The 56,262-nt window shown below is 62.2% G+C and carries 53 protein-coding genes (2 of these 53 cut by a window edge); 32 read left to right on the top strand and 21 right to left on the bottom strand.

The features are described from left to right. Positions 1-820 carry the 5' portion of a PhzF family phenazine biosynthesis protein gene (locus KJP30_RS18855; protein WP_343222797.1) on the bottom strand. Its footprint begins 104 nt before the window's first position, so 820 of the gene's 924 nt are visible here — the first part of the coding sequence; its start codon is at positions 818-820; the stop codon falls past the left edge of the window. Then, a complete protein-coding gene (gene fnrL, locus KJP30_RS18860) occupies positions 804-1,553 on the bottom strand; it encodes a transcriptional regulator FnrL (protein WP_218450985.1) in 750 nt (249 codons plus the stop codon). Before fnrL ends, KJP30_RS18855 begins: the two co-directional genes overlap by 17 nt. A gap of 64 nt (positions 1,554-1,617) precedes the next feature. Here fnrL and hemN point away from each other — a divergent pair, with 64 nt between their 5' ends. Further along, a complete protein-coding gene (gene hemN / locus KJP30_RS18865; RefSeq protein WP_218450875.1) occupies positions 1,618-2,973 on the top strand; it encodes an oxygen-independent coproporphyrinogen III oxidase in 1,356 nt (451 codons plus the stop codon). 38 nt (positions 2,974-3,011) lie between these two features. Here the strand turns inward: hemN and KJP30_RS18870 are convergent, their stop codons facing one another. The 5 genes from KJP30_RS18870 to KJP30_RS18890 all read right to left on the bottom strand — a co-directional run bounded on the left by KJP30_RS18870 (position 3,012) and on the right by KJP30_RS18890 (position 9,537). After that, complete coding sequence (locus tag KJP30_RS18870) at positions 3,012-4,601, bottom strand: ABC transporter ATP-binding protein (RefSeq protein WP_218450876.1); 1,590 nt, start codon at positions 4,599-4,601, stop codon at positions 3,012-3,014. Next, positions 4,598-5,764, bottom strand: coding sequence for an ABC transporter permease (locus KJP30_RS18875; RefSeq protein WP_218450877.1), 1,167 nt, complete (start codon positions 5,762-5,764; stop codon positions 4,598-4,600). Before KJP30_RS18875 ends, KJP30_RS18870 begins: the two co-directional genes overlap by 4 nt. Before the next feature lie 3 nt (positions 5,765-5,767). Further along, positions 5,768-6,856: a microcin C ABC transporter permease YejB gene (locus tag KJP30_RS18880; RefSeq protein WP_218450878.1), complete on the bottom strand. Its 1,089-nt coding sequence runs from the start codon at positions 6,854-6,856 to the stop codon at positions 5,768-5,770. Position 6,857: 1 nt separating this feature from the next. Further along, positions 6,858-8,798, bottom strand: coding sequence for an extracellular solute-binding protein (locus KJP30_RS18885; RefSeq protein ID WP_218450879.1), 1,941 nt, complete (start codon positions 8,796-8,798; stop codon positions 6,858-6,860). Positions 8,799-9,021: 223 nt separating this feature from the next. Continuing rightward, positions 9,022-9,537: a c-type cytochrome gene (locus KJP30_RS18890; RefSeq protein ID WP_218450880.1), complete on the bottom strand. Its 516-nt coding sequence runs from the start codon at positions 9,535-9,537 to the stop codon at positions 9,022-9,024. A 123-nt stretch (positions 9,538-9,660) separates the two neighbouring features. Between KJP30_RS18890 and KJP30_RS18895 the strand changes: the two genes are divergently transcribed. Next, complete coding sequence (locus KJP30_RS18895; RefSeq protein ID WP_218450881.1) at positions 9,661-10,494, top strand: prephenate dehydratase; 834 nt, start codon at positions 9,661-9,663, stop codon at positions 10,492-10,494. Between the two features lie 2 nt (positions 10,495-10,496). Here KJP30_RS18895 and KJP30_RS18900 read toward each other — a convergent pair whose 3' ends face one another. Together KJP30_RS18900 and KJP30_RS18905 are read right to left on the bottom strand one after the other, a co-directional pair. Then, positions 10,497-10,952 (bottom strand): methylated-DNA--[protein]-cysteine S-methyltransferase, encoded by a 456-nt coding sequence (locus KJP30_RS18900; RefSeq protein ID WP_218450987.1) that lies wholly within the window; start codon positions 10,950-10,952, stop codon positions 10,497-10,499. Next, positions 10,952-12,118, bottom strand: coding sequence for a reductive dehalogenase (locus KJP30_RS18905; RefSeq protein ID WP_218450882.1), 1,167 nt, complete (start codon positions 12,116-12,118; stop codon positions 10,952-10,954). Before KJP30_RS18905 ends, KJP30_RS18900 begins: the two co-directional genes overlap by 1 nt. A 103-nt stretch (positions 12,119-12,221) precedes the next feature. On the opposite strand from KJP30_RS18905, the gene KJP30_RS18910 reads away from it, so the two are divergent. Together KJP30_RS18910 and KJP30_RS18915 are read left to right on the top strand one after the other, a co-directional pair. Continuing rightward, positions 12,222-13,172 carry an NAD(P)-dependent oxidoreductase gene (locus KJP30_RS18910; protein ID WP_218450883.1) on the top strand — a complete coding sequence of 317 codons (951 nt, stop codon included), beginning with the start codon at positions 12,222-12,224 and terminating at the stop codon, positions 13,170-13,172. A gap of 148 nt (positions 13,173-13,320) precedes the next feature. Then, the gene (locus KJP30_RS18915; RefSeq protein WP_218450884.1) at positions 13,321-13,797 is read left to right on the top strand and encodes a hypothetical protein; all 477 of its coding nucleotides are present in this window, start codon (positions 13,321-13,323) and stop codon (positions 13,795-13,797) included. 81 nt (positions 13,798-13,878) lie between these two features. On the opposite strand, the gene KJP30_RS18920 is transcribed toward KJP30_RS18915, so the two are convergent. From KJP30_RS18920 to KJP30_RS18930, 3 genes are read right to left on the bottom strand one after another with little or no spacing between them, the layout of a single operon-like run. Further along, positions 13,879-14,427 (bottom strand): TadE/TadG family type IV pilus assembly protein, encoded by a 549-nt coding sequence (locus tag KJP30_RS18920; RefSeq protein ID WP_218450885.1) that lies wholly within the window; start codon positions 14,425-14,427, stop codon positions 13,879-13,881. A 12-nt stretch (positions 14,428-14,439) separates the two neighbouring features. After that, complete coding sequence (locus KJP30_RS18925; RefSeq protein WP_218450886.1) at positions 14,440-14,973, bottom strand: TadE/TadG family type IV pilus assembly protein; 534 nt, start codon at positions 14,971-14,973, stop codon at positions 14,440-14,442. Further along, on the bottom strand, positions 14,970-16,610 hold the full coding sequence (locus tag KJP30_RS18930) for a TadE/TadG family type IV pilus assembly protein (protein ID WP_218450887.1): 1,641 nt from the start codon (positions 16,608-16,610) through the stop codon (positions 14,970-14,972). The genes KJP30_RS18925 and KJP30_RS18930 overlap by 4 nt, the downstream gene beginning before the upstream one ends. A gap of 352 nt (positions 16,611-16,962) precedes the next feature. Between KJP30_RS18930 and KJP30_RS18935 the strand changes: the two genes are divergently transcribed. Beyond that, the gene (locus KJP30_RS18935) at positions 16,963-18,417 is read left to right on the top strand and encodes a Glu/Leu/Phe/Val family dehydrogenase (protein WP_218450888.1); all 1,455 of its coding nucleotides are present in this window, start codon (positions 16,963-16,965) and stop codon (positions 18,415-18,417) included. Here KJP30_RS18935 and KJP30_RS18940 read toward each other — a convergent pair. Beyond that, a complete protein-coding gene (locus tag KJP30_RS18940) occupies positions 18,365-18,853 on the bottom strand; it encodes a DUF2000 family protein (RefSeq protein WP_218450889.1) in 489 nt (162 codons plus the stop codon). The genes KJP30_RS18935 and KJP30_RS18940 overlap by 53 nt on opposite strands. 213 nt (positions 18,854-19,066) lie before the next feature. Between KJP30_RS18940 and KJP30_RS18945 the strand changes: the two genes are divergently transcribed. The 12 genes from KJP30_RS18945 to rpoD all read left to right on the top strand — a co-directional run bounded on the left by KJP30_RS18945 (position 19,067) and on the right by rpoD (position 34,270). Beyond that, entirely contained in the window at positions 19,067-20,974 is a 1,908-nt protein-coding gene (locus KJP30_RS18945; protein WP_218450890.1) for a Tad domain-containing protein, read from the top strand. 189 nt (positions 20,975-21,163) lie between these two features. Then, positions 21,164-23,086, top strand: a complete 1,923-nt coding sequence (locus tag KJP30_RS18950) for a Tad domain-containing protein (protein ID WP_218450891.1) — start codon at positions 21,164-21,166, stop codon at positions 23,084-23,086. Next, entirely contained in the window at positions 23,083-23,619 is a 537-nt protein-coding gene (locus KJP30_RS18955; RefSeq protein ID WP_218450892.1) for a TadE/TadG family type IV pilus assembly protein, read from the top strand. The genes KJP30_RS18950 and KJP30_RS18955 overlap by 4 nt, the downstream gene beginning before the upstream one ends. 5 nt (positions 23,620-23,624) lie before the next feature. Next, the gene (locus KJP30_RS18960) at positions 23,625-24,188 is read left to right on the top strand and encodes a TadE/TadG family type IV pilus assembly protein (protein WP_218450893.1); all 564 of its coding nucleotides are present in this window, start codon (positions 23,625-23,627) and stop codon (positions 24,186-24,188) included. 108 nt (positions 24,189-24,296) lie between these two features. Then, a complete protein-coding gene (locus tag KJP30_RS18965; RefSeq protein ID WP_218450894.1) occupies positions 24,297-25,550 on the top strand; it encodes a sarcosine oxidase subunit beta family protein in 1,254 nt (417 codons plus the stop codon). Between the two features lie 21 nt (positions 25,551-25,571). After that, positions 25,572-26,084, top strand: a complete 513-nt coding sequence (locus KJP30_RS18970) for a hypothetical protein (protein ID WP_218450895.1) — start codon at positions 25,572-25,574, stop codon at positions 26,082-26,084. Between the two features lie 7 nt (positions 26,085-26,091). Continuing rightward, positions 26,092-26,358 (top strand): sarcosine oxidase subunit delta, encoded by a 267-nt coding sequence (locus KJP30_RS18975; RefSeq protein WP_218450896.1) that lies wholly within the window; start codon positions 26,092-26,094, stop codon positions 26,356-26,358. Then, positions 26,348-29,284: a sarcosine oxidase subunit alpha family protein gene (locus KJP30_RS18980; RefSeq protein ID WP_218450897.1), complete on the top strand. Its 2,937-nt coding sequence runs from the start codon at positions 26,348-26,350 to the stop codon at positions 29,282-29,284. The genes KJP30_RS18975 and KJP30_RS18980 overlap by 11 nt, the downstream gene beginning before the upstream one ends. Then, complete coding sequence (locus KJP30_RS18985) at positions 29,277-29,828, top strand: sarcosine oxidase subunit gamma (protein WP_343222796.1); 552 nt, start codon at positions 29,277-29,279, stop codon at positions 29,826-29,828. The genes KJP30_RS18980 and KJP30_RS18985 overlap by 8 nt, the downstream gene beginning before the upstream one ends. A gap of 32 nt (positions 29,829-29,860) precedes the next feature. Next, positions 29,861-30,136 (top strand): hypothetical protein, encoded by a 276-nt coding sequence (locus KJP30_RS18990; protein WP_218450899.1) that lies wholly within the window; start codon positions 29,861-29,863, stop codon positions 30,134-30,136. 44 nt (positions 30,137-30,180) lie between these two features. Next, a complete protein-coding gene (dnaG, locus tag KJP30_RS18995; protein WP_218450900.1) occupies positions 30,181-32,160 on the top strand; it encodes a DNA primase in 1,980 nt (659 codons plus the stop codon). 124 nt (positions 32,161-32,284) lie between these two features. Continuing rightward, positions 32,285-34,270, top strand: coding sequence for an RNA polymerase sigma factor RpoD (rpoD, locus tag KJP30_RS19000; protein ID WP_218450901.1), 1,986 nt, complete (start codon positions 32,285-32,287; stop codon positions 34,268-34,270). Between the two features lie 832 nt (positions 34,271-35,102). Here rpoD and yghX read toward each other — a convergent pair. Next, on the bottom strand, positions 35,103-36,008 hold the full coding sequence (gene yghX / locus KJP30_RS19005) for a YghX family hydrolase (protein WP_218450902.1): 906 nt from the start codon (positions 36,006-36,008) through the stop codon (positions 35,103-35,105). 91 nt (positions 36,009-36,099) lie between these two features. Between yghX and KJP30_RS19010 the strand changes: the two genes are divergently transcribed. The 5 genes from KJP30_RS19010 (at position 36,100) to ribD (ending at position 40,605) form a co-directional block, all read left to right on the top strand. Next, positions 36,100-36,519 (top strand): secondary thiamine-phosphate synthase enzyme YjbQ, encoded by a 420-nt coding sequence (locus KJP30_RS19010; protein WP_218450903.1) that lies wholly within the window; start codon positions 36,100-36,102, stop codon positions 36,517-36,519. Positions 36,520-36,608: 89 nt separating this feature from the next. Further along, positions 36,609-37,364, top strand: coding sequence for a DUF1353 domain-containing protein (locus tag KJP30_RS19015; RefSeq protein WP_218450904.1), 756 nt, complete (start codon positions 36,609-36,611; stop codon positions 37,362-37,364). A gap of 29 nt (positions 37,365-37,393) precedes the next feature. Beyond that, entirely contained in the window at positions 37,394-38,905 is a 1,512-nt protein-coding gene (locus KJP30_RS19020; protein WP_218450905.1) for a zinc-binding metallopeptidase family protein, read from the top strand. Positions 38,906-39,037: 132 nt separating this feature from the next. After that, entirely contained in the window at positions 39,038-39,505 is a 468-nt protein-coding gene (gene nrdR, locus KJP30_RS19025; protein ID WP_218450906.1) for a transcriptional regulator NrdR, read from the top strand. Further along, a complete protein-coding gene (gene ribD, locus KJP30_RS19030; protein WP_321206942.1) occupies positions 39,502-40,605 on the top strand; it encodes a bifunctional diaminohydroxyphosphoribosylaminopyrimidine deaminase/5-amino-6-(5-phosphoribosylamino)uracil reductase RibD in 1,104 nt (367 codons plus the stop codon). Before nrdR ends, ribD begins: the two co-directional genes overlap by 4 nt. A 121-nt stretch (positions 40,606-40,726) precedes the next feature. Here ribD and KJP30_RS19035 read toward each other — a convergent pair whose 3' ends face one another. The 3 genes from KJP30_RS19035 to KJP30_RS19045 form a co-directional block, all read right to left on the bottom strand. Further along, positions 40,727-42,757 carry a capsule polysaccharide biogenesis protein gene (locus KJP30_RS19035; RefSeq protein WP_246594609.1) on the bottom strand — a complete coding sequence of 677 codons (2,031 nt, stop codon included), beginning with the start codon at positions 42,755-42,757 and terminating at the stop codon, positions 40,727-40,729. 12 nt (positions 42,758-42,769) lie between these two features. Continuing rightward, positions 42,770-43,921 (bottom strand): polysaccharide biosynthesis/export family protein, encoded by a 1,152-nt coding sequence (locus KJP30_RS19040; RefSeq protein ID WP_218450908.1) that lies wholly within the window; start codon positions 43,919-43,921, stop codon positions 42,770-42,772. 95 nt (positions 43,922-44,016) lie between these two features. After that, positions 44,017-45,309, bottom strand: a complete 1,293-nt coding sequence (locus KJP30_RS19045; protein WP_218450909.1) for a capsule polysaccharide biogenesis protein — start codon at positions 45,307-45,309, stop codon at positions 44,017-44,019. 89 nt (positions 45,310-45,398) lie between these two features. Here KJP30_RS19045 and KJP30_RS19050 point away from each other — a divergent pair, with 89 nt between their 5' ends. Further along, a complete protein-coding gene (locus KJP30_RS19050; RefSeq protein WP_218450910.1) occupies positions 45,399-45,986 on the top strand; it encodes a riboflavin synthase in 588 nt (195 codons plus the stop codon). A 12-nt stretch (positions 45,987-45,998) separates the two neighbouring features. Here KJP30_RS19050 and KJP30_RS19055 read toward each other — a convergent pair whose 3' ends face one another. After that, positions 45,999-46,532 carry a GNAT family N-acetyltransferase gene (locus KJP30_RS19055; RefSeq protein ID WP_218450911.1) on the bottom strand — a complete coding sequence of 178 codons (534 nt, stop codon included), beginning with the start codon at positions 46,530-46,532 and terminating at the stop codon, positions 45,999-46,001. 240 nt (positions 46,533-46,772) lie between these two features. Between KJP30_RS19055 and KJP30_RS19060 the strand changes: the two genes are divergently transcribed. Then, complete coding sequence (locus KJP30_RS19060) at positions 46,773-47,189, top strand: c-type cytochrome (protein WP_218450912.1); 417 nt, start codon at positions 46,773-46,775, stop codon at positions 47,187-47,189. Between the two features lie 104 nt (positions 47,190-47,293). Here KJP30_RS19060 and KJP30_RS19065 read toward each other — a convergent pair whose 3' ends face one another. From KJP30_RS19065 to KJP30_RS19075, 3 genes are all read right to left on the bottom strand, one after another. Continuing rightward, positions 47,294-48,352, bottom strand: a complete 1,059-nt coding sequence (locus KJP30_RS19065) for a YeeE/YedE family protein (protein ID WP_218450913.1) — start codon at positions 48,350-48,352, stop codon at positions 47,294-47,296. An 87-nt stretch (positions 48,353-48,439) separates the two neighbouring features. Continuing rightward, entirely contained in the window at positions 48,440-48,775 is a 336-nt protein-coding gene (locus tag KJP30_RS19070; RefSeq protein WP_218450914.1) for an ArsR/SmtB family transcription factor, read from the bottom strand. Between the two features lie 15 nt (positions 48,776-48,790). After that, positions 48,791-49,174 (bottom strand): thioredoxin fold domain-containing protein, encoded by a 384-nt coding sequence (locus KJP30_RS19075; protein WP_218450915.1) that lies wholly within the window; start codon positions 49,172-49,174, stop codon positions 48,791-48,793. 74 nt (positions 49,175-49,248) lie between these two features. Here KJP30_RS19075 and KJP30_RS19080 point away from each other — a divergent pair, with 74 nt between their 5' ends. From KJP30_RS19080 to soxC, 8 genes are all read left to right on the top strand, one after another. Then, the gene (locus KJP30_RS19080) at positions 49,249-49,986 is read left to right on the top strand and encodes a cytochrome c biogenesis CcdA family protein (protein ID WP_218450916.1); all 738 of its coding nucleotides are present in this window, start codon (positions 49,249-49,251) and stop codon (positions 49,984-49,986) included. 64 nt (positions 49,987-50,050) lie between these two features. Next, entirely contained in the window at positions 50,051-50,635 is a 585-nt protein-coding gene (locus KJP30_RS19085; RefSeq protein WP_218450917.1) for a thioredoxin family protein, read from the top strand. A 422-nt stretch (positions 50,636-51,057) separates the two neighbouring features. Then, complete coding sequence (gene soxX, locus KJP30_RS19090) at positions 51,058-51,534, top strand: sulfur oxidation c-type cytochrome SoxX (protein ID WP_218450918.1); 477 nt, start codon at positions 51,058-51,060, stop codon at positions 51,532-51,534. 27 nt (positions 51,535-51,561) lie between these two features. Next, a complete protein-coding gene (gene soxY / locus KJP30_RS19095; RefSeq protein WP_218450919.1) occupies positions 51,562-51,996 on the top strand; it encodes a thiosulfate oxidation carrier protein SoxY in 435 nt (144 codons plus the stop codon). A 31-nt stretch (positions 51,997-52,027) separates the two neighbouring features. After that, positions 52,028-52,357 carry a thiosulfate oxidation carrier complex protein SoxZ gene (gene soxZ, locus KJP30_RS19100; protein ID WP_218450920.1) on the top strand — a complete coding sequence of 110 codons (330 nt, stop codon included), beginning with the start codon at positions 52,028-52,030 and terminating at the stop codon, positions 52,355-52,357. A gap of 63 nt (positions 52,358-52,420) precedes the next feature. After that, positions 52,421-53,272 (top strand): sulfur oxidation c-type cytochrome SoxA, encoded by an 852-nt coding sequence (soxA, locus tag KJP30_RS19105; RefSeq protein ID WP_218450921.1) that lies wholly within the window; start codon positions 52,421-52,423, stop codon positions 53,270-53,272. Positions 53,273-53,370: 98 nt separating this feature from the next. Then, positions 53,371-55,068, top strand: coding sequence for a thiosulfohydrolase SoxB (soxB, locus tag KJP30_RS19110; RefSeq protein ID WP_218450922.1), 1,698 nt, complete (start codon positions 53,371-53,373; stop codon positions 55,066-55,068). Positions 55,069-55,163: 95 nt separating this feature from the next. Further along, on the top strand, positions 55,164-56,262 hold the 5' portion of the coding sequence (soxC, locus tag KJP30_RS19115) for a sulfite dehydrogenase (protein ID WP_218450923.1). 176 nt of this gene lie beyond the right edge of the window; only the first 1,099 of its 1,275 coding nucleotides appear in the window; it begins with the start codon at positions 55,164-55,166; its stop codon lies off the right edge, out of view.

Below are 56,262 nucleotides of genomic sequence, written 5' to 3' on the forward strand. Positions count from 1 at the left end.
TCTGGCTGGGGCGGCCCATGTCGGCTCCCTGTTCCAGCATCAAGCGCGTCTCACCTTCGGTCAGGCCGCCCGATGCCAAAAGCTGTGCCGCCAGAATGGCCGAAGCCGATCCTGTGGCCGGATCTTCGGGAATCCCGTCGACGGGCGCGAACATGCGCGCCGTGAAATCCGCCCCCTGTCCGGGCGAATAGAGGTAATGCGAGGCAATGCCCGATGCGTTGCACAGCGCCTCCCATTCGGCGCCGTTGGGGCGCGCGGCGGACAGGGCCGCGCGGTCGCGTAGCGGGATATAGCCAAAGGTGGGGCCGCCTTGCCAGATCCCGGGGCGATGCGCGCCAAAGCCGATCTGTTCGGGCACCAGCCCAAGCGCCGCGGCAATCTGCACGGCATCTGGCATCTCGCCGCAATCGGCGGCAAAGGGCAGGACCGGCGCACGGAACTCTGCCCCGATGCGCCCGTCCTGGCGCCAAACTTCGACCGGAACCAGTCCGGCGATCTCTTCCAGTGTGATCGTCGTCCGGAATGCGCCCTGAGGCGCAGTTTTCAAGGCCAGGTGAATCGCACACCCGATGGTCGGGTGCCCGGCAAAGGGGATCTCTGCGGTCGGGAAGAAAATCCGCACACTTGCCGTATGGGCCGGATCCACAGGGCGGCGGATAAAAATGGTCTCGGACAGGTTGAACTCACGCGCGATGGTCTGCATCGCGGAATCGCTCAGACTGTCGGCGGCTTCGACGATGGCCAGTGGGTTCCCGGCATAAGCCGTATCGGTAAAGACGTCGCAGGTGACAAAGTGCAGGGGGTCAGACAAGCAGTCCACCATCAGCGTCGTCGCCTGCTTCATCCATCAGGCGGGACATGTCCGGCACGGTGACATGCCGCTTGCCTTCAAGTTCGATCACGCCGTCCTTTTTCAGGGCCGAGATCTGGCGGCTGACCGTTTCCAGTGTCAGACCAAGATAATCGGCCATGGCTTCGCGGGTCAGGGGCAGATCGAACACGATCGGGCCTTCGCCCGGGCCGCGCATGTTCAGCGTCGCATCCCGGCGGGCGATGATCGACAGAAGCGACGCGATCTTTTCGCGGGCAGTCTTGCGGCCCAGCACAAGCATCCATTCGCGCGCCGCGTCCAGTTCGTCCAGCGTCATTTCCAGCAGGCGCTGGGCAATATGCGGCGTGCGTTTCATAAGTTCTTCGAAGGGCGCGCGGCGAAAACAGCACATGACCACATCGGTCGTGGCCACCACGTCATAGGCGGCCATGTTGCGCCCCGGCCGGCCCACGAAATCGCTGGGCAGTAGCAGGCCGACCATCTGCGTGCGGCCGTCTTCCATCGCCTGGCTGAGCGTGGCGATCCCCGACACGACCGACCCAACGAAATCCATCCGGTCACCGGCCCAGATGATCGACTGGCCGGCTTCGAACTTGCGGTAATACTTGATCTGCTCGAGGCTCTCGAGTTCGTCGCTTTCGCAGCGGGCACAGACAGCACGGTGCCGGATCGGGCAGTCGCCGCATTCCGGGGCGACCGTCAAGCTACGTTCATTCAGCATTTCACCTGCCTCTTGTTGATCTGCGTCAAAGCCCTGCAAATCGCGGTGCCCTAACCGTACGTCCATGGCGAACCGAACTCAACTCGCGCGGCTTGGCCTCTTCGATGCCAAAGTGCCGCGATACACCTCATACCCGACTGCACCGCATTTCGACGGTGATGTCGGGCCGGCGCGATTCGAGGAATGGATCCGCTCTGTTCCTATAAATGGTAACATATCGCTTTACTTGCATGTACCTTTTTGCCGCAGGTTGTGCTGGTTTTGCGCATGCCGAACGCAGGGCACAGCGACTCTGGGGCCGGTTGAATCCTATGTGGGGGTTCTGGAACAGGAGTTGAAACTGCTTCGCGCGGCTTTGCCGCAGGGGGTGCGGCTGTCGCGGTTGCACTGGGGCGGCGGGACGCCGACGCTTTTGTCCCCTGAGTTGATGAAACGGCTGATCGCGGCCACCCGCGACGTGGCTGATTTTGCCGATGGATACGAGTTTTCGGTGGAAATCGACCCGAACGAGATCGACGAGGAACGGCTGGACACCTTGGCTGACGGCGGAATGAACCGGGCCTCGATCGGAGTGCAGGACTTCGATCCGCAGATCCAGGACGCCATTGGCCGCGAACAAGGGTATGACGTGACCCGTGCCGCGGTCGAGATGATCCGGGCGCGCGGGGTGCAAAGCCTGAATGCCGACATCCTGTTCGGCCTGCCGCATCAAAGCAAGGCACGGATCACCGAGACCGTGCAAAAGCTGCTTAGCTTCGCGCCGGATCGGGTGGCGCTTTATGGGTATGCGCATGTGCCGTGGATGGCCAAGCGGCAGCAGATGCTGCCGTCGGATGCGCTGCCTACGCCGCAAGAACGGTTGGACCTTTTCGATACCGCGCGCCGCCTGTTTGTCTGGGACGGCTACGACGAGATCGGGATCGACCATTTCGCGACCAAGGAAGACGGTCTGTCCGTGGCACAGCGGAACGGCAAGCTGCGGCGCAATTTCCAAGGCTACACCGACGATACCTCGGATTACCTGATCGGGCTGGGGGCGTCTTCGATCTCGAAGTTCCCGCAGGGGTTTGCGCAGAACGCGTCAAGCACGTCCAAATATATCGCTGCCGTCCGCGACGGACAGTTTTCGACCGCCCGCGGCCATTGCTTCAAGGGGGAGGACAAGTTGCGCAGCCGCCTGATCGAGGCCCTGATGTGCGACTTCCGCATCGACGCGCACGAGATTCAGCGGGATTTCAACGTCACGCGCGATGTGCTGTTCCGCATGTTCCGCGAAGCCAACAGCCGTTTCGAAAACATGCTGGAGGTAACAGAAGACGGGCTGTTCATCCCGCGTGAGGCACGGCCTCTGACGCGGATGATCGCACGTGGTTTTGACACCTACGATCTGTCAAAGGCAGGCCATTCCAGCGCGATCTGAGCTAGGGGCCGGGCGGTGAGCAAACCGCCCGGCCCTTGTCAGACCGGATCGAAAGCCGCCGCCAGCAAGGTTTGGGTATAATCCGTCTGCGGTGCCTCAAAGATCTCTTGCGCTGTGCCGTATTCCACCACGTCGCCCTGTTTCATCACGATAACCTTGTGGCTCATGGCGCGCACAACCTTGAGATCGTGGCTGATGAACAGGTAGGCGAGGTCGTACTTGCGCTGCAACTCGCGCAGGAGGTTCACGATCTGCACCTGAACGGTCATGTCCAGCGCCGAAGTCGGTTCGTCCAGCACCACCAACCGCGGTCGAAGGACCATGGCGCGCGCAATGGCGATGCGCTGGCGCTGGCCACCGGAAAACTCATGCGGGTAGCGGTGCATCATGCGCGGGTCCAGACCGACTTCGGCCATGACCTCCGCCACCAGCTCGCGGTGGGGGCGGCCATCCGGCGCCCCGTGCACCTCCAGCCCTTCGGCAATGATCTGTTCGCAGGTCATCCGGGGCGAGAGCGAGCCATAGGGATCCTGAAACACGATCTGCATTTCGGATCGCAGCTTGCGCAGCCGCTTGGTCGACCAGGCATTCACATCCTGCCCGCGATAGGTGATCCCGCCTTCGGACTTGATGAGCCGCATGATCGCCAGTGCCAGCGTCGTCTTTCCCGATCCGCTTTCGCCCACGATGCCTACGGTTTCCCCGGCCCGCACGGCGATGGTCGCGTCGTTGACAGCCTTTACATACCCCACTGTACGTTTCATCAGCCCGCGCTGGATCGGGAACCAGATCTTGAGATTGTCGGTCTTGGCGATCAACTCGGCCCCGTCATCCACCGGTTCGGGCGAACCTGTGCTTTCGGCTGACAGGAGCATCTGCGTATAGGGGTGTTTCGGTGCGTCAAAGATTTCGGAGGTCTTGCCCTGTTCGACGATCTCACCGTTCTTCATCACGCAGACCCGGTCGGCGATGCGGCGCACGATGCCAAGGTCGTGGGTGATGAACAATAGGCTCATGTCCTCGGCTTCCTTGAGCTTTGTCAGGAGTTCTAGGATTTGCGCCTGAATCGTCACGTCGAGCGCGGTGGTCGGTTCGTCCGCGATCAACAGGTCCGGCCCGTTGGCCAGCGCCATGGCGATCATGACACGCTGCCGTTGGCCGCCGGACAATTGGTGCGGATAGGATCCTAGCCGCGTTTCAGGGTCGCGGATGCCAACCTTGGTCAACAGGTCGATGATCCGTGTCCGCGCTGCGGACCCGGTCAATCCCTGGTGTAGCTCAAGGCTTTCACGGATCTGTTTTTCCAGCGTATGCAGCGGGTTGAGCGATGTCATCGGCTCTTGGAAGATAAAGCTGATGTCATTGCCCCGCACGTCGCGCAGGCGTTTTTCCGGCGCGCCGATCATTTCCGCCCCGTTGTAGAGAACTGAGCCTTCGACCTGCGCGGATTCACCCAAAAGGGATACGGTCGACAAGGCGGTGACGGATTTGCCCGAGCCGGATTCCCCGACCAGCGCCACGGTTTCCCCCTTCCTGACCTCGAAAGAGACGCCTTTGACCGCGGCAACGGCCTTGCCGTCCTGCCGAAAGCTGACCTTGAGGTCACGGACCTGAAGCAATGCGCTCATGAGAAGGTTTTCCTGGGGTCAAAGGCGTCGCGGACCCCTTCAAAGATGAAGACCAGCAGCGACAGCATGATCGCAAAGACCGAAAAGGCGGTGAAGGCCAGCCACGGCGCTTGCAGGTTCTGTTTCGCCTGCAAGGTCATTTCCCCCAGCGAGGGGGCCGAGGACGGCAGGCCAAAGCCGAGGAAATCGAGCCCCGCAAGGGTCGAGATCGTGCCGGTGACGATAAAAGGCATGAAGGTCAGCGTGGCCACCATGGCATTGGGCAGCATGTGGCGGAACATGATTTTCCAGTTGGACACGCCAAGCGCTTTGGCTGCCCGGACGTATTCAAGGTTGCGGGCGCGCAGGAATTCCGCCCGTACGACGCCCACCAGCGCTGTCCATCCAAAGAGGATCGTCAGGAAAACCAGCAGCCAGAAACTTCGCCCGAGGATCGCGAAGAGGATGATGATGATATATAGCGAAGGCGTCGCGCCCCAGATCTCGATCACGCGCTGAAAGATCAGGTCCAGCCAGCCGCCGAAATAACCCTGAAGCGCGCCGGCGACGATGCCGATGATCGAAGCACAGATCGTGACGATCAGTGTAAACAGGATCGACAGGCGGAAACCGTAGATCACGCGTGCCAGCAGATCGCGTTTGCCCTTGTCGGTTCCCAGCCAGTTTTCGCCATTGGGGGGCAGGGGCGCGGCGCCGCGCCGGTCGACCGGGGTGTCATAGCTGTAGGGGATCAGCGGCCAGAGGATCATGCCCTTCTGGAAATTGTCATCGTTCAGCGTACCGGCCTGCGCGTCTTCGATCAGGCCGTCGGGATCGTCGAAACAGGCGTCCAGCCCGCCCGTGATGATGAGACAGCGCACCTCGGGATCGCGGTAGGCGGCCTCTGTCTTGAAGTCGCCGCCAAATTGGGTTTCCGGATAGAAGTTGAAGATCGGGGTAAAGGTTTCGCCCCGGTAACGTACCATGATCGGCTTGTCGTTGGCGATGAACTCGGCAAACAGCGACAGGGTGAACAGCACCAGAAAGATCCACAGCGACCACAGGGCGCGACGGTTGCGTTTGAAGTTGTTCCAGCGGCGTTGGTTGAGGGGCGACAGCGTGAACAGGCCCTTTCTGGGCTCCGGCGGAACGGTGGCGGTGTCGGGGCGGGTGGTGTCACTCATGGCTCAGCCCTCCCGCTTTTCAAAGTCGATGCGCGGATCGACCACGACATACATCAGGTCCGAGATCAGCCCGACCACAAGCCCGATCATCGACGTGATGAAAAGCGTGCCAAAGATCACCGGGTAGTCGCGCGCGACAGCGGCCTCGAACCCAAGGCGGCCCAGCCCGTCGAGCGAAAAGATCGTCTCGATGATGATGGAACCGCCGAAAAAGACGCCGATAAACACACCGGGCAGGCCCGCGATCACGATCAGCATGGCGTTGCGGAAGACATGACCATATAGCACGCGATCCTCTGACAGGCCCTTGGCTCGGGCCGTCATGACGTATTGTTTCTTGATCTCGTCGAGGAAGCTGTTCTTGGTCAGCAGGGTCAACGTGGCAAAAGCCGAGATCGTCGAGGCGATGATCGGCAGCGCGATGTGCCAGAAGTAGTCGACAACTTTCATGAAGATGTTCAGGTCTTCCCAGTTGTCCGAGACAAGGCCGCGGATCGGGAAGATTTGCAGGTAAGAGCCGCCGGCAAAGAGCACCAGCAGCAGGATGGCAAACAGAAAGCCGGGGATCGCATAGGCAACGATGATGACGCCCGAGGTCCATGTGTCAAAGGACGACCCGTCCTTGACCGCCTTGCGGATGCCCAGCGGGATCGACACCAGATAGGCAATCAGCGTGGACCAAAGGCCCAACGAGATCGAAACCGGCATCTTTTCAAGCACAAGGTCGATCACGCCGATCGAGCGGAAATAGCTCTCGCCAAAATCCAGCCGCATGTAATTCCACATCATGTTGAGGAACCGTTCCAGCGGCGGTTTGTCGAAACCGAACTGCTTTTCGAGGTCGGCGATGAATTCGGGCGGCAGACCGCGGGCACCGGCATAGCTTTCGCTGCCCGGGGTCATTTCGGCGGGCTCCGGCGACTCCGAGCCCCCGGCAAACCCGCCAAAGACGTCGCCCTGGCCCTCGATCTGGGCGATGATCTGTTCGATCGGTCCGCCCGGCACGAATTGGACCAGCACGAAGTTGATGATCATGATCCCCAGCAGCGTGGGGATGATGAGCAGGAGTCGTCGGAGGATATAGGCGGCCATGTCAGTCCAGCTGACCTTCCGCCTTCAGGGCCGCGGCCTTGTCCGGGTTGATCCACCAGAAGCTGAGGTAGCCCAGCGAATAGGGCGGGATCGTTTCGGGATGTTCATACATGTCGTAATAGGCCACCCAGTGATCGGCGATGTAACCGGTGGGGATCACGAAGAATTCGTGCCGCAAGGCGCGGTCCAGTGCCATCAGCGCAACGTCGGTTTCAGCTTGGCTTTCGGCGACGAAACTGGCTTCGATGATCGCGTCCACCAGCGGGCTGGCAAGCCCGGCCGGGTTAAACAAGGAGAATTCCGCCTCGCGCGAGCCGTACATCTGCGACAGGCCGCCACCGGTCGACAGGAAGGCGCCGTAACGGGTGGAATAGAGGATGTCATAGTCGCGTTCGCGGCGGCGCAAAGTGTACTGCGAGGGATCAACCCGTTCGAAACTCGCATCCACGCCGACCTGTTGCAGGTTGCGGACAAAGCTTTCGTGCATCGCTTCGATCGACGGTTCGATGTTCGTCGGGATCAGCATGTTGACCTTGAGCGTCTGCCCAGCCGCATTTCGGCGCATGCCATCGTCGCCGACCTCCCATCCCGCGTCTGACAACAGCCGCGACGCGGCGCGCAGATTGCGGCGGTCCGGCAGGCGGGCGGCGTCGGATTCGTGCATTACGGCGACAGGCTCGTCAAAGATCTCGGCGGGCACTACGTCACCCAGCCCCTTGAGAAAGGCCAGTTCCGCGCCCTGCGGGACGTCCTTGGCCTCGACATGCGTGCCTTCGACGAAAGACGACCGCGGAGCATAGAGACCATAGAGAAGCGACTCGTTCGACCATTCAAAGTTGAACGCCAGCGCGATGGCCTCGCGCACGCGCTTGTCCTCGAACTGAGGCTTGGCAAGGTTGAAGACAAAGCCGGTGGGGTTCGGTGGGCTGCCATCGGGCAGTTCCTCGAGCTTGACGATCCCGTCCCGCGCCTTGGGGAAATCATAGGCCGTGGCCCACTGTTTCGGATCGCTTTCCACCTTGAAAGTGTAGGTGCCGGCCTTGAATGCCTCGAACGAGGCGGTCTGATCGGCGAAATATTCGATCCGCATGGCGTCGTAGTTGTAGCGGCCCACGTTGAAGGGCACGTCTTTGCCCCAGTAATCCGGGTCGCGCTTATAGACGATGCGGCGGTTGACTTCGTATTCATCCAGCCGATAGGGGCCCGATCCCATCGCGACCTCAAGCCGGGGCTCGTCAAGGCGGCGGTTTTCCGGGTCTGCCTCGAACCATGCTTTGGAAAAGACCGGAGTGGACCCCACGGTTTCGATCCGCGAGCGTTTCGACTCGGCCGGGTTGAAGGTGAATTTCACGGTGTAGGTGTCCAGCGCCTCGGCGCTGTCGACCATGCGGTCCACGGCCTGCGCGTAGGACGGCAGGCCCTGCGTGATGAACAAGGTGTGCGAATAAACCACGTCTTCGGCGGTGACGGGCGTGCCATCCCAGAAGGTGGCATCCTCGCGCATGTGAAAGATCACCCAGTCCCGGCTTTCGGGATATTCGATGCTGGTGCAGAGGATGCAGTAATACTGCCCTACCGAATCCTCGGTCGATTCGATCAGCTGGTCATACATGACCGAAGTCAGCGCCCCGGCCCGGCCTTTTGTCGAATAGGGGTTGAGGCTGTCGAAGGTTCCCGTGGCGCCGATCACCAGCTCGCCGCCCTTGGGCGCGTCCGGATTGACGAAATCGAAATGCGTGTAGTCCGCCGGGTAGTCGAGGTTCCCGAAGAAGGAATAACCGTGCGAGGTGATGACCGGGTCATCGCCGTCCTGCGCCAGCGCGGCGACCCCCAGCACGGCCAGCCCGATCGCCAGCGCACCTGTCGCGAACAATCGCAGGTCCGGGGCGGGGCGTGTTCGCGCCGCGCTGCGGGGTTGAGGACGTTTGGCCTGAATCGTCATGGTCATCTCCCTGTGAACCGGCAGTTCGGCCCGGCAATGTGGCGGACTTCTTTGTTAATTCTAAGCTAAGTTTTCCGCGCGGCCAGATTCAAGCCGAGATTACGGAAACGTCAACCGGTGCGGGGCCATGCGCCGCGAACCGGCGGTGCATTGCGTAGCAAGCCGGCACGAAAAAGGGCCGCCCCCAAGGACGGCCCTTTCGTATTCGGATTGGACGCGCGGATCAGTTGCCGGTGGTTTGCAGGTAGGCAATCAGGTTGACGCGGTCTTCGGCTTTTTTGAGTCCGGCAAAACCCATGGTGGTGCCGGGCGCAAAACCCTTGGGGTTTTCGAGGAAGGCAAAGAGGTTTTCCGGGGTCCAGACATCGGCGGCCTCGCTCAGCTTGCCCGAGTAGCCAAAGCCGGCAACCGAACCGACCGCACGTTCGACAACACCGTCGAGGTGCGGGCCGGTGCCGTCGGTGCCGTCCAGCTTGTGGCAGGCGCGGCATTTGCCCCAAACTTTTTCGCCCTTGCCCGCATCAGCAGCGGCCATCAGGGTTGCGAAATCGGGACCTTCTTCGGCCTCGGGGGCCGGGCCGTCGTCGACGAGGATGGCAAAGCCGGCGGCGTGCTCTTCGCCATGGCCGTGACCGGCGGGGTGATACAGGACCTCCGCGGCCCATTTGCCCATCAGGTAGATCAGCAGGGCGCCGCAGACGCCGCCGACGATCTTGGTAAAGGTCATGGTATCGAACATGGGAAGCCCTGTCTGCTTGTATCGCTGTCGGGCGGGTATCTATTGCTTTCCATCCTTTTGGGCAAGCGGTAGAAGGCGCGACCAATCGCCCGCATGTGGCGGGATACGCGACGGGGACCTCAGATGACACAGCGGATCGCATTCCAGGGAGAGCTTGGCGCCTACTCCCATCAAGCCTGTACAGAGGCGCGCCCGGGCGCAGATGTTCTGCCCTGCCGGACCTTCGAAGAGGTGATCGGCGCGGTGCGCGAGGGGCGGGCCGATCTGGCCATGTTGCCGGTGGAAAACACCACCTACGGTCGCGTGGCGGACATCCACCGCCTGCTGCCGGAATCGGGGCTGCGGATCGTGGACGAGGCTTTTGTTCGCGTGCATATCAGCCTGATGGCGCTGCCCGGCGTGCAGATCGAGGAACTGGAACGGGTGCGCGCGCATCTGGTCCTGCTGCCGCAGGCGCAGGCGTTTCTGTCGAAATACGGTATCAAGGGCGTCGCGGCGGCAGACAGCGCCGGTGCGGCGGCGGAACTGGCGCAGGCCGCCACCCGGAACGAAGGCGTGCTGGCCTCGGATCTTGCCGCCGAGATATACGGGCTGCACATCCTTGCACGCCATATCGAGGATCACGCTCACAACACCACGCGTTTCCTGTTGATGTCGCCCGAACCGGATACGACGCGGCGCGGCAGCCACGGCATGATGACCACCTTCATCTTTCAGGTCCGCAACATCCCTGCCGCGCTGTACAAGGCCATGGGCGGTTTCGCCACGAATGGCGTCAACATGACCAAGCTGGAAAGCTATATGGTCGGGGGATCCTTCACCGCGACGCAATTCTACGCCGACATCGAAGGCCACCCCGATGATCCCGGCGTCAAGCGGGCGCTGGAGGAACTGGATTATTTCACCGACACGCTGGAAATCCTTGGCGTTTACCCGCGCGACCCGCGCCGCGACTGAGCTCAGATCAGCAGGCCACCTGCCTTTTCATGGCGCAGTAAGGCGACCTTGGTTTCGACCCCGGTGCCGCCGGAAAAGCCGCCTAACCCGTTGGTGCCCAGAACGCGGTGGCAGGGGATGAACAGCGGGATGGGATTGCCTCCGCAGCCGCGCCCCACCGCTTGCGGCGGGGCGTTCAGGGTCTTGGCAATCTCGCCGTAGGTCGTTGTTTCGCCAAAGGGTATCGCGGCGATCTGTGCGCAGACCTGTTGCTGGAACGGGCTGGCTTCGACGCGGAAAGGCAGATCGAACTCTGTCAGGGTGCCGTCGAAATAGGCCGCAACCTGTGCCGCGGCGCGGTTGAGCAGGGGCGTGTCGTCGCGGGCGGCGCTGTCGGTCCAGGTGGCGCGGGTGATGGCGCCTTCGGTCTCGATGATCTCGAAGCGGCCGGTCGGTGTATCGATGCACAGCGCGGGCATCAGCGGCCCCACCATTCGGCGGGTTTTTTGCGGGGGCCATGCGCGCGAGCCAGCCAGAGCGCCAACCGCCGGAACCGCGACAGGGCCAACCGCCGCCAGAGGCGCGCGGGCCAGCGGTCATAGTCGCGGTTGAAGGGGCAGACGCGCAGGCAGATGGCACAGTCGGAGGCCAGCTTGGCCCAGAAGCCAAAGCATTTCTCGGCATCCGATGTCCATTTCCGCACCCCCTTGATGGCCGACCGGTTGGGGGCATTTGTCGAGGGCGGGCCATAGGGCAGGGCCTTGACCGGGCAGGCATCGGCGCAGCGCGTGCAGATGGTGCAGAACTCGGCCACGCCCAGCTTGCGCGGCGCGTCATGGGCCAGCGGCAGATCGGTGAAGATCTTGGAAAAGCGCAGGCGTGGCCCCAGGTCCGGTGTGATGACCATCTGGTTGCGCGCGTATTCACCCAGACCCGCCTTGACCGCGTAGGGGATGACCAGCGCCGTGTCATTCATAGAAGGCACGGCCTGGTAGCCGAGATTGCGGATAAATGCGGCCAGCTGCAGCACGACCGAGGCCTCGTGGCTGTAGGCCTTGCCGGTGGCGGCCCCGGCCAGCGCCGAAGGGTAGGTGGCGACCAGATCCTGATCCATCTCGTGGCCCAGTACGATCACCGAGGTCAGTCCCTCGGGCAGGTCATGGGCCGCCTCGCTCATGTCGCGGGTGTCGACCCGGGCGGCATAGAGCCAGCGTTGATCGAAATCGGTGATCCCGCACAGATGCGCGCCAAAGAACCGGGCCACGCGTTTGATCTCCTGCGCCATGGCGCCCGGATCGTCGATCGGGACGGTATCGGGGGAAACCGGCGTATCGGCGCTGAGCGGAGCCTGAAACCCTTCGCGTCGGCCCTGCGCGGCGTGGCGGTCGGTCATGATGTCGGAAATGAGCCATGCGGCATTGCGCAGGGCAAAATCGCGCTGGGTAAAGCCGTCCCCCCGCCGGGGTGCCGCCTCGATCCGGTAGGAGGCAAAGAAGGCATCGGTTTTCGGCGAGCGCAGGGTTTCGTCCCACATGGCGCGGGAGAAGATGTCGTCACGCTGGGAAAAAGGCACGAAATCCTCTGTCACCTCGATACCTGCGGCGGCATCTTGGGGGCGGGTCGCGCTGTTGGCGGGCCATGTCATGGCGCGAGGCTAGGCGGACCTTGCGTCAGGGGCAAGCCTGTGTCGCAAACGGCAAGGACGGGGCCTGCGGACTTTCGCATCCTGCCGAAAACAGGAGGGTGGTATGACCACGGGATTTATCGGATTGGGCGCGGTGGGCGCCAAGCTTGCGGGAAACCTGCACCGCAACGGGATCGCATTGCGGGTCTTTGACCTAGACCCGGACAAGATGGCGCCATTTGTCGAGGCGGGGGCGGAGGCCGGGCTATCGGCACTGGACGTGATGGAGCGCTGCGAGGTGGTCATTACCTCGCTGCCCAGCCCTGCGGCATCCGAGGCGGTGCTGGCCCAGATGCTACCCGCAATGAGGCCGGGCAAGACATGGGTCGAGATGTCGACCACAGACCCTGAGGTGATCGTGGCGCAGGCAGGTCAGGTGGCGGCGACCGGCGGCGTTGCGGTCGAAGCGCCGGTTTCGGGCGGCTGCCACCGGGCGGCCACGGGCAATATCTCGGTCTTTTGCGGCGCGCCAAGGGCAACATTCGAGGCGGTCTTGCCCCTGCTGACCATCCTTGGCCGTCAAGTCCTGCACACGGGCGAGGTCGGCACGGCGTCCAAGCTGAAGGTGATGACCAACTACCTGGCCACCGCCAACCTGCTGACCCTGTGCGAGGCGCTGACCACCATGCAGGCGGCGGGGCTGGATGCCGCAACAACCTATGAGGCGATCCGGATTTCCTCGGGCAACAGTTTCGTCCACGAGACCGAGAGCCAGTTGATCCTGTCGGGCAGCCGCGACGTGGATTTCACGCTGGATCTGGTGATGAAGGACGTGGGGCTGTTCCAGCAACTGGCCGAGGCGCATGACGTGCCGCTGGAACTGTCGCCGCAGATCATCGCCATGTTGCGTGACGGACAGGCGCGCTTCGGCAGCCGCGCGCAATCGGACCGGATGATCGAGAGGTTGGAAGAGCCGACAGGCCTGTCGGTACGGGCGCCGGGCTTTCCGCTGGAACTGGTAGATGAGGAACCACCGGCGCGGGGTGCCGAAGTGGTGGTGCGCCGCGGGGGGTGAAGGGGCGCACAAAGGAAGGGGGCGCTGCCCCCTCTTGGCCTGACGGCCAATTCACCCCCGGGATATTTGACGACAGAAGAAGCGGGCAGGGCTTTCCCCGGCAGCCGCCGCGCATTAGGAGTGCGGGGCGCAGTTTCGGGGGAAAGCGATGGCACAGGAAGAACTGGCACGGATCACGGCCTCGGCTCCGCGGCGGCTGATTGGCGTGGGCGCGATGATGGGCCTTGGCGGGCTGATGGTCTACATGGGGTTTGGCACGGATGAGATGGCCATGGGCTGGCGTGGCTTTCTGGTGCTGCTGGGGATTGCGGCGCTGTTTGTGGCACAGCTGATGTGGCAGGTCACCGGACATGCCTTGATCCTGACCGAGGAGGCGCTGACCGACAGTGACGGCACCGTGGTTGCGCGGCTGGACGAGATCGAGAAAGTGGATCGCGGCATGTTCGCGATGAAACCGTCCAACGGATTTCTGGTGATCCTGAAGCAGCCGGGGTCGCGTATCTGGCGGCCGGGTTTGTGGTGGCGCATGGGGCGGCGGGTGGCCATTGGCGGTGTCACCGCCGGATCGGCGACCAAGCCGGTGGCAGACATCATGATCCATCTGCTGTCGCAGCGGGAAGGCTGATCCCTTCTTCGGGCGAGATGCAAAGGAACAGGGGACGCGGCGCTGGCCTTGTCCCCTTTTTCCTGCCTGTTCAGGCCGCGTTCAGGCGGTGGTGTCAAAGACCAGTTGCGGCGCATAGCGCGGGCGGGTGAAGCTGTAGGTGCGGATGTCGAAGGCGGAGAGGCCAACGTTGAACACCGGGTCGAAGGCGTCCCAGGTTTCGACCATGACCAGCTCTTCGCCCTCTGTGCCGCTGGGAAGGCGGTCGGCATAGGCGGCAAGGTCGGCGGCGTTGAGTTCGGGGTAGTCGCCGCGGGCCTCGGACCATTTCAGTTGCCAGCCGCCCAGGTCCGAGTCGTATTTGACAACGGTGATGCGGATGTCGCTTTCCTGCATGCTTGTTTTGGTCAGGGTGCGCAGGAGGCGCCGCGCGTTGGTGATGTAGTTCGGGTTGAGCGGCTCTGTTTCACGCGAGATCATGTCGCTGATGACATAATTGGCCTTTTGATTGACCGCCTGTTGGCGGAAGGCATCGAAATAGGTCCAGCCGACACCGAAAAGGAACAGAAGCGCGGGAAAGACGATGACTGCTTCGACATTGACGAAGCCGCGGGTGTCACGGGCAAAACCCTTGAGGAAAGACAGGCGCATCGGGGGCACTCCTTAGCTGGGTTCGTAGACGAAGGCCGAGGTCGAGACGATCGCGGTGTATCCGTTTTCGTCCTTGGGCAGGCTGGCGTTCAGCGTCGAGGCGGGGGTCAGCGGGCGGAACTTGTAGCAGGCGCGCAGGATCATCAGCTGGCCGCCGACGCCATTGCGAAAGCTGCGCTGCGGCGTGGCTTCTTGGCCGATGTCGACGCAATCGGCCTTGGCGGCGGGTTCGACGTAGCTGCGCATGTTCAGCGGGATCATCTCTAGCTGAAGGTTCGCGTTGCAATCGGGCAGCACGGTGGTCTTGGCACAGATCGCGGTCTTGAGCGCGTCATGGGTATGCGGGCTGACGCCGATCTTGACCTCGCGGACTGTCTGGTCCAGCGCGCGCTCCAACTGGGTGTGGCGCACGGTGATGGTGCCGATTTCAACCGTCGAGACAATGATGGCCACGAACAACGGCACCCAGAGCGCGTAGGGGGCAATGGCATTGCCGTCTTCTTCGGACCAGAAACGGCGCAGGGCGGACAGGGGCGAGCGGGTCATTGGGTCAGCCTCAGTTGCGTGATGGTGTTGGCAATGGCGGCAAAGGTTTCTTCCAGATCCGCCCCTTGCACGTCGAAGAAATGGGCCGGGGAAGAGGCGCAGTTGCGCATGGCGTCCAGCCCGCGCTGTGGCGCTTCGAAGCCGATGGCGAAGACCACCACGCCCATGTCCTTGGCCGCGTCACAGATCGCGTCAAGCCGGCTGTCGGCCGGGTCGGCCCCCACGGTTGCCTGATAGGCGTAGTAGATGTCGGAATACTGGCTGTAGCTGACGAAACCGTCGTTGTATGGCTGGCTGTAGAACTTGCTGCCGACGGCGCGGGTGCCCCAGCGGGCAAAGACCTCGGCATTGGTCATGCGGCGGGCATTGCTGCCACCGTCCGGCGCGTTGCGATAACGGTAGCTGTAGGAATACGAACGGAACCGTTCGCGGTAGTAGACGTCTTCCGCCGTGCCTTCGCGATCGCGCACCAGCAGGGAAAAGCGGTCGTCGCCGGGGTATTCCGTGCCACGGTCATCGACCCAGATGTCGGACAGGCCGAATTTGTAGTGGGCCTTGAGGTCATATTGGGTGGTGTTTTCGCCGTCCGTCATGACCACGATGTATTTCGAAGTCTCCGGGTCCGTGTAGGCCGCCGGGCGACCCGCGAATTGTTGCGCCACCAGCCCGTCATAGGCCATTTCTGAAATGGCTGGCCTTGCGGCAGGGTCCAACAGGGCCGCGCCCCATTTCACGCCAAGGTCGATGGCCGTATTGCCGCCGGCATTCAGGCTGTCGATATGGGCCTTGAGCGTGGTCGCATCCGAACTGTGCGCCAGCACGGCGCTGGTATCGCCGGTCTTGCACCAGGGGTTCGGGATCGCGGTGGTGCTTGTATTGGTCGAATTCAGATCGAAATGCGCGAGGCGGCTCAGAACCTCCGAAGGAGAGATCGCCGTGGTGTCGAAATCGGCGGCATCGAAAGTCACGCAGTTGGAATAGTCATGCAGATCGTCCAGCGTGAAATAGCTGGCCGTGGTGGCCCCAAGGTTCACGGTGGCATTGTAAGGAATGATCGAGATCGTGGTCAGCGCCGTGCTGTCCGCCGGCATAAGGATATCGACGAACTCGCTTGCGGCGTTGCGCATGTTCACGATCTTGCTGTTCCAGCCCATCGAGCCGGAGACGTCCAGCACCATCGAAATCTCGACATTGGCGGTGGCGTGAACGGCAGTGGCAAGCCCGGTGGCGTCGAGCGTGTTTACCCCGATCAGAGACATGAAGTCCGAAGAAATCGCGGCCTCGCCCCGGGCGGTCACGCTTTTCGATGTGAGCGTCTGATCCACCTGAACCGAGGTCAGGGCATCCCCCAGACCCATGGCCGAGAGATAGTCGCGCACGACGATGTCCGGATCCTGCGCGTTTTCGATGTTGGCAGCGGCCAGAACGGCGCGGTCCAGCGTGTTTTGCACTTTGATGCGCTTGAGTTCGGCATGCATCATGTCGATGCCTACGCCGCCGAACACCATCATCACCAGGGACCCGACAATCGCGAGGTAGGACATGTTGCCCGAAGTATCGCTAGCGAACTGGGTCAGCCGGTTGCGCAGCGTGTCCCCGCAAGTCAGCAGGGCCGCGAGGCTCGTGGTAGATTTCAACATTCGAACACCTTTCAACCAGATCTCGGCGACAGCCCCAGAAGCCGCGATCCGTGCAGTTTGATGACAATTTTATGCCATTTCAAAATGGCCAAACTTGGGCAGTTCGAATTGGATTTGGTTAGAATTCTAGGCATTTGGCCGCACAGTCCATCGGGTCCTAAGAAGATTGTTTCAGGCTTTGTGACGATGGTGGGGCGGCGCGTCTCTGCCTTGCGGGGCGAGTCGGGGCAAACCGGGGGTTGGGATGCGCGGGCAGGCGGGCTAGGCTTGTCTGGCGGGCTCCCGGCAAGAGGAGCCATGCGCGCGGGGCGCGCGTGCCCCGTGCGGACACTGGAAAGGAAGGAAACCCATGTCCGTCGTAGCAACGCGGCCCGTCGTGCCGTCGAACGAACCCTCATTCAGACAGTCCGTGGACCTGATGTTCAACCGCGCCGTCGCGCTGATGGACCTGCCGCCGGGGCTGGAAGAAAAGATCCGGGTTTGCAACGCCACCTACACGGTGCGGTTCGGCGTGCGGCTGCGCGGCAAGATCCAGACCTTTACCGGGTACCGTTCGGTCCATTCCGAACATATGGAGCCGGTCAAGGGGGGCATCCGCTTTGCGCCCGAGGTCAATCAGGACGAGGTCGAGGCGCTGGCCGCGCTGATGACCTATAAATGCGCCTTGGTCGAGACGCCGTTTGGCGGCTCCAAAGGGGGGCTTTGCGTAGATCCCCGTCAATATGACGAACACGAGATGGAACAGATCACCCGGCGTTTTGCCTATGAACTGGCCAAACGCGACCTGATCCATCCCAGCCAGAACGTGCCCGCCCCCGACATGGGCACATCCGAGCGTGAAATGGCCTGGATCGCCGATCAGTACCGGCGGATGAATACCACGGACATCAATGCCAACGCCTGCGTCACCGGCAAGCCGACCAATGCCGGCGGGATTCAGGGCCGGACCGAGGCGACGGGCCGGGGCGTGCAATACGCCCTGCGCGAGTTCTTTCGCCATCCCGAGGACATGGCCAAGGCCGGGTTGGACGGTACGCTGGACGACAAGCGCGTCATCGTTCAGGGGCTGGGCAACGTGGGGTACCACGCGGCCAAGTTCCTGCAAGAAGAAGACGGGGCGCGGATCACCGGCATCATCGAACGTGACGGCGCATTGTTCAATCCTGACGGGCTGAACGTAGAGGCAGTGCGCGAATGGATCGTCCGCCACGGGGGCGTCACCGGATTCCCGGACGCCAACCACACCGCCGAAGGTGCAACCGTGCTGGAAGAAGACTGTGACATCCTCATTCCGGCGGCGCTTGAGGGGGTCATAAACCTGTCGAACGCCCATAACATCAAGGCTGCCTTGATTATCGAGGCCGCCAACGGGCCGATCACGGCGGGGGCGGATGACATCCTGCGCGAGAAAGGCACTGTTATCATCCCGGACATGTATGCCAACGCAGGCGGTGTGACCGTGTCCTATTTCGAGTGGGTCAAGAACCTCAGCCACATCCGTTTCGGCCGGATGCAACGCCGCCAAGAGGAGGCCCGGCACGAGCTGATCGTCAAGGAACTGGAGCGACTGGACCGCTACCTTGGCGATGCATGGAGCATGTCGCCGGACTTCAAGGCGCGGTATCTGAAAGGCGCGGACGAGTTGGAACTGGTGCGATCCGGTCTCGATGACACCATGCGCATCGCCTATCAGTCCATGCGACAGGTCTGGCACGAACGGGACGACGTTACCGATCTGCGCACGGCGGCCTTTATCGTGGCGATTGGGCGGGTCGCGGCCAGCTATCGCGCCAAGGGGTTGTAGCCACTGGCGCAACGGTAGCCCTCAAGATGCCAAGCGCCTCCGCAGGGACCTGCGGGGGCGTTCTTTGTGGTGCGGTGGGTATGGTATCAGCCTGAGTGGTCCTGCCCGCGCAACATCCGCCAGTTTCGGCAAAGACGGCCCTGTTCGCCTCGTCGTGACCGGTGCCAAACATTTCTTCGATATAGGCCACAGTGGCCACGTTCCGGTCATGCGCGCGGTTGCGGATATTGGTCAGGACGTTCGCGGCCCCGGTCAGGACGATCACCGGCTGGACAGACATTGGCAGGTGGTCCCTGCTGTCCCTGTCCTTATAGGGCGCGCCGATCAGTTCAGGGTTGGCGCCGGTGATCCCGCTCATCAAAAAAGCAGTGACGTTCAGCTTTTGCCATGTGGCAAGGTCGTCGCGTACGACGATGGCGATCTTGGTGTCGAACATGGTCAGTCCTTGATGCTGCTGCGCAGGGTCGCCGCCGGTCCGGGTTGGCGTTCGGGGTGCGCCGGGCACTCGCAATTCGGTGTGCGTTTGTGGAAAATCATCGCCTTTCGCCGCTCTTTCGCCACAATGGTGGCCCGAGGGTTGACCGAATCTTACCCGAAAAACGTCCCCGTTCCGCCGTAATCCTGACTGCGGCGCTACCGGAGACCCATGATGGCACGTTTTTCGCTTATTCACCGCCCGGCGCTGTTGCGCGCGTCCAGCGCCATTGGCCGTTTCAGCAAGGATGAGGCGGGGACGGTCACGATCTATTCGGTCTATATCGCCTTGCTTGCCATGACGATCATGGGGGCCTCTGTCGACCTGATGCGGCAAGAGGCCTCTCGCGCCCGGTTGCAAACCACGCTGGACCGGGCCGTTCTGGCTGCGGCCGATCTGGATCAGTTTCAGGACCCGACCTTCGTGGTCAATGATTACGTCGGCAAGGCCGGGTTGGATGCCTATGTCACCAGTGTCAACGTCACCCTTGGGCTGAACGAACGCACGGTCAGCGCCGATGCGGCGTCCAGCCTGTCCACATTGTTCCTGCGGATGTCAGGCAGGGACTACCTGCCGGCCAATGCGCTTGCCACCGCCGAGGAAAAGATCGCCAACGTCGAGATCAGCCTTGTTTTGGATATCTCGGGGTCGATGCGGTACAACGAACGGATCGACAACCTGAAGCCCGCGGCCAAGAGCTTTGTCGAAAAGGTCATGTCCGAGGGCAACGAAAGTGTCACCACGCTGAACCTGATCCCCTTTGCCGGGCAGGTGAATCCCGGTGACATCATGTTCGACTATTTCCTTGGCAAGCGCCCCAAGATCAAGGGCAACAACGGCTGGGGCAACGGGGATCAGGTCGCGCCGGGCGGGTCGCTGTGCAACAACCACGCCGAAAACTATGCCGAAGGTTTGGCTGATCCGGCCTGCGCCGACGGTGGCAATGTGAACGTGGCCAACGGGTTCTTTTCGCCTTGGCCGCAGGCGATTTCCAACATCGTGATCTATTTCGACACCGACGGCGACGACATTTATGACGTGGCCCACAAGATCGAAGATTTCCCGGAGAATGCGCCGCGCGATCTGGACGAGATCTTCAAGGGCGCGGTGGCCTATATGATGGCGCAGGACGGCGACCTGACGGATTACAGTCAGTTCCTGGGCATCTCGATCAAGGGGGGGACGGAAAAGAACCGCTATTTCCAGGTCAAGGGCAATCTCAACGGGGCCACCTCGGATCTGGGGCCGACCAAGAACAAGGGCAAGATTCCGGGCAATACCTATTCCTACGGCCAGATCGACTACGTGATGTGGGAAACCTCATACACCGGACCCGAGGCCGAAGAAGTCATCCCGGAAATCAACGTGAACATGCCGGGGTCCTGCGTCGAAATCGACAGTTTCGAATTTGGCAACTCGGCCCTGCCCCTTTCGGATGAATACGTGCCGATCTTTCACCACTGGGACATCGATACCGCCGTCATGGACTGGGGCTGGTGTCCGGGAGAGCAGACCGCCATCCAGTATTACTCATCCGATCCTGACCAACTGATGCAGTTCATCGACGACATTCGACTGCATGACGGCACCGGGGCACAGTTCGGCATGAAATATGCGCTGGCCCTGCTGGATCCGACGACGCGCGATGCGGTCAGCCACCTGATCGACGCGGGCGTGATCGAAAGCCGGTTCGAAGGCCGTCCGATTGCATGGGACGATCCGGAAACCGAGAAGTACATCGTGCTGATGACAGACGGACAGGTGACGGACCAGTTCCGCCCCAGCGACCCCGACGCGCCGATCAACGCCGAAGTAGAACTGCTGCAACAGGACGCAGGGGCCTATTATGTCCGCACGGGACGTTCCTCGAACCTCGACCACCTGTACCAGCAATGTGACCTTGCTCGGGAAATGGGGGTGACAGTCTTTACCATCGCCTTCGAGACCACCGCCCAGGCGGCCGAAGAGATGCGGCTGTGTGCCTCGTCCGACAGCCATTTCTTCCACGTACACGGCGATGAAATCATCGATGCCTTCGACAGCATCGCGCGCCAGATCAACAATCTGAGGCTGATCCAATGATGCGCGCAGCCAAGGGTTGTTCCCTGCTATTGTCTCTGAAATCCGGGCAAGCCTATCCGAAAGGCTATGAAAAACCGGCACAATTCTCTGAAAACCCAAGTATTGTACCGCTTTGCGCCGCAATTGGGACCAGATTGTTAACCATTCCTTCTCCTCGCCAGAGTGGCACCTTGCTTTGGGAGAGTGGACATGGAGAGCCAGAACGGAGCTCGCAAACGCGCCTTGCGCTTCATCGGTCAGCAAGACGGCAACGTGACGATCTTTTCGGTCTTCATGATGCTGCTGATCATCCTCATTTCGGGCGCTGCGGTGGATATCATGCGATTTGAATCCACCCGCGCGCAGATGCAGACCCAGATGGACCGCGCCGTGTTGGCAGCGGCCGATCTGGATCAGTATCTTTCGTCGGATGCGGTCGTACGCGACTATATGGACAAGGCCGGAATGGAACATGTCCTACTGGGCACGCAGATCGACTGGGGCTTTAACCACCGGACGGTCAAGGCTTGGGGCGAAACGACGATCCCGACCTACTTTTTGCGGATGAGCGGCTATGACGAACTGACGCCCCCGGCGATCAGCGTGGCCGAGGAAAAGATCGCCAACGTGGAAATCAGCCTTGTCCTCGATATTTCGGGGTCGATGCGTTTCAACGACCGTATCGACAAGCTCAAGCCAGCGGCCCAGAACTTTGTCTACAAGGTGATGACCGATGAGACCAACGGGATCACAACGCTCAACCTCGTGCCCTTCGCGGGGAGCGTGAACCCGGGCGACTCGTTCTTCGACTATTTGCGAGGCATCCGCCCGAAGCTGAACCAGAACAACGGCTGGGGCAACGGCGACCAGGATGCGCCCGGCTATTCGCTGTGCAACAACAATGCCGAAAACTATGACGAAGGCCTTGCAGATCCCTCCTGCGCCGATGGTGCCGACCCGGTAAAGGCCGACAACAACTTTTTCGAACCCTGGGGGCAGGCGATTTCCAACATCGTCTACTATTTCGACCTTGATGGTGACGGAATCTATGACGTCGCCCACAAGGTCGAGGATTTCCCCGAAACCGCCCCGCGTGATGCGGATGAATTCTACAAGGGAATGGTTGCCTGGTTGATGACCCAGGACGGCGATCTGGACAGCCCCAACTATTTCCTTGGCGCGTCGATAAAGGGGGGTAAGCAAAAGACCCGGTATTTCCAGGTCAAAGGCGACTCTACCGGGAATGCCTCGGACCTTGGGCCGACCAAGAACAACGGCAAGATTCCGGGCAACACCTATTCCTACAGCCAGATCGACTGGATGGCATGGGAGGCGTCCTACATCGCGCCGGAACCCAAATACGTCGACGATCCCTATTCGGACAACCCCGATGACAAGGTCGTTGGGCCGACAAATATCAACATGCCGTCCTCCTGTGTCGAGATCTACGATTCCGAGTTCGAAACCACGGCGATGCCGCAGTCCAAGGATTACATCCCGCACTTCCATTTCTGGCCTTTCGACGAGGCGACCATGGACTGGGGCTGGTGCCCCAGCGAAGAGGCGACGGTGCAGTACTATTCGGACAACAAGGATCAGTTGATCCAGTTCATCGGTGATCTGCGGCTGCATGATGGCACCGGGACGCAGTACGGGATGAAATACGGCCTGGCACTGCTGGATCCGGCCAGCCGGGACGAGGTCAGCTATCTGATCCAGGAAGGTCTGATCAATCCCCGCTTCGAAGGCCGTCCGATCGACTGGCACGACCCGGAAACCGAGAAATATATCGTGCTGATGACAGATGGTGTGACGACCGACCAGTTCCGCCCGACCAAGTCCAAGGCCGCGATCAACGGTGCGGTGGAATTGCAGGATCAAGGGGCCAGCGCCTACTACAACCTGTCGCCGCTTCAGACGAACGTTTCGAACCTGCAAAAGCAATGCGCCCTTGCCCGACAGCGCGGCGTGACGGTCTTTACCATCGCTTTCGAAACCGATCAGGCCGCGGCGGACGACATGCTCGCCTGTGCGTCGTCGGCCAGTCACTTCTTCCACGTCCAGGGTGAAGAGATCTACGACACCTTTGACACCATCGCCCGCCAGATCAACAACCTGAGGCTGATCCAATGACCCACCGTCTGATTGAAGTGCTCCACAGGTTCCGCCGTGACGAGGAGGGGTCCAGCACCGTTGAGTTTTCCGTCTACTTCACGGTTTTCTTCTTCATCCTCGCGGCAACGGTCGAGATGGGGTACATGAACCTGCGGCACGCGCTGCTGGAACGTGGCGTGGATCTGGCCACGCGGGAAATCCGCCTGAACACCGGCTCCATTCCCACTTACGAAGAAGTCCGGCAAAAGATCTGTGACGAAGCGGTGATCGTCAACAGTTGCACCGAGAACCTCCGGCTGGAGATGGTGCAGGTCGATCCCCGCAACTTTGCGGCCATCCCGCCCACCGCGGACTGTCTGAACGCCGAGGAAGAACCGCGCCCGCTGCGCAGCTTCAACCCGGGCACGGACAACCAACTGATGCTGTTGCGGGCCTGTCTCAAATACAAGCCGGCCATGCCGACCACCTCCTTCGGGCTGGCCTTGCCCAAGGATCCCGAAGGCTACGCCCAGCTTGTCGCCACGTCCGCCTTTGTTCAGGAACCGAGGTAACTGCAATGATCCGTTCCAAGATCCTTCTTCGCCACCTGCGCGGCTTTGCGCAGGATACCCGGGGCAACATGGCTCTTGAGGCCCTGATCTGGTTGCCTTTCGTGCTGTTCCTCCTTGCGGCGACCTTTTCGTTGCACGACGCCTTTCGCTACAAGGCTCTGAACACCAAGGCGGCTTACACGATCTCCGACGCCATCTCGCGCGAGACGGATCCGATCGACGCGTCCTATCTGGACGGCATGATCGAACTTCTGGATTTCCTTGTGCGTCCAGGGGCCGACTCTTCTTTGCGGGTGACATTGGTGCGCTACAACGGCACGACCGATAGCTACGAGGCAGAGTGGTCGCAGACCCGCGGCAGCCTGAGCGCCTTGCAGACGGCAGAGGTCAGCGACATGTACAACCAGCTGCCCACCATGCTGCACAATGAGCGCGTGATCGTGGTGGAAACCGAAACCTACTATGCGCCGCCCTTTGCGATCCCGGGACTGACCGGGGCGGGGTTGTTCTACAACTTCGGCTTTACCCGCCCGCGTTTCGCGCCCAAAATCGTCTGGAGCGACGGCTGACTGCAAAAGCAGCAGCAGGTGCAAAAAACGTCATGACCCGTCGCTTGGGGGAATTGTCCCCGGGCGGCGGGTCTGCTTTTCTGACCCCCGGTTCAGTTGGAGGGGGCGATGCGCTTCTCGGGTCTCAGAGTTCTGGCCGAAGGGCTGACAGGCAACCGCGGATGGCGGCCGCATTGGCGTGATCCGGCGCCCAAGGCCGAATATGACATCATTATCATCGGCGGTGGTGGGCACGGGCTGGCGACGGCCTTTTACCTTGCCAAGGAACATGGGCTGACCAATGTTGCGGTGCTGGAAAAGGGATACCTTGGCGGCGGCAACGTGGGGCGAAACACCACCATCGTCCGCGCGAACTATGGGCTGCCCGGCAACTCCGAGTTCTACTCCCACTCTCTGAAGCTGTGGGAGGGGATGGAACAGGAGCTGAATTTCAACACCATGATGAGCCAGCGCGGTGTGCTGAACCTGTGCCATTCCGACGGGCAGCGCGATGCCTTTGCCCGGCGCGGCAACGCCATGCGCAACCAGGGCGATGACGCGCAATTGCTGACACCCGAGCAGGTGCGCGAGAAGGTGCCCTACCTCGATTTCAACAATGGTCGTTTCCCGATTTACGGCGGGCTGTGGCATGGGCGCGGTGGCACGGCGCGGCACGATGCCGTGGCCTGGGGCTATGCGCGCGGCGCGGACCAGCGCGGCGTTGACCTGATCCAGAACTGCGAGGTCACGGGCATCGATGTCGAAGGCGGGCGCGTGACCGGCGTGCAAACCTCGCGCGGGGCGATCCGGGCGAGCAAGGTCGGCATTGTCGTGGCAGGGCGATCCGGGCAGGTGGCCGGAATGGCGGGCATGCGCCTGCCGATCGAAAGCCATGTGTTGCAGGCCTTTGTCACCGAGGGGCTGAAGCCCTGCATCGATCAGGTGGTGACCTTCGGGATGGGCCATTTCTACATCAGCCAGTCCGACAAGGGCGGCTTGGTCTTTGGCGGCGATCTGGATTTCTATGCTTCTTACGCGGCGCGCGGAAACCTTCCCATGCAAGAGCATGTGATGGAGGCGGCGATGACGCTGATGCCGATGATCGGCAAGGCGCGGGTGCTGCGCAGCTGGGGCGGGATCATGGACATGTCGCCGGACGGCTCTCCGATCATCGACAAATCCGGGATCGAGGGGCTCTATCTGAACTGCGGCTGGTGTTACGGCGGCTTCAAGGCGGTGCCGGGATCGGGGTTCAGCTTTGCGCATCTGATTGCGCGGGACCGCCCCCATGAACCGGCGGCGCAATTCCGACTGGACAGGTTCACCACTGGCCGCGGATTGATGGACGAAGAGGGAACGGGCGCGCAACACAATCTGCACTAGGCGCAAGCGGAGGGCCTTGAGATGAGTATTTTTGCCAAGAAGAAGCGGCGAGGCGCTGTGCTTGCGGGGGCTTTGGCGCTGGTTGCGGTGCCTGTTGTGGCCGAAGAGATCCGTCCCGGTTGCTACACGCGGTTCTATTCCGATGCCCATCTGCGGGATCATCCTGCGCAGGTGGTGCGGTCGGTGCGCATGTGGGTCGGGCCCTGGATGACAGAGGTGGCCCGCGAGGCGAAGATCGAGGTGGTGCCTGCGAACCAGGGCCATGCGCGGGGCGCGCCCTGGGTTGGCGCGCGGCTGCAACAATTCCTGATCTGCGGCACGGAAAGCGGTGCTGCATGGTGTCAGGTCGAATGCGACGGTGGCGGGATGGAAGTCACCCGGCAGGATGCGAACGGCATGGTGTTCCGCACGCGCTACATGGTGGTTGGCAATACATCGGAATGCGGTGGCGTCATGGATATGGCCGAAGTGCCGGGGGCCTTTACCAGCTATCGCCTGTACCGGGTCGACGACTCGAACTGTTCGGGAATGTGAGGGAAAGATGCGGCTGACCTGTCCGATCTGTGGCACGCGCGATCGGCGCGAGTTCTATTATCAGGGTGACGCGGTGATGCTGGACCGGCCCGCCGCGGATGCCGCGGCGCAGGTCTGGGCGGACTGGCTGCACCTGCGGGACAACCCGGCCGGGCGGACCCGGGAGCTGTGGTATCACGAGGCGGGCTGTACCTCGTGGCTGGTGGTCGAGCGCGATACCGTCACGCATGAGGTGTTTTCGGTCGAACTGGTGGAGGCCGCCGATGCGGATTGAGGGCAAGGGGCGCGTCGACCGCGCGCAGCCGCTGGATTTCACCTTTGATGGCAAGGCCTATACCGGTTTTGCGGGGGATACGCTGGCCTCGGCGCTATTGGCGGCGGACGTGCGGTTGATGGGGCGCAGTTTCAAGTATCACCGTCCGCGCGGACCTTTGACCGCCGGGTCCGAGGAGCCCAACGCGCTTGTGACGGTACGCACTGGCGCGCGGTCCGATCCGAATACCCGTGCGACGGTTCAGGAACTGTATCAGGGACTGGAAGCGAGCAGCCAGAACCGCTTTCCCTCGTTGGATTTCGACCTGCTGGGGGTGAACAACCTTGCGGCGCCTTTTTTTGGCGCGGGGTTCTATTACAAGACTTTCATGTGGCCCAAGAGCTTTTGGGAAAAGCTGTACGAGCCGATGATCCGCCGCGCCGCCGGATTGGGGGCGCTGTCCGGCGAGGCCAGTCCCGAGCGCTTTGAAAAGGCCTATGCCTTTTGCGATGTGCTGGTGATCGGCGGCGGGCCTGCCGGATTGATGGCGGCGTTGACGGCGGCCCGGACCGGGGCGCAGGTGATCCTTGCCACCGAAGATTGCTGTTTCGGCGGGCGTTTGCAGGGCGAGGATGAAACCGTCGACGGTGATCCGGGGTGTAGCTGGGCGACCGGGCTGGCGGCGGAGATGGCAACGATGGAAAACGTGCGCCTGATGCCGCGCACCACGATCACCGGCGCATATGACGGGGGCACCTTTGGCGCTCTGGAGCGGGTGACGCAGCATCTTGCCGATCCCGGCGATGCGCCGGTCGAATGTTTCTGGCGGATCGTGGCCAAGCGCGCCGTGCTTTGCGCCGGGGCGCTGGAGCGGCATATTGCCTTCCGCGACAACGACCGGCCCGGCGTCATGATGGCGGGGGCGCTGCGCAAGTACCTGAACCGCTGGGGCGTGGTGCCGGGACAGCGGGTCGCGGTCTTTGGCAACAATGACGACGCTCACCGGACGGCGCGGGACCTGCATCTGGCGGGCGTGGATGTGGTGGCTCTGGTGGACAGCCGGCATGACGCCGAAAACCGCGCTGGCGACGTGCCGTTCTATCCCGGTTGGCAGGTGGCGCGGGCGCATGGGGCCAAGGGGCTGGAGGCCATTGACCTGATCGGACCGCAGGGGGCGATCAAGCGGTTGCAGGCCGAGGCGCTGGGCGTTTCGGGCGGGTGGAATCCTTCGGTCCATTTGACCTGTCACCTGAACGGGCGTCCGGAATGGGATGACCGCATCGCAGCGTTTGTGCCTCGTGACGGGGCGGTTCCCGGAATGAGCGTGGCGGGGGCCGCGCGCGGGACATTCTCGACCGCTGGCTGTCTGCGCGAGGGGGCCGAGGCGGGCCGGGACGCGGCAGAGGCCCTTGGCTATCGTGGCGAGATGCCGGTGATCCCCGAGGCCAGCGACGAGCCCTATCGCATCCGCAGGCTTTGGGCGGTGCCGGGCAAGGGCCGTGCATGGCTGGATTTTCAGAACGACGTGACCGTCAAGGATGTCAAGCAGGCCGCGGTCGAGAATTACCGCAGCGTCGAGCATATGAAACGCTACACGACGCAGGGCATGGCCACCGATCAGGGCAAAAGTTCAAATGTTTCGGCGCTGGCAATCCTTGCCGATGCCACCGGGCGTGACATTCCGGAAACCGGCACCACCACCTTTCGGCCGCCCTATGTGCCCGTGTCGATTGCCGCCATGGGGGCAGGCGGAGAAGGCAAGGGGTTTGCGCCCGAACGTTTTACAACGTCCCATGCGGGCAGCGTCGCGCGGGGCGCTCCGATGATCGAGGCGGGGCTGTGGTATCGCCCGTCTTATTTCCCGCAGCCGGGTGAGACCACGTGGCGCGAGTCCTGTGATCGCGAAGTGAAGATGGTGCGGGAGAGCGTCGGCATCTGCGATGTCTCGACCCTTGGCAAGATCGAGCTTCAGGGCCGCGACGTAGGTGCCTTTCTTGATTTCGTCTATACAAACACATTCTCGACGCTGAAACCGGGGCGGGTGCGTTATGGTCTGATGCTGCGCGAGGACGGGCACGTCATGGACGATGGCACGACCGCGCGGCTGTCGGAGAACCGTTGGGTGATGACCACTACAACCGCCGGGGCCGGGCAGGTGATGAAACACCTTGACTGGGTTCGCCAGGCCTATTGCCCGGAGGTGGACGTGCGGTTCATTTCCGTGACCGAACAATGGGCGCAATTCGCCGTGGCCGGACCAAAGTCGCGAGAGGTGTTGAACGCGCTGCTGGATGAACCGATCGACGACGGCAGCTTTCCGTTTATGCAATGCGGGCCGGTCAGAATTGGCGGTGTTGCGGCGCGGCTGTTCCGGATCAGCTTTTCCGGGGAACATGCCTATGAGATCGCTGTCCCCGCGCGCTATGGTGCCAGCCTTTTCGAGGTGTTGCTGGGCCGGGCCGAGGCCATGGGCGGCGGTCCCTACGGGATGGAGGCGCTGAATGTCCTGCGGATCGAAAAAGGGCATATCACCCATGCCGAGATCCATGGCCGCACAACCGCGTTCGACATCGGTTTTGCCCGGATGGTCTCGGCCAAGAAAGACTGTATCGGCAAGGCTTTGGCGGCGCGGCCCGGGCTGGTTGACGCGGACCGTGAACAACTGGTCGGGCTGAAGCCTGTCACCGTGGGGCAGGAACTGACCGCTGGTGCGCATCTCTTCGACAAGGGGGCAGAGCCGGTTCGGGTCAACGATCAGGGCTATATCACCTCGGTCGGATTTTCGCCAACGCTGGGGACATGGCTGGGCCTTGGGTTCTTGCGAAACGGACGGGCGCGGATCGGCGAAGAGGTGCGGATCGTCGATCACCTGCGCGGGGTCGACCTGACCTGCCTTGTGACCGATCCGGTGGCCTTCGACACGGATGGAGGACGGTTGCGTGGTTGAACTGACGGCCTTGACGCCCTGTGAGGGGGTGTTGCCCGTTCGCAAGGGCAACGTGACGCTGAGCGAGGTGAACCCGGGGAGGATCACGGCCTTGATGCCGTACAAGGGCCGGCAGGCAGAGCTGTCAGAGGCTTTGCAGGCGGCCCATGGTGTCGGCTTTCCCTCGGCCGGTCGGCTGACCGGCGGGGGCGGGGCCACATGCCTGTGGACGGCGCGGGGGCAGGCCATGTTGCTGGGCCCGGAGCCAGATCCGTCGTTGCAGGATTTTGCCGCCGTGACCGAACAATCCGATGCATGGGCAGTTGTGCTGCTGGCGGGCGAGGATGCCGAAGCCGTTCTGGCGCGGCTGGTGCCCTTGGATCTGAGTGAGAGCGCCTTTCCCGAAGGTCATGCCGCGCGCACTTTGTGCCAGCACATGACCGTTTCGGTTTGCCGCGTACCCGAAGGGTTTCAGATCATGTGTTTCCGGTCGATGGCGCGGACTCTTGCGCATGAACTCTCCGAAGCCATGGCCTCGGTTGCCGCGCGGCAGGTGGCGGGCTAGAACCCACCTCAGTCTGCTATTGAGGAGCCACCATGCGAGTCTTGGGTTTCATTGCCGCGTTCGGAATTGCCGCCTCTGGCGCCATGGCGCAGGACGTGGATAAGTGCGAACAGACGGAAACCTGGTTCAACATGGCCGCGCAAGCCCGGCTGGACGGTGACAACAAGAACAAGGTCCGCCGCACCATGGCCAAGGAAATGGGCAAGGACGCGGCCGGGCAACTGGTCGATTTCATCTTTCTCGTGCCCGAAGCGCAACTGACCCCGGAACTGGGCAAGGCCGCCCGCGCCCAGTGCGAGGCGCTCTGAGCAGGGGTCTTGCCTCGGGGCCGCGCTGAGCGATATTGAGGGGCATGAGCCTCCCCCCCGGATTCCTTGATGAGTTGCGAAACCGCACCAGCCTGTCGCAGGTGGTGGGGCGCAAAGTTCTGTGGGACAACCGCAAGTCCAACCAAGGCAAGGGCGATCTTTGGGCGCCATGCCCCTTTCACCATGAAAAAACCGCGTCTTTTCATGTGGATGACCGCAAGGGCTATTACTATTGCTTTGGCTGTCACGCCAAGGGCGACGCAATTTCCTTTGTCCGTGAGACAGAGAACGTCAGCTTTATGGAAGCCATCGAGATTCTCGCACAGGAAGCGGGAATGGAGGTGCCCAAGCAGGATCCGCGTGCTCAGGAAAAGGCGGATCGACGGACACAACTGTCAGAGGTGATGGAACAGGCGGTGGGGTTCTTCCGTCTGCAACTCAAGACCGGGGCAGGGGCCGAGGCGCGGGCCTATCTGGCGCGCCGTGGTCTGGACGGGGCGGCGCTGGAACGTTGGGAGATCGGGTTTGCGCCGCCGGGGTGGGAGAACCTGCGCGAGGCGCTGACCGGGCGCGGCATCGAGATGGACCTGCTGCTGGGGGCCGGACTGGTGCGCGCCTCGGACAAGGGACGTGCGCCATATGATGTGTTTCGCAACCGGATCATGTTCCCGATCCGGGACGGTCGTGGCCGGGCCATCGCCTTTGGCGGTCGGGCGATGGACCCGAATGACAATGCCAAATATCTGAACTCGCCCGAAACGGAACTGTTCGACAAGTCCCGCAACCTGTTCAACCTCAAGCCCGCGCGCGAGGCGACCGGCCGGGGACAAAGGCTGATCGTGGGCGAAGGCTATATGGACGTGATCGCCCTGTCCGAGGCGGGTTTTGCCGCCGCTGTCGCGCCCCTTGGCACGGCGGTGACAGAACCGCAGTTGCAGATGATGTGGCGGATCTCGGATGAGCCGGTCTTTGCGCTGGATGGGGACAAGGCCGGTTTGAACGCTGCCTATCGCGTAATCGATCTGGCCCTGCCGCTGTTGGAGGCCGGCAAGGGCGTGCGATTTGCCATCATGCCTGAAGGCAAGGACCCGGATGACCTGCTGCGGGCCGAAGGGCCGGAGGCCGTCAAACAGGTGTTGGATAACGCGCTGCCCATGGTGCAACTGCTGTGGCGGCAGGAAACCGACGGGCTTGTGCTGGACAGTCCCGAACGGCGGGCGGCGCTGGACAAGGCTTTGCGCAGCCGCATCGCCAAAATCCAAGATCCCAGCCTGCGCCATCACTATGGCGAGGCGCTGAAAGAACTGCGTTATGAGGCGTTCCGTTCGTCGCGGCCTCAGCGCCCCAGGCCGGGCGGCGGATTCCAGGGAGCGGGTGGTTTTCAGCGGGGCAAGTTCCGGCCGGGTACTGCGCCTGCGGTGCCGACCCCGGGGGCCAAGTCGTCGCTGCTGGCCTCCGCCGGGGAGGATGCCGAGCAACGCCTGCGGCAAGAGGTGATCCTTGCGGCGGTGCTGTCAGCCCCGCAAATCGCAGAAGAATTCGAGGCGCAGCTGGAAGACATGGCCTGTAGCGACGATGAACTGTCCCTGCTGCGCGATGCAATCCTGCGCGGGATCGGCGATGCGGACAGGGTGCTGCGCGAAGTCGAGGCGAGCCTTGGTCCCGGAGCCCTTGAAAACCTTCGGTCCGGACGCCATGTGGCGGTGGTGCCCTGTATCCGAACCCCTGGAAACGCCGAGCTCGCGCGTATGACGGTGGCCGAGGAACTGGCCAAGCTGGCAGCCAAGGATGGCTGGCAGGCGGAACTGAAGGAAGCCGAAGAAGATCTGGAAGCGCGGGCTGACGAGGCGTTGACCTGGCGACTGGCAGAGGCCGCGCGGGTTCGGGCGCAGGCGGGCCGCCGCCGTGATGAGGATGACGCCGAATATGACGTTGGCCCGAACGGCGCGCCGATCGACCGGGAGGAACGCAACGCGTTCGATTCGCTTCTGTCGCAGATTCGCTTTGAGAAAGGCCGAAAATAATCGGCGAATTGGTGACGAACTGGTAAAGAAACAAGGTTAGACGGGTGTGCGAATCGCCGAATCACGCTATTGAGTCGTTTCAGCGAATCGCTCCCGTTTCCGAGCCCCCCATCAGGAGAGCCGCATGGCAGCCAAGGACAACGAAGACGTCAAGTCCGAAGACCAGGAAGAGGATGTAAGCCTCGACATGAGCCAGGCGGCGGTCAAGAAGATGATCGCCGAGGCCCGTGAACGTGGGTACATCACCTACGATCAACTCAACCAGGTGCTTCCCCCCGACCAGGTCTCGTCCGACCAGATCGAGGACGTGATGTCCATGTTGTCCGAAATGGGCATCCAGGTCACCGAGGAAGAAGAGCAGGAAGACGACGAAAACAAGGGATCGACCGATCTGGTCGAAACCAAGAAGGCTGGCGAAGTGACGCTGGCCTCCGGTGGTCAGGAAAAGCTGGACCGCACCGATGACCCCGTGCGCATGTACCTGCGCGAGATGGGCAGCGTCGAACTTCTGTCGCGCGAAGGCGAAATTGCCATCGCGAAACGCATCGAGGCCGGTCGCAACACGATGATCCTCGGGCTGTGTGAAAGCCCGCTGACCTTCCAGGCGATCACCATCTGGCGTGAGGAACTTCTGTCCGAGGACATCCTTCTGCGCGATGTGATCGACCTTGAGACGACCTTTTCGGGCCAGATGGGCGAGGATGGCGAGATCGACGAACCCGTGGTCGACACGGGCAATGTCGAGACCTCGGCCAAACCCAAGAGCGACGAGCCTGAATATGACGCCGATGGCAATCCGATTGCCAAGGAAGATGATGACGACGACGACGAGCAGGCCAACATGTCGCTGGCCGCGATGGAAACCGCGCTCAAGCCGCGTGTTCTGGAAACGCTCGACCGGATTGCGCAGGATTACGAAGCGCTTGCAGAAATGCAGGACAGCCGGATCTCGGCCACGCTGAACGAGGACGGTTCCTTCGACGAGCAGGACGAGGCGCTGTATCAAAAGCTGCGGTCCGAAATTGTCGAACTGGTGAACGGGCTTCACCTGCACAACAACCGGATCGAGGCCCTGATCGACCAGCTTTACGGCATCAACAAGCGTATCATGTCCATCGACAGCGCCATGGTAAAGCTGGCGGACCAGGCGCGGATCAACCGTAAGGAATTCATCGAAGAATACCGCAACCACGAACTGGATCCGAACTGGCTGGACCGTATGGGCGAAAAGTCCGGTCGCGGCTGGCAGATGTTCATCGAACGCTCGACGGACAAGGTCGAAGAGCTGCGCGCAGACATGGCGCAGGTCGGTCAGTACGTCGGTCTGGACATCTCGGAATTCCGCCGCATCGTGAACCAGGTGCAGAAGGGCGAAAAGGAAGCGCGTCAGGCGAAGAAGGAAATGGTCGAGGCCAACCTGCGCCTCGTGATTTCGATCGCCAAGAAATACACGAACCGTGGTTTGCAATTCCTTGACCTGATTCAGGAGGGCAACATCGGCCTGATGAAGGCCGTGGACAAGTTCGAGTATCGCCGCGGTTACAAGTTCTCGACCTATGCGACCTGGTGGATCCGTCAGGCGATCACCCGGTCCATTGCGGATCAGGCGCGCACGATCCGTATCCCGGTGCACATGATCGAAACGATCAACAAGCTGGTCCGGACCGGTCGCCAGATGCTGCATGAAATCGGTCGCGAACCGACGCCCGAGGAACTGGCCGAAAAGCTGCAAATGCCGCTGGAAAAGGTCCGCAAGGTGATGAAGATCGCCAAAGAGCCGATCTCTCTCGAAACGCCGATCGGCGACGAGGAAGACAGCCAGCTGGGCGATTTCATCGAGGACAAGAACGCGATCCTGCCGCTGGATTCCGCCATTCAGGAAAACCTGAAGGAAACCACGACCCGCGTGCTGTCGTCGCTGACGCCGCGTGAGGAGCGGGTCCTGCGGATGCGCTTTGGCATCGGCATGAACACCGACCACACACTGGAAGAAGTGGGTCAGCAGTTCAGCGTTACGCGCGAACGGATCCGCCAGATCGAGGCCAAGGCCCTGCGAAAGCTCAAGCATCCGTCGCGGTCGCGCAAGCTGCGCAGCTTCCTCGATCAGTAAGACGCCGCAGAAACGGCCAGGAAATCAAAAAAGGCACCGCGATATGCGGTGCCTTTTTCTTTGTCCAAGGTTCAGGGCGCGGAGTGGTCGCGCCCTCAGATTTCGGCGCGAAGCTCACGCCGCGCTGCCGGGGCCGTTTGCGGTTGACGATTGGCAAACCGTGGTTGGCGCCGGACGCGGGGGGCTTTGTCCGAATGGTCAAGTTGTTGCGCTGTGAGCGCGGGTTCCGCGGGGAAACGCACAATGGCTGCGATGTTGGCGGCTCTGGCTTCGGCCAAATCCGTGCTCTCTGGGCGTTTGGCGTGATCGGGTTTGTCCTGATTTGCCAGTTTTGCCGCGGGTAGCGGCGGAACAAGGCCCGCCGCCATGGTCACAAACAGACACAGGGAGCCAAAAACGACGCTGCCCCAGAACACAAACGGTGTCTGCCAGAAAGGTTTGGTATGGTAACAGGAACCGCAATGGTCATGTGCCACGCGCATCTTGTGACCGCAGGAACTGCAGTGGAAGAAACGTAGGGTCATGTACTGCCGGGATGCTTGTGCACCCGCCTCCGTATTGTTTTTTTTATGTCCCTCGGGGGGTGGAGGCAGAGTAGCGAAGCGAGGGCCCTGTGTTAATCCTCGTGGGGGGACCCTATCCTATCGAACAGGCCGTTGGTGTGTCCTGTGCAACACGGTTTTCGCCAGTTGCGAGTGAAATCTTATCTGTTTGAGTCCCGTGAGATAGCTGGCGAACTTCATGTGCCCTGTTGCGGGATCGCCTCTCCTGCTGGACGGTTTTGCAACAGCACGGAAACCGTGGCCGGGGCCTGCCCGGCCACGGCGGGCCCCTACTTCAGATGTTCGTTGAAAAAGGCGATCGTCCGTTCCCATGCCAGTTCGGCGGCAGCCTCGTCGTAGCGCGGGGTCGAGTCATTGTGAAACCCGTGGTTCACGCCGGGGTAGATATATGCGGTGTAGGTCTTGCCATGCTCCTTGAGCGCGGCCTCGTAGGCGGGCCAGCCTTCGTTGATGCGGCTGTCCAGTTCGGCATATTGCAGCAGCAAGGGTGCCTGAATGCGCGGCACGTCCTCGGCGCTGGCCTGACGGCCGTAGAAGGGAACCGAGGCACCCAGTTCCGGATAGGCCACGGCCAGCGCGTTGCAGACACCGCCGCCATAACAGAAACCGACGCAGCCGACTTTGCCCGTGGTGTCGTCGTGCCCGGCGAGGAACTCATAGGCGGCGAAAAAGTCGTTCATCAGTTTTTCGCCGTCGACGGTGCGTTGCAGATCGCGGCCGGCGGCGTCGTTGCCGGGGTAGCCTCCGACGCTGGACAAACCGTCCGGCGCCAGCGCGATAAAGCCCGCCTTGGCTACACGGCGCGCCACGTCTTCGATATAGGGGTTCAGCCCGCGGTTCTCATGCACCACGACGACCGCCGGAAGCGGTCCCGTGGCATTGGCCGGCTTGACCAGGTATCCGCGCACGGACCCATGCCCGTTGGGCGAAGGATATTCGATATATTCCGGGATGATGTCGGGGTCGGTAAAGTCGACCTGATGGGCCAGCGCGTAATCGGGCGACAGCATGTTCAAAAGCGCGGCGGCGGTCAGCCCCCCGACGGCGAATTTACCCGCCCGGTCGAGGAACTCGCGCTTGGTGATCCGCCCGTGGGCATAATAGTCGTAAAGGTCCAATAGTTCCTGGTCAAAATCGGCGGCCGTCATGCGGCGCGGCGGAGTCTGGTCGTTCATTGGAGGGCTCCCTGTGATCCGCGCCGGGCCGTTGCGGTTCCAACTGACGGATGCGATTACCCTAGTGCGAAATTTTCGGGAAAGATGCGTAATGCAATCACGTTTCTGTGTTCGGACCTCGGGCCCGGGTTTGTATGAAATCACCGGTGACGCGGCCCGTTGGGTGGCCGGGGCCGGGCGGCCAGAGGGGCTGTGCACACTGTTTTTGCGCCATACCTCGGCCAGCCTGCTGATCCAGGAAAATGCCGATCCGGATGTGCGCCGCGATCTGGATGCGTTTTTCCGTCGGCTTGTGCCGCATGCGGATGATCCCCGGATGGACTACCTGACACATCGTTGCGAAGGACCGGACGACATGCCCGCTCATATCAAGGCGGCGCTGTTGCCGGTCAGCCTTTCAATCCCGGTGGTGGACGGCCGGCTGGCCTTGGGAACCTGGCAGGGCATCTACCTGTTCGAGCATCGCGATACCCCGCATCACCGCGAAATCATTGCGCATTTGGGCGGGTGAGGTATTCCGCCATTGTTCCTGCATGCGCCGCTGGTAGACTGTAGCGCATAACTGCCACGTTTTTTCAGACCACATCCGGGATTGAACTCATGCAACGCAAGACAAAAGGTCGGGCGCTTTTTGCCGTTTGCCTCCTGCTTGTCGCGGGCGGAGCCGGTGCCGTGATCGGCGTGCCCGAGTATCTGGCCCGCCATGGTGCCGCCACGGCGGGTACCTGTCTGGAGGTCGAAAGCCGCGACCGCCTGTGCCGTTTTATCGGTGGGCCGCTTCAGATGTCCGGTGAACCCGTGTTCATCGAGAATTATCACCACGCTTTCCTGCCGACCAAGGCCAAGATCGACTTTATCGATGCCAGCGGCGACAAGTGGACCGCGCCGCCGCAGACGCTGACCGACGGGGCAACGATCCCGGTGATCTTTGCGCCGCTGATCGGGGACCGTCAAAGCCGCGAATACCTGATGGCCGCGGCCTTGCACGATGCCTATTGCGGTGTCGGGAACGAAACGCTGGAAACCTATCGCACCCGCACCTGGCGCGAGGTGCACCGCATGTTCTACGAGGCGCTGCTGGTCAATGGCACACCCGCCAAGAAGGCCAAGATCATGTACGCGGCGGTTTTCCTCGGCGGCCCTCGCTGGGACGAACCCGAAATGTCGCTGGCAGATGTGCCCGAGGCGAAGCTGTTGCAGGAAATGGAATGGTGCCTCGAATGGATCGAACTTGCGGATCCTTCGCCAGATGAAATCGAACAATGGATGGAGGACCGGACGCAAATTCTGCTGTCGGGCGGCCCCCAGACCATGCCAGACTACCTCAAAGAGGCGAGCGACCCGAGGAAATTTTGACATTGCATAACCAGACTGCTGACCGCTGGATGGATGACCACGCCGGGGATCTCTCGGCGTGGTGTTCGCAGATTTTCGACTTTGCCGAACCAGCCTGGCGCGAGTATCGCTCGGCCGAATGGTACGTGGCGCGGCTTCGGGCCGAGGGGTTCGAGGTCGAAGAAGGCTCGGGCGGCATGCCGACTGCCTTCTGTGCGCGGTGGTCGCAGGGCGATGGGCCGATGATCGGCATGTATGCCGAATATGACGCCGTGCCCGCCAACTGTCAGGCGCCCGTGCCCTATGAGGCCCCGCGTGAGGGGTTTGGCCCCTTGGCGGCGGGCCACACGGATCCACATTCGGCGCTGGGGATGGGGGCCTTGGCCGGGGTGCTGGCGACAAAGGCCGCGATGCAGGCGCATGGTATTCCCGGCGGTTTGCAGATCACAGGCGAGCCTGCGGAAAAGGTCCGCGGGTCAAAGCCGTTGCATGCGGCGGCGGGATATTACGATGGTCTGGCGGCGATGCTGTCTTGGCATCCGTTCTATATGCTGCCCCTGTGCAATACCGTCCGCTGGGATACCCATTGCGGTGCGGCCTATTCCTTTGTTTATCGTTTCCGCTGTGATGCGCCGCAGACATGGATGCAGGGGGGCGATGGCGTGCCCCCGATCCCGCAAAGTCATTCCGACGTGCGGGCACCGGGTGCCAATGACGCGCTGGTCACGATGTACCAGATGGGGCGCAGCCTGCGGGACTCGATGCTGCCCCATCGCGGCGGCTGGTCCCTGTCCGAGGCGATCCTGTCCACGGGGCAGGCGACGGCAGACAACCTGCCGGCGCGTCAGGCGGACCTGCAATATCTGATGCGCGTGCCGGACCTTCAGATGGCCGAGCAGATCACCGCGCAGTTGGACCGGCTGGCCCGCCACGTGGCCGAGATCACCGGCTGCACGGTTGAAAAGATCTGGGTCAGCAAATCGCGCCCTGGGCTGCCCAACCACGCCTTGGCAGAGATCGCTTGGCAGGCGTTGCAGCAGGTGGGCGCGCCGTCTTACGGGGCCGATGCGCTGGATCTGGCACGGCAGGTGCAATCGGCCTGCGGGTCCGAGCCAACAGAGGATCCACTGATCCCCGAATGTACCCGCCTGATCGCACCGCAAGAGGCCGAGACCATCCTGCGCCGCGATTTGCCGCCCAGCCAGTTGAACAGCACCTCGGACGACTACACCGACATGTGCTGGCACGCACCGACTGCGCGGATCTATATTGGCCGTCCGGCGTTGCGCGGGGGGCCTTATCCGCCTTGGGCGATGAACGCGCTGGGGGGGATTCCGCAACTGATCGACCCGACGGTTCAGGCGGCGGGCCGCGTGCTGGCGCGGACGGCGCTGCGCTTGCTGACGGATGACGGGGCGCGCCGGGCCACATGGTCGGAATTCGAAACCCGCCGCGCCGCAGGCCCGATCCCGCCCCTGGCCGATTACGCGCCGCCTGTCGATCTGCCCTGGCCGGAATATGTCACCACGGCCCGCGGTCGAAACTGGCATATTCCTGGTTGAGAAACCATTATCTAGCGGCGCGAATTCCCCTCTACCCAAATTCTGGAGGCTGACCTATAGTGGCTGTGGATAAATGGGGGCAAACCCCATGACCAGCGGCAGGAATAACAGGAATTACGAGGGGATGGGCCCATGCGCTGCCCGTTTTGCGGAAATATCGACACCCAGGTAAAGGACTCCCGTCCGGCGGAAGACCATGTTTCGATCCGGCGGCGCAGGTTCTGTCCGGCCTGCGGGGGGCGTTTCACCACCTATGAGCGGGTCCAGCTGCGCGATCTTGTCGTGATCAAGACCAATGGCAGGCGCGAGGATTTCGATCGTGACAAGCTGGAGCGGTCGATCCGCATCGCGCTGCAAAAACGCCCGATCGAACCGGAACGCATCGACCAGATGATCTCGGGGATCGTGCGGCGTCTGGAAAGCATGGGGGAAACGGATATCCCCTCCAAGATGATCGGCGAGATCGTCATGGAAACGTTGGCGCGGATCGACACGGTTGCCTACGTGCGCTTTGCCAGCGTTTACAAGAATTTCCAGGCGGCGGATGATTTCGACAAGTTCGTCAGCGAGTTGCGGCCAGAAACTCAGGCTGAAAAGTGACATCCGAAGATCGGCGCCACATGGCCCACGCGATGGCGTTGGGCCGGCGCGGCATGGGGCAGACGTGGCCAAACCCGGCGGTTGGCTGCGTGATCGTCCGGGATGGACGCATCGTCGGACGTGGTTGGACACAGCCGGGCGGCAGGCCGCATGCGGAACGGGTGGCGCTGGACATGGCCGGAGAGGCCGCGCGCGGTGCAACCGCCTATGTAACGCTGGAACCCTGCGCCCATCATGGCCAGACGCCGCCCTGTTGTATGGCGCTGGTTGAGGCCGGCATCGCGCGGGTGGTGGCACCGATTGCCGACAGTGACCCAAGGGTGGACGGTCAGGGCTTTGAATACCTCCGCAAACACGGGGTGGTCGTGACGACAGGCGTCGGTGCGGATCAGGCCCTGATGGATCACGCGGGCTTTTTCTTGCGTCTGTCGCAGGGGCGTCCCTGGGTCACGCTGAAGCTGGCAATGACAGTGGACGGGCGCATCGCGACGGCCACCGGCGAAAGCCAGTGGATCACCGGTCCCACGGCACGGCGCGCGGTGCATGCATTACGGGCCAGCCATGATGCGGTCATGGTCGGGGCTGGCACAGCCCGGGCCGATGATCCGCAACTGACCGTGCGCGGCTTTGGTGCGCGGAGGCAACCTGTTCGCGTGATCGTATCACGACTGATCGACGTGCCCTTGATGAGCCAGTTGGCGCAAAGCGCCCGCGAGGTGCCGCTGTGGCTGTGCCACGGTCCCGAGGCGCGCTCGGAACTGCGCTCGGCATGGGAAGGGATCGGCGCGCGGCTCTTGCCCTGCCAGATCGCGGGCGGGCGGATAGATCCGCTGGCGATGCTGCAAACCCTGGGTGCCGAAGGACTGACGCGCGTCTTTTGCGAAGGCGGCGGGCAGTTGGCGGGCTCTTTGCTGCTGCATGACCTTGTCGATGAGCTGCATGTCTTTACCGCAGGGATGGCGCTGGGGGCCGAAGGCCATCCCGGTATCGGCGCGTTGGGTGTCGCCCATCTGGATGAAGCCCCCCGTTTCGAGCTTGTGGATGTCACGCGGGAGGGTGGCGATATCCGCCATATCTGGCGTCGCAAGGGAAATGGTTAATAGGCGCGTTAACAAAAGGTTAACGGCACCCTAGGGTTGTTTACGATGCGTAAGCTGTCTGTGGATAAGTCTGAAAATAACTTTTTTTCAGGGCAATAAGTAAAGTTTGTGTAACAAAACCTTAACGACGCCACAGATCTGCATGGCTGGCCAGCGCACCCTGTAGCTTGGACAGCAGGCGATTGGCGGCTCCGGGCCTTGGAATGCGGCCCGTTTTCAGGCGTTTGACGGTGGTTTCTACCGGGCAGGGTGAACCTGTGACCGGATCGAAATACCGGGGGTAATCGATCAGGGTGGCGTGGACCAGTGCCTCGAGCGTCGGGCGAGGCCCGTGAAGACGGCGCGCCGGAACCGGGCCCAGGTCCCGGGTCAGGCCCCAACCGGCGTAGAACGGTGCGCCGAGTGTGACCACGCGGCAGCCACGCAGCAACGCCTCGAACCCGGTGAGCGATGTCATCGTCCAGACTGCATCGACCTCGCGCAGTACGGCCCCGATGTCGCAACGGTCCAGCACCATATCCGCCCAGCGTTCGGGAGATGCGACCGCCCCCCGGCGCAGACCGGCTTCGACATCGGGGTGGGGTTTCCACAGGATGACAGCGTCCGGGTTTTCCGTCCGCGCGCGCTCCAGCAGGGCGGCGTTGTTCTGTAGGCCGGGACTGCCTTTCAGCACCGATGCATCGTCTTCGACCTGTCCTGGCACAAGGATGCGGTAGCCGGGCGGCAGAGCAGGCAGGTCTCCGGATAGATTGTATTTGGACAAGCCTTCGCTCACCAGTGCATCAATAAGCCTGTGGGTACGTCGGATTTGGTCGGGTCGCATAGTGGCGGCGCGGCGCCGCACCCAGCTTTCCAGCGCCGATGGGCGTGTGGGATCGTAGTAAATCCCTTCGGAATCCAGCACCAGGGACAGCGGCGGCACCAATTCTGCGCCCAGTCCCCGCGATCTTAGAAAGCCATCCTCGACACGAACGGTTTTTCCCGCTGCCTTTCCGGCCCAACACATGTGCGGTCGCCCGTCGCGCTTGGCGATATCCCCAGCTTTTTCCACATCATCTTCGAAGGTCAGCGGCCCCTCTTGCCCGAAGAATTTCTTCAGAGGCGCTCTTTTCCACAGGCGCATGCCGGAGGCGACCCAGCCAAGGCGATCCTCACGCCATGCGCGGGCGCGGGCCTCCAGCGTGCCGAGCACATCTTCGATTTCGCACAGTCGGTCGTCGTGGGGATCGTACCAATGCGGGAACAGGATCAGGGCTGCCGCGCAAAGCTGTGCCCGCGTCAGTTGCCTGCGGCGGCGGGGGATTGGATCTTCGTCCTGAGTCAGGCCCCAGCCCGCGTAAAAGGGCGCGCCAAAGACGCGGGGACGATGGCCGGCGAGGATCGCCTCGAACCCCATCTGCGACGAAACAGTATAGACCGCAGTCGCGCCTTCGAGCAGCGACCAAGGCGATGCCGGGCCATCATAGAGCGTCACCTCGCCGCCGGTATCCTCGGTCCGGTAGTGCCCGGGCCGAAAGCCCGCTCCGGTTTCGGGGTGGGTCTTGAGGATGATGCGCGCACCGGGGTTTTCTTCGCGCGCGACAAAGAGCATCTCTAGAAACCGCGCGCGGTCCGCCCGGCTTGCCGTTACCGAGGCATCGCCGCTGGTCTGGTCGACCACCAGAACATAGCCGGGGGCGGGCAAATCGACGTCCAGACGGGTAGCGGAATACTTGCTCAGATGCGCCTCGGCCATGCGGGCCATGACACCGCGTGCCCGGTCCAGCAAGGCGGTGTCATCCAGCGGATGTGTGTTCAGCAACGTTTCAAGGTCTGAGGGCGCGCGCCCGTCAAAATGTACGCCGCTGTGGTCGACCAACAGACCAAGAGGCGGTTCTCCGGCGCGTCCGGGGTGAAGCGAGCGTAGAAAGGCATCTTCGATCCGGACCAGCGTGGCGCCGCTGCGTGCGGCCATGGCCTCGCCCCTGTGGGCGTAAGGCGACTGTCCCCAGACGCCGACAAGGTCGCCCGCACCGGGCGTTCCGGTCGTTACACGATAGCCGGCCAAACCGAGGATCCGCCGCAAGCGGCTTTGCCACAGGAAGCCGCCGTTGTAGACGAAAAGACGCCGGGGAAAGGTGTCCCCGGCGCCGGTCATGTCGTCAAAGCGCATCGCCCAACCCGGTCAGCCACCCGATCCGGTGATCGTATCGGCGGCGGTGGTCAGCGTCGTGACTGCGCCAAGCGTGCCGGTGAAGGCGGCGATCACCTTGTTCCACTGGGCGAAGGGCGCCTCGGTCACATAGACCGTGTCCTGATCGCGGATCACGAAGTCCCGCGCCATGAACAGGCCGTTCGGCTTGGTCAGGTCCAGTACGTAGATCATACGCTGGGCGCCGATCAGATCGTCGCGGCCCAGCACCTGATTGGCAACCTCAGCCGGTTCGTTGCGCATCACAAATACGCCGGTCGGATCGGCGGAGGTGGGCGTCAGGCCACCGACCTGTGCAATCGCCTCAACGGCCGAGATGACCTGGCTTTCGAAGGGCACGCGTGCCTGTGCACCTGTGGCACCCAAAGCGGTGAAGGTCCGGGTGTCTTCTTCGACAAGGATCCGGTCGCCGCCGCGCAGGGCAATGTCGAATTTCGGGTTCTCGTAAAGGTCCTGGAACCAGATCTTGCCCTTCTGGTCACCGCGCAGAACGGTGATCTGGGCGATTTCCGGTGCGATCGACACACCACCGGCACGGGCCAGCATGGCAGACAGCGTGCGTGTGGGCCGTTCGATGGCATAGACGCCCTGACCGCCGACGGCCCCGACAAGGCTGACGGTCGATCCGTCGCCGGCGACGCGGCGTACCTCGACCTGCGGGTCGGGGGTCTGGTCTTCCAGCCGGTCGGTGATGATCTGGCGGATACGCTCTGGCGTGTTGCCTGCCGCGCGGATGCGGCCTGCGTAGGGCACAAAGATAAAGCCCGCGCCGTCCACCTGCACCTCTTCGAGGATGGTGGCATTGGCGGTCTCAGCGGCCAGCAGGCCATCGTCCACGTTTTCCCAGATCGTCAGGCCCAGCGTATCGCCGGGCCGGATCGTGTCCGAGCCAAGGACGCCTGCGTTCTTGAATGCCTCGGAGAAGCCCAGGGCCGGGACAACAGCGGTGGCCCGGGTCACGCGGTCATTGACGGAAACGACAAAGGCATCGCCCTGTCGCTGGACAGAGCCGGCAAAGATCTCACGCTTGTTGGGACCAACGCGGGGCAGGCCGCAGGACGCCACAAGCGATACCGCGACCAGGAGCGCGACTCCACGCGCCCACCGGAAAGGGGGTTGTTTCACTGCTCGGTCTCCTCGACCTGTATTATTCTGCCTCAGGTTTTTTCGGTAACGTACCGGAGTGCGGCAAAAAAAGCCAGTCCGGCGTTCCGGGGCGCTCAGTGCACCACGCGCAACTGTTGCCGAGGGGCCGCGGTCCCGCGAGAAAGTGCATCATAGGGGTCGTCGGGCGATAACATCATGTCGACCACCTGCCGCAGCAATTGCCGCCGCCCACGAGCCGAATAGAACCCGCCGGGAAGCTGCGAGGTTTCCAGCAGATAGCGGCGATAGTCCTTGTAGGCCTTGTTGTCGGGCCGCGACGGCTGGGCAAAGAACTCAGGCAGCGGCTGGGTCGAGACGAACTCGGGCTTGGCATAGACCGCGTCGCCAAAGACCTTGAGCGGGATTCCGCGCCAGAGCACTTGTTGCGCGGCAGTGGAGTTCACCGTTACCGCCGAACGGGCATCGTTGAGCAGTTGCGCCAGCTTGCCTCCGCGCACGTAATGCACCCGATCAGAAACGCCGTGTTCGCGCGCGGATTGCGCGACGGCGCGGCGCACGCGGGCGCGATCATCCTCCAGCGGGTGGGCTTTGAAGACGAGGTGATGATGCCCCGGCGCCCCTTCGGCAAAGCCTTCGATCACGAGATCGACGAAATCGGGCATGGTGTCGAAGGGCGAATGTTTCTGAAAGCTCGAGTCATGTTCAAGCTGCATCAGCGCCAGATGATAAGGAAAGCCGCCCATCCGGATGCGGGTGGTGGCAATCACACGGTCCGCCCATGTGGCGGGCATCAACAGCAAGCGGCGCAGGTACAGCAGGAATTCCTGAAAAACGCTCAGCGACCGATGCGGTTGAAAGTTGCGATAGTCACCGTTCCGAAACATCACGAACCAATGGTAGAGCGCGCCGTAAAAGATATGCTGCCGCATGTCGCCCCAATGGGCCGGGGGCAGGGGAGCCTCCATGTCGGACAGTTCCAGCGCGCGGCGCATGTCCTCGACGGTCATCCGCATCAGGCGCGAATGACCGTTCGATCCGCCGCGTTCGTAGGTCACCCAGTAGGGCCGCATATAGCCTTCTTCGAAAACATGTACGGTCAGGCCGCGGTTGCGGGCCTCTTCGACGGCTTGGGCATGGATGGCGCGCACATCCCCGTAAAGCACGATATCGGTGACCTGCCGGTCCCGGATCAGGTCGCAGAACCAGCCGCGCCAATCTTCTGGCGTGCCGCGATAAGGGATATAGCTGCGGGGATGGAACCAGAAGGCACGGTCGCCCGCGTTGAAACCGACGCGCCAGACCTCGGCCCCGGTCTTGCGCAGCATCTTGCCCAGCCGGTGAAAGAACGGCCCATGCGGTCCCTGAAGGAACAGAAAGACTCGTTTCTCGCCAGTTGCCTTGACCATGGTGCCGCTTTATGTCCGATTGCCGAAAAGAAAGTTACCGCGCGAGTTCGGCGAAATTAAGGCTCGTGCCGCCGCGAGAGGATCAGGGCATGTTCACAGGTATTGTCACCGATTTGGGCACCGTTCGCACGCTGGAACATCGCGGCGACCTGCGCGCGCGGATTGCGACCGGCTATGACACCGATGGGATCGACATGGGCGCGTCGATCGCCTGCAACGGGGTTTGCCTGACGGTTGTCGGGCTGGGAGAGGATTGGTTCGATGTCGATATCTCTGCCGAAACCGTTTCCAAGACGAATGTTGGCGACTGGGCCGAAGGCAGCCGCCTGAACCTTGAGCGCGCGTTGAAGGTGGGTGACGAACTGGGCGGGCATATCGTGTCGGGTCACGTGGATGGCGTGGCCGAGGTGGTGGCGGTGCGCGATGAGGGCGACAGCACCCGCGTTACCTTTCGGGCGCCAGAGGCTCTGGCCAAATTCATCGCGCCCAAAGGTTCGGTGGCGCTGAACGGAACCTCCCTGACTGTGAACGAAGTCGAAGGCCGCGATTTCGGTGTGAACTTTATCCCGCACACCAAGGAAGTGACCACTTGGGGCGGTGTCGCGGTCGGCGACAGGATCAATCTCGAAATCGACACGCTGGCCCGCTATGTCGCGCGGTTACAGGAATGGGGCTGATCCGCGGGCCGATCAGGCCCCGTGGATCTCTTTGACGAAAAAGTGCATGTGCGGCCGCAACATGGGCTGATCCAGCCATGTGGTCGTTTCGACAGGGCCCGGCACTTCGTCGAACCCCAGCTTGGGGTAGAGACCGCGCATCTCGACATTTGGTGTCAGCGTATCCACGACCAGCCGTCGCAACCCCATGCGACGGGCCGCATCGACGCGGGCCTCGACCAGCCGGCGTCCGGCCCCGGTGCCCCGTGCGGCACTGGTTACGTATAGGCGTTTCAACTCGCCTGTCTCTGCATCGAGGCATTTCAGCATGCCGCAGCCGACAAGCTCTCCGCCATCGGTGTGTGCCAGCGCAAGGCAGCCTTTGGGCGGCAGGTAGTCATCCGCGTTCTGCCAGAATTCGCGCAGGGCGCTTTCCGGGGCCGACCTGTCGATTTCCAGTCCCATGTTGCGCATACGTTTGACGATCAGGTCGTAGTACTCCGCCAACAAAGCGTTGAGTTCGGCCTTGGGCGGCAGGCGGTCGCACAGTGTGATCTCGATGTTCATGGAGGTTCCGCGCCTTTCAGACATGGATCGTCCCATCAAAAGACGCTGCCAAAATCCGCGCTGTCAACTCTGGCGCGGTCGCTTTGCGGCCCTTGGCCATACGCATTCCGCGTTCGGAATGCTTTGATGGAGATCATACCGGCCTCTTTCCCACGCGCGTAGTCTGGCAGGGCAGGTCACGGACTTGTCGCTCGGGAACGGGCTCATCCGATCCCGATGGCGGACTTCGGGAGGAGCAACATGAAACTCAAGATGATCTTGGCGACGGCAGTGCTTGTAATCGGTGCGCAGGGCGGACTCGCGGATGAGTCTGACCTGGTTCTGGGTAGATCCACCTACGGTGCGCTCTGTTCCGTCTGTCATGGGGCAGACGGCAAGGGCGGCGGCGAAATCGCCGCGCTGTTCAAGATCCCGCCGACGGATCTGACCAAGCTGTCAGAAACTGCCGGGGGCGATTTCCCTTTTGTCCGGGTGTACAACACGATCGCGCGCGGCATGGGCAAGGCTGGCCATGGCGAGGCAGAGATGCCTGTGTGGGGTGATTTCTTCATCGCTGACGAATTGGAAAATCGCGGCGTTCACAAGGGCGACGCGGTGGCCATTGCGGCCGGGCGCATCTTCACACTCGCGATCTATCTGGAATCGATCCAGGAATGATCCGCGCGTGACGCGGCAGCAAACGCTGTCGTGATGGGAGGGGAGGGGCCGCCGGGACGGGGCGCGCAAGCGTTCTGTCCCGGCGCGTTTCTATTGTCCCGATGTCACTCGGCGGGTTGAAAGCCGACGATCAACTGCCGCAGGCCAAAGGCCGCCCCGGCGAAAATGGCGGCAAACGTCACCGGTGCGGAAATCGCCAGCACGGAAAAGGCCGACAGGCCTTGACCGATGGAACAGCCAAGGGCAATGACCGCGCCGCCGCCCATCAGCGCGGCCCCCACGATCTGCCGGCGCAGTTCCCGCGGATCCTCACAGGCTTCCCAGCGGAAGTGGCCTTTGAACAGCGACCCGATAAAGGCACCGCCCCAGACGCCAGCGACCGATCCCACGGCAAAGCTCAGCGGGCGTGCCGACCCGGTCATCCACCAAAGGATCGTGTCCCCCAGCGGTGCGGCGAAGCTGTGTGAGACCACCGGCAGCGCCTCGAACCCGTCACGGGCCACCCATGAGGTCCCGGCCCATGCTCCGACCACGGCAAGGCCCACGGCGGCGGCCCAGGCTGCCTGTGCCGGCTTTTCCCAGACCGTGCGCGAGGCCGCGGACCCCGCAAGGATCAGTGCGCCGATCGCCATGCCCAGCAGGTTGACCGATAGGCCGCTGAGCGCCGCAAGCTGATGTGCGATGCCAGGCGGAACGTCGGTGGTCACGGCTTCTTGGGGAAAGAGCAGCGCGCGCAATGGTGCAAGCGGTCCGGAAAGCACCACGAAGGTTGCGACCCCCATGACCAGCACGATCACGAAACTGCGCAGATCCCCGCCGCCAAGGCGCGCAATCGCGCCATAGCCGCACATGCCCGACAGCGCCATGCCATAGCCAAAGACCAAGCCGCCAAGGATCGAGGCCAGCGGCATCCAGCGGATTGACAGGTAGTAGGTGGAATTGTCGGTCAGGAGCCCGCTGGCCATCAGGCCAAAGCTGCCCAGCACCGCCAGCCCGATTGCCATGCCCCACATGCGCAGACGCACGGTCGAACCGCCGTACAGCGCGTCTTCGATAGCGCCCAGCGTGCAAAAGCGCCCCAGTCGTGCGGCAAGGCCCAAGGGAATGCCCGTCAGCAGCCCGATCAGCGCGACGAGGTGGTATTCAGACAGGATTTCCATCATTCACGGGCCCTCCTCCTGACCCGCCAATCTTGGCCGCATCAGTATGCCGAGGGGGCCTGTATACTGCAAGCGTGGCGATGATCGGGATCAGTCGTCGCGGCAGAACAGGTCGTAGACGCATTCCAGCATCTTGCGCGGTCTGTCATCGGCCAGTCGATAATAGATCGCCTTGCCCTCGCGCCGCGGTACGACCAGCCCTTCCAGACGCAGGCGGGACAGTTGCTGGCTGACGGCGGCCTGCCGGGCGGACAGCAGCTCTTCGAGTTCGGTGACCGATTTTTCGCCGGTGACAAGGTGGCAAAGGATCATGAGCCGTCCTTCGTGGCTGATCGCCTTCAGGAACGACGAGGCTGCCGTGGCCTTGTCGACGATGGCATCCAGCTCTTCGTCACTCAGATCGTCATGCAGTACCGGAAGCGCCATGGGTCCCGCCCTACCTCATTCCATAGTCTCGGCAACGAAGGCCGTATGCTGTTCAAGTAGCTTCGCGTAAAGCGGCCAGAAGAAATCCTCGCCCACGTAGCCTTCCATCCGTGCGATTTCAGCACCATCTTCGACCAGAATGAAGGTCGGGGTAAAGTTCACGCGCCGGTCATAAGAAATCCCCGCCGGTGGCCCCATGTGCAGATCGGCCCGCACCAGCGGGGCGAACTTCCCTTCGGCAGTATGCGGATAGGCGTCGGAAATCTGGTCGTTCCAGGCTGCGCAATAGGCGCAGCCGGGCTGTTCGACCATGACAAGCTGATAGTCGCTGGCCGCGGCCCATGCCGCAGACAGAACCGAGGCGAACACCCCGACCAGAAGGAAAGTGAAAGAACGCATGGTGCACCGATTGACGCAGGTCTGACGGACAACTTAATCTGAATATGTGAATTGATCAAGGAAGGGCGCTTCCAGTGCTGGATATTTCGTTTGCGGGTGCGGCATTTGCCGGACTTTTGAGCTTTTTTACCCCGTGTATCCTGCCCATGGTGCCGTTCTACCTGTGTTACATGGCCGGAATTTCTATGTCGGAGCTGCGCGATGACGCGGGCATTTCGCCCGGTGCCCAGCGGCGTCTGATCCTGTCGTCGATCTTTTTTGCCGCCGGGGTGACGACGATCTTTGTCCTCCTTGGCATGGGGGCAACCGCCGTCGGACGGGCCTTTGCGGATTATCTGGATGCATTGAAATGGGTGGCCGTCATCATCCTGACGGTCTTTGGCCTGCATTTCCTTGGCGTTGTCCGCATTGGCCTGTTGTACCGCGAAGCCAAGCTGGAAAGCAGCGCCGAGCCGACAACCGTTTTTGGCGCCTATGTCATGGGGCTTGCCTTTGGTTTTGGCTGGACGCCCTGCGTCGGTCCTGCGCTGGCCTCGATCCTGATGATCGCTTCGGGCATGGGCGATATTGGTCGCGGGGGACTGCTGCTGCTGGTCTACGGGATAGGAATGACCGCGCCCTTTGTCGTCGCGGCGCTGTTTTCCGGCCCTTTCCTGCGCTGGACGGCGCGCCATCGGGCCAAGCTGCAATATGTCGAGAAACTGATGGGGGTCATGTTGATCCTCTTTGCGATTCTCATCGCGACCGATACGGTGAACATGATCGCCCAGTGGATGATCGAGACCTTTCCGTCCTGGACATCGCTGAGCTGACGCAAAGTTCCAATCGCCGCCGCCGGACAGCCCGGCGCGCCCCGCACCCCTGAAGGAGAAACCGATGAAAACCTTGATGTCTGCGGCGCTGGCCGTTGTCATGGCCCTTCCCGTGGCCGCGCAAGAAATGGGTGACGACGGGTTGTTCAAAAGCCCATGGATGCGGGACACGTTCAAGGATCTGCGCGAGGATCTGGACGAAGCAAACGCCGAAGGCAAACGGCTGGTTCTGTTCTTCGAGCAGCGTGGCTGCATCTATTGCCGCAAGATGCACGAAGAGGTGTTCACAGACGCCGAAGTTTCGGACTTCATCGACGCGAATTATTTCGTGGTGCAGCTGAACCTGCACGGCGACACCGAGGTGACGGATTTCGACGGTGAAGTGCTGAGCGAAAAGGACATGGCGCGCAAATGGCGGGTGCTGTTCACACCGAATATCGTCTTTCTCCCCGAAGAGGTCCCCGAAGGTCAAAGTGCCATCGAAGCGGCGGTCGCGGTGATGCCGGGGGCCTTTGCCAAGGGCACCTCGCTGGACATGTTCACCTGGGTGGCGGAGAAGCGTTACGAGATCCAGGATGAGACCGGCGAGGATTTTCAACGTTACCACGCGCGCCGCATCCAAGAGAGGAACAACGGCTCGTTCGACTGATTCGAGGAACTGTCGATTCGGCCATTGGTCGGGGTTGGTGACGGGACCATCCATGCCGTGGTGCCGTGGTTGGTCCCGGGGCGGGCGCGGCTTGCTTTGTACTGCGGATTTCAATCAACTCGCCGGGAGAACCGCTCTGAATTGCCGTGTAGCCGACCTGCGGGATGGTCTGAAAGCTGCGCCTGTCAGGAAAGTTGTGACTTTCTAACCGACTGACATCACGTTACAAAACGAAAGTGTGAACGGATAAGCTCCGACTGCGTTCGGGGCGGTTTGGACGCATTGGCTGCGGCGAAACGGAGCAATAATTCATATCCGTGAATTTGTTGTTGCGTGAGAGTAACCCCGTAGCCTACGGTATACCACAACAGCGATGAGCGAAGGTCTCCGTTCTACGGGGGCCGCAAGCCTAGGGAGGGAACATGAGGCTTAAAGCAATCACGGCGGCGGCGATTCTGGTGGCTGGTGCCGCTGTCGCGGACACCGTCGCCCCCGGCGACGTCCAGTATGGCGAATACGGCGAAGTGGCAGCGTCGTTGACCGGAGTCGACGGCGATGTCGACAATGGCCGCGTCGTGTTCTCGTCCAAGTCCAAAGGCAACTGCGTGGCCTGCCATGCGGTGGCCCAACTGCCTGACGTGCCCTTTCAGGGAGAGGTCGGCCCCGAGCTGACATGGACCGGTGAGGCGCGTTCGGCAGAGGAACTGCGCGGCATCCTTGCCAACGCCAAGATGACCTTCCCCGAAACGGTCATGCCCGCTTTCTACAAAACCTCCGGTTTCACGCGCCCCGGCGACGGGTACACCGGCAAGGCCGCACCGGCCGACCTGGCGCCGATCCTTTCGGCGCAGGAAATCGAAGACGTGGTCGCTTTCCTGCTGACGCTCAAGGACAGCTGACCAATCTCTAATCTTAGGAGAAACACGATGGACTTCACGAGACGTGATACCCTTGCGCTGGGTGCTGGCGCCGCCGCGATGGCCATGCTGCCGCTGCGGGCCATGGCCCAGGCTGACCCGAACGCCGAACTCGTCGGTTCGCCCGATGAGTTTCTGGCTGGCGCCGATGCCGGCACCGGCAGCCTGACGCTGACCGCGCCTGAAATCGCAGAGAACGGCAACACCGTTCCGATCGCCGTCGACGCGCCCGGCGCCGTCGAAGTGCGTGTCTACGCGCTTGGCAACCCGACACCGGGCGTTGCCACCTTCCGCTTTGGCCCGCTGGCCGGTTCGCAGGCCGCGTCGACCCGTATCCGCCTTGCCGGCACGCAGGACGTGCAGGCGATCGCCAAGATGGCGGACGGCAGCTATCAGACCGCGATGAAGACCGTGAAGGTCACCATCGGCGGCTGCGGCGGCTGATCCTGGCGGAAACCTAAAGGAGTTCTGAGAAATGGCATCTGGTGTCAAACCCCGCGTCAAGGCCCCCAAGAAGGCATCCGCCGGTGAGGTCGTGACCATCAAGACCCTGATTTCCCACAAGATGGAATCGGGTCAGCGCAAGGACAGTTCGGGCAACGTGATCCCGCGCTCGATCATCAACCGCTTTACCTGCGACTTCAACGGACAGAACGTGGTGGACATCGTTCTGGCCCCGGCGATCTCGACCAACCCTTACTTTGAATTCGACGCGACCATCCCGGAAGCGGGCGAGCTCAAGTTCACTTGGTACGATGACGACGGTGACGTCTACGAAGAGACCAAGCCGGTCGCCATCGGCTGACCGCACGAGCTATTCCTGTCCCGCGCGACGCGGTGCAGGATCGCCAATTGGGAGGGTAACCACATGAAATTCAAGGCAATGACGGCAATCGCCGCACTGCTGCTTGCGCCCGTGGCCTTTGCGGGCGGCGCCGATGACGACACGCTCGTCCTCAACGGCGATACCGACATGACCACCAAGGCTGCCGCTCCGGCGCATCTTGACGGTGCGCTGGACGAAGTCATTTCGGGCTGGCACTTCCGTTCGGATGAAACGCAGGCGCTTCAGATGGACGACTTCGAAAATCAGGGCATGATTTTTGTCGATCAGGCGCTGGACGTCTGGAACACCGCCGACGGCTCCGAAGGCAAGGCCTGCGCCGATTGCCACGACGACCCCGAGTCGTCGATGGTGGGCGTTGCGGCGACCTATCCGAAGTGGAACGAAGAGGCTGGCGAACTGCGCACCGTGCAGATGCAGGTCAATGATTGCCGCGTGAACCGCATGGGTGCCGACGCGTGGAAATACGACGCCGGTGGTGCCGTCGCGATGGAAGCGCTGATCAACTCCGTGTCGCGCGGAATGCCGGTCAATGTCGCAATCGACGGTCCCGCGGCCGAGTATTGGGAAAAGGGCAAAGAGATCTACTATACGCGGTATGGTCAACTCGAACTGGCCTGCGCCTCCTGCCACGAAGCCAACTATGGCAACTACATCCGTGCGGACCACCTCAGCCAGGGTCAGATCAACGGCTTCCCGGCCTACCGTCTGAAGAATGCCAAGCTGAATGGTGTGCATTCGCGCTTCAAGGGCTGCATCCGCGACACCCGTGCGGAAACCTTCTCGGCGGGTTCGGACGAATTCATCGCGCTTGAACTTTACGTCAAGTCGCGCGGCAACGGCCTTTCGGTCGAAGGCCCGTCCGTCCGTAACTAATCAACCGAACCCCGCGTCAGGCAACTGGTGCGGGGTTTCTTTTGGCAATCAAATTCACACATGCGCATGTGTGTCATGAGATAGAAAGTTCCCTCCCCATGATCTCAAGACGCGATTTCCTGCAGGTGTCCATGGCGGCCTCGGCGATGCTCGGGGCCTCTGGTTTTGGCAATTGGGCGCGACTGGCGGCCCAGCAGAAACTGACGCAGGACCAGCTGCTGCAATTCGACACTTTCGGCAATGTCAGCCTGATCCATGTTACCGACATCCATGCGCAGTTGAAGCCGATCTACTTCCGCGAACCCTCGGTCAACATCGGCGTCGGCGGCAACAAGGGCGCCGTGCCGCATGTCACCGGCGCTGATTTCCGCAAGCTCTATGGCATCGAGGATGGCTCGCCCTCCCATTACGCGCTGTCCTCCGGTGATTTCGCCGCGCTGGCGCAGGGCTATGGCAAGATCGGCGGCATGGACCGCGTCGCCACCGTGGTGAACGCGATCCGCGCCGACCGTCCCGATGCGCTGCTGCTGGATGGCGGCGACACGTGGCATGGCTCGTACACCTGCTTCCAATCGGAAGGGCAGGACATGGTCAACGTCATGAACGCGCTCAAGCCCGACGCGATGACCTTCCACTGGGAATTCACGCTGGGCACCGACCGCGTGACCGAACTGGTCGAAAGCCTGCCTTTCGCGGCGCTGGGCCAGAACATTTTTGACGCGGAATGGGACGAACCTTCGGAACTGTTCAAGCCCTACCAGTTCTTCGAACGCGGCGGCGTCAAGATCGCCGTGATCGGTCAGGCCTTCCCCTATATGCCCATCGCCAACCCACGGTGGATGTTCCCGGAATTCTCCTTTGGCATCCGGGACGAGAACATGCAGGCCATGGTGGACGAGGTGCGCGCCGAGGGTGCCGAACTGGTGGTCTGCCTCTCGCACAACGGCTTTGACGTGGACAAGAAGATGGCCAGCCGGGTCAAGGGCATCGACGTGATCCTGACCGGACACACCCATGACGCGCTGCCCGAGCCGGTGCTGGTGGGCGACACGATCCTGATCGCCTCAGGGTCCAACGGTAAATTTGTCAGCCGCGTGGATCTTGACGTACAGAACGGCCGCATGATGGGCTTCCGTCACAAGCTGATCCCGATCTTCTCGGACGTGATCACGCCGGATGCCGATATGGCCGCGCTGGTCGACGAGCAGCGCGCGCCTCACAAATCCGAACTGGAAGAGGTCATCGGCCAGACCGACTCGCTGCTTTATCGCCGGGGCAATTTCAACGGCACCTGGGACGACCTGATCTGCGACGCACTGCTGTCAGAGCGCGAGGCGGACATCGCAATGTCGCCGGGCGTCCGCTGGGGACCGTCGCTGATTCCGGGCGATGATATCACCCGCGAGGACATCTGGAACGTCACCTCCATGACCTATGGCGAGGCTTACCGGACCGAGATGACCGGCGAATTCATCAAGGTCATTCTCGAAGACGTGGGCGACAATATCTTCAATGCGGATCCCTACTATCAGCAGGGGGGTGACATGGTCCGCATCGGCGGGATGGGCTACCGCTGCGACGTGTCCAAACCGCAGGGTGAGCGGATTTCGAACATGACCCTGCTCAAGACCGGCGAACCCATCGACCCGGCCAAGTCCTACGTGGTCGCCGGTTGGGCCTCGGTCAACGAGGGCACCGAAGGGCCGCAGATCTGGGACGTGGTCGAAAGCCACATCCGCAAGCTGGGCACCGTTTCGGTCGAACCGCGCAACAATGTCGAGGTCGTGGGCGTCTGACCGCCCCGCCTTTCAGCTCCGGCGGGCCTTGGCCCGCCGATTTTTCCGCCAAATCATTCACATAGATGAATGAAATGATCCGTAAGGAGAACGCAATGAGCAAGGAAACCAACGGCCCCTCGCGCCGCAAGTTCCTGACCAGTGCCGCCGCGCTGGGGGCAGGGGCGGCGGCTGCCACCGGCGCCCGCGCCGCAGGCGATCCGCTGATCACCGAAGTGCAGGATTGGGCCAGCGGCTTTGGCCACGGCGTCGACGAGGTGCCCTATGGCCTGCCGATCCGTTTCGAGGATGACGTCATCCGCCGCAACGTGGAATGGCTGACCGCCGATACGATCTCTTCGATCAACTTTACGCCGATCCACGCGCTGGACGGTACGATCACCCCGCAGGGCTGTGCCTTTGAACGCCATCACTCGGGTGCCATCGAACTGTCGAAATCCGACTATCGACTGATGATCAACGGTCTGGTCGATCAGCCGCTGGTCTTTTCCTACGATGACCTCGAACGCTTTCCGCGCGAACAGCACGTCTATTTTTGCGAATGCGCGGCCAACACGGGCATGGAATGGGCGGGCGCGCAGCTGAACGGTGCGCAGTTCACCCATGGCATGATCCACAACATGGAATACACCGGCGTCCCGCTGCGCACCCTGCTGGCAGAGGCCGGTCTGGATGCGGCGGGCGACTTCAAGGACAAGTGGGTCTATGTCGAGGGCGCCGATGCCTCGTCCAACGGCCGTTCGATCCCGATGGAAAAAGCCATGGACGACGTGCTCGTTGCGTTCAAGGCCAATGGCGAGGCTTTGCGTAAGGAGCACGGGTATCCGGTGCGTCTCGTCGTGCCCGGTTGGGAAGGCAACATGTGGGTCAAGTGGTTGCGCCGCGTCGAGGTCATGGACGGCCCCGTGGAAAGCCGCGAAGAAACGTCGAAATACACCGACACGCTGGCCGATGGCACCTCGCGCAAGTGGACATGGGTCATGGACGCCAAATCGGTCGTCACCTCTCCCAGTCCGCAGGCGCCGATCAAGCACGGGCATGGCCCGGTGGTTATCACCGGCATGGCGTGGTCCGGCCATGGCAAGATCACCCGCGTCGATGTCTCCAAGGATGGCGGCATGACATGGGAAACCGCCCGCCTCGCGGCAGAAGGGCAGGACAAGGCGCTGACCCGCTTTTACCTCGACACCACAT

It is taken from the genome of Antarctobacter sediminis (assembly GCF_019218285.1).
GTDB classification, from domain to species: domain Bacteria; phylum Pseudomonadota; class Alphaproteobacteria; order Rhodobacterales; family Rhodobacteraceae; genus Antarctobacter; species Antarctobacter sediminis.

Excerpts from the sequence above, each read along its gene's own strand:
- soxA (WP_218450921.1), top strand. The coding sequence starts at position 52,421 with ATGAAATTCAAGGCAATGACGGCAATCGCCGCACTGCTGCTTGCGCCC.
- KJP30_RS18960 (WP_218450893.1), top strand. The coding sequence starts at position 23,625 with ATGATCCGTTCCAAGATCCTTCTTCGCCACCTGCGCGGCTTTGCGCAG.
- yghX (WP_218450902.1), bottom strand. The coding sequence starts at position 36,008 with ATGAACGACCAGACTCCGCCGCGCCGCATGACGGCCGCCGATTTTGAC.
- KJP30_RS18965 (WP_218450894.1), top strand. The coding sequence starts at position 24,297 with ATGCGCTTCTCGGGTCTCAGAGTTCTGGCCGAAGGGCTGACAGGCAAC.
- KJP30_RS19045 (WP_218450909.1), bottom strand. The coding sequence starts at position 45,309 with ATGGTCAAGGCAACTGGCGAGAAACGAGTCTTTCTGTTCCTTCAGGGA.
- KJP30_RS18945 (WP_218450890.1), top strand. The coding sequence starts at position 19,067 with ATGGCACGTTTTTCGCTTATTCACCGCCCGGCGCTGTTGCGCGCGTCC.
- soxB (WP_218450922.1), top strand. The coding sequence starts at position 53,371 with ATGATCTCAAGACGCGATTTCCTGCAGGTGTCCATGGCGGCCTCGGCG.
- KJP30_RS18880 (WP_218450878.1), bottom strand. The coding sequence starts at position 6,856 with ATGGCCGCCTATATCCTCCGACGACTCCTGCTCATCATCCCCACGCTG.
- soxZ (WP_218450920.1), top strand. The coding sequence starts at position 52,028 with ATGGCATCTGGTGTCAAACCCCGCGTCAAGGCCCCCAAGAAGGCATCC.
- KJP30_RS18990 (WP_218450899.1), top strand. The coding sequence starts at position 29,861 with ATGCGAGTCTTGGGTTTCATTGCCGCGTTCGGAATTGCCGCCTCTGGC.
- KJP30_RS18885 (WP_218450879.1), bottom strand. The coding sequence starts at position 8,798 with ATGACGATTCAGGCCAAACGTCCTCAACCCCGCAGCGCGGCGCGAACA.
- soxX (WP_218450918.1), top strand. The coding sequence starts at position 51,058 with ATGAGGCTTAAAGCAATCACGGCGGCGGCGATTCTGGTGGCTGGTGCC.
- KJP30_RS19070 (WP_218450914.1), bottom strand. The coding sequence starts at position 48,775 with ATGGCGCTTCCGGTACTGCATGACGATCTGAGTGACGAAGAGCTGGAT.
- KJP30_RS19020 (WP_218450905.1), top strand. The coding sequence starts at position 37,394 with ATGGATGACCACGCCGGGGATCTCTCGGCGTGGTGTTCGCAGATTTTC.
- KJP30_RS18875 (WP_218450877.1), bottom strand. The coding sequence starts at position 5,764 with ATGAGTGACACCACCCGCCCCGACACCGCCACCGTTCCGCCGGAGCCC.
- KJP30_RS18935 (WP_218450888.1), top strand. The coding sequence starts at position 16,963 with ATGTCCGTCGTAGCAACGCGGCCCGTCGTGCCGTCGAACGAACCCTCA.
- dnaG (WP_218450900.1), top strand. The coding sequence starts at position 30,181 with ATGAGCCTCCCCCCCGGATTCCTTGATGAGTTGCGAAACCGCACCAGC.
- KJP30_RS18980 (WP_218450897.1), top strand. The coding sequence starts at position 26,348 with ATGCGGATTGAGGGCAAGGGGCGCGTCGACCGCGCGCAGCCGCTGGAT.
- fnrL (WP_218450985.1), bottom strand. The coding sequence starts at position 1,553 with ATGCTGAATGAACGTAGCTTGACGGTCGCCCCGGAATGCGGCGACTGC.
- KJP30_RS18900 (WP_218450987.1), bottom strand. The coding sequence starts at position 10,952 with ATGCCCGCGCTGTGCATCGATACACCGACCGGCCGCTTCGAGATCATC.
- KJP30_RS19035 (WP_246594609.1), bottom strand. The coding sequence starts at position 42,757 with ATGCGCTTTGACGACATGACCGGCGCCGGGGACACCTTTCCCCGGCGT.
- KJP30_RS19015 (WP_218450904.1), top strand. The coding sequence starts at position 36,609 with ATGCAACGCAAGACAAAAGGTCGGGCGCTTTTTGCCGTTTGCCTCCTG.
- KJP30_RS19085 (WP_218450917.1), top strand. The coding sequence starts at position 50,051 with ATGAAAACCTTGATGTCTGCGGCGCTGGCCGTTGTCATGGCCCTTCCC.
- KJP30_RS18890 (WP_218450880.1), bottom strand. The coding sequence starts at position 9,537 with ATGTTCGATACCATGACCTTTACCAAGATCGTCGGCGGCGTCTGCGGC.
- nrdR (WP_218450906.1), top strand. The coding sequence starts at position 39,038 with ATGCGCTGCCCGTTTTGCGGAAATATCGACACCCAGGTAAAGGACTCC.
- KJP30_RS18910 (WP_218450883.1), top strand. The coding sequence starts at position 12,222 with ATGACCACGGGATTTATCGGATTGGGCGCGGTGGGCGCCAAGCTTGCG.
- KJP30_RS19060 (WP_218450912.1), top strand. The coding sequence starts at position 46,773 with ATGAAACTCAAGATGATCTTGGCGACGGCAGTGCTTGTAATCGGTGCG.
- KJP30_RS18970 (WP_218450895.1), top strand. The coding sequence starts at position 25,572 with ATGAGTATTTTTGCCAAGAAGAAGCGGCGAGGCGCTGTGCTTGCGGGG.
- KJP30_RS18915 (WP_218450884.1), top strand. The coding sequence starts at position 13,321 with ATGGCACAGGAAGAACTGGCACGGATCACGGCCTCGGCTCCGCGGCGG.
- KJP30_RS19050 (WP_218450910.1), top strand. The coding sequence starts at position 45,399 with ATGTTCACAGGTATTGTCACCGATTTGGGCACCGTTCGCACGCTGGAA.
- KJP30_RS18925 (WP_218450886.1), bottom strand. The coding sequence starts at position 14,973 with ATGACCCGCTCGCCCCTGTCCGCCCTGCGCCGTTTCTGGTCCGAAGAA.
- KJP30_RS18940 (WP_218450889.1), bottom strand. The coding sequence starts at position 18,853 with ATGTTCGACACCAAGATCGCCATCGTCGTACGCGACGACCTTGCCACA.
- KJP30_RS18895 (WP_218450881.1), top strand. The coding sequence starts at position 9,661 with ATGACACAGCGGATCGCATTCCAGGGAGAGCTTGGCGCCTACTCCCAT.
- KJP30_RS18870 (WP_218450876.1), bottom strand. The coding sequence starts at position 4,601 with ATGAGCGCATTGCTTCAGGTCCGTGACCTCAAGGTCAGCTTTCGGCAG.
- KJP30_RS18975 (WP_218450896.1), top strand. The coding sequence starts at position 26,092 with ATGCGGCTGACCTGTCCGATCTGTGGCACGCGCGATCGGCGCGAGTTC.
- KJP30_RS18955 (WP_218450892.1), top strand. The coding sequence starts at position 23,083 with ATGACCCACCGTCTGATTGAAGTGCTCCACAGGTTCCGCCGTGACGAG.
- KJP30_RS18905 (WP_218450882.1), bottom strand. The coding sequence starts at position 12,118 with ATGACATGGCCCGCCAACAGCGCGACCCGCCCCCAAGATGCCGCCGCA.
- KJP30_RS18920 (WP_218450885.1), bottom strand. The coding sequence starts at position 14,427 with ATGCGCCTGTCTTTCCTCAAGGGTTTTGCCCGTGACACCCGCGGCTTC.
- rpoD (WP_218450901.1), top strand. The coding sequence starts at position 32,285 with ATGGCAGCCAAGGACAACGAAGACGTCAAGTCCGAAGACCAGGAAGAG.
- KJP30_RS19055 (WP_218450911.1), bottom strand. The coding sequence starts at position 46,532 with ATGAACATCGAGATCACACTGTGCGACCGCCTGCCGCCCAAGGCCGAA.
- KJP30_RS19065 (WP_218450913.1), bottom strand. The coding sequence starts at position 48,352 with ATGATGGAAATCCTGTCTGAATACCACCTCGTCGCGCTGATCGGGCTG.
- hemN (WP_218450875.1), top strand. The coding sequence starts at position 1,618 with ATGGCGAACCGAACTCAACTCGCGCGGCTTGGCCTCTTCGATGCCAAA.
- KJP30_RS19010 (WP_218450903.1), top strand. The coding sequence starts at position 36,100 with ATGCAATCACGTTTCTGTGTTCGGACCTCGGGCCCGGGTTTGTATGAA.
- KJP30_RS19075 (WP_218450915.1), bottom strand. The coding sequence starts at position 49,174 with ATGCGTTCTTTCACTTTCCTTCTGGTCGGGGTGTTCGCCTCGGTTCTG.
- KJP30_RS18950 (WP_218450891.1), top strand. The coding sequence starts at position 21,164 with ATGGAGAGCCAGAACGGAGCTCGCAAACGCGCCTTGCGCTTCATCGGT.
- soxY (WP_218450919.1), top strand. The coding sequence starts at position 51,562 with ATGGACTTCACGAGACGTGATACCCTTGCGCTGGGTGCTGGCGCCGCC.